This window comes from Sphingomonas radicis (genome assembly GCF_051400635.1).
Taxonomy (GTDB): domain Bacteria; phylum Pseudomonadota; class Alphaproteobacteria; order Sphingomonadales; family Sphingomonadaceae; genus Sphingomonas.
Genome location: NZ_JBLFFG010000001.1, coordinates 1,237,114 through 1,294,784, shown reverse-complemented (window position 1 = coordinate 1,294,784; position 57,671 = coordinate 1,237,114). Strand labels below are relative to the sequence as shown.

Here is a 57,671-nt window from a genome sequence, read left to right as displayed (position 1 = left end):
TTGAGCGACTTGAAATGCAGCCGCTTCGCGAACGCGGGCAGCCGCTCATACTGGCCGAAATCGACGATGTGCAGGCTGCCCCGCGGCGCCAGGCTCGCCGCCCCGCGCGCGATCGCCTCCTGCCAGGGCGGGATCATCGACAGCGTATAGCTCATGAACACGCGATCGACCTGCTCGAGCCCGAACAGCGCCGCCACGTCGAAGGCCCCCGCATCGCCCTGCGCCAGCGTGATCCGGTCCGACAGGCCGTGCTTCGCCACCGACTTGCGTGCCGTCTCCAGCATCGCCTCGCTGATGTCGAACCCATAGAAGCGCGAGCTCGGCCAGCGCTTCGCGGCCACGATCAGGTTGCGCGCGGTGCCGCAGCCGACCTCGAGCACCGTTCCTCCCGCGGCCGGCGCGAGCTCGCAGATCAGCCGGTCGCGGCCGAGCAGGTAGAATTTACGCGTGAAGTCGTAGAAGTGCCGATGAAGCGAATACGTCGCCTCCATCAGCCGCTTCTGATCGGCGCCGCCCGCGCTGGCCGCGATGCTCATGCGTGGGGCTTCAGCGTCCATAGGTGCGTCATGCCATAGACCGACGAGCGGTCCCGCCGGGTCCAGTCCTCGAGCTTCTCCCGGGGCGCATATTCCCATTGGTCGAGGATGGTCTCGGGCACATGGCCGGCGACCACGTCGGGCATCGCGGCGGTGCGGTAGAGCACGCGCGCGCCGGGCTTCGCCGTCCGCGTCACTTCTGCCCACAGCCGCGTCAGCTGCGCGTCGGTCATCCAGTCCTGCGCGTCGAGCAGGATATAGCGGTCGAGCGACTGGGCGGGCATCGATTCGAGATACTCCACCATGTTCTGGTGGCGGACCTCGACGCGGTCGGCACGCTCGCGCACCGCCTGATAGTGGCGCGCCTGCAGATAGGGCGGCAGCGGCGCATCCTCGTGCTTGCCATAGCCGCGGCCGAACGCCTGCCAGGCGTAATAATTGTCCCTGAGATCGAAGTCGCAGGCGAGCTTTTGGAGGCGGCTCTTGAGCGCCCCCGTGATCCCGGCGCTGTCGTCGGCCTTGAGCAAATCATATTGCGCGGGCGGGATGCCGAAGCCGAACAGCGCGGCCGGCTGATCGACCAGCCAGCGCAGCAGCTTCTTGTCGAAGAAGGGCGCAAAGCGCGTCTGGAAGATCGTGCGCTGCTCCTCGATCGAGCGCGCCTGGAGCATCTCGCGCGGATCGATGCCATAAAGCCGGCCGAGGAAATGGACGAAGCCGATCAGCTTGCCGAGCAGGCCCTGGCGATAGAATCCCTTGGCGAACCACGCGACGCGCCGCGGCCCCAGCCCTTCCCGGCCTTCCCAATAGGCGCGCGTCGCGGCGTCGAGCTGCGGACGCAGGTAGCGCTGATAGGCGTCGATATTCTCGCGCCGGTCGGCATCGGCGAAGAAGGCGCGGAAGGCGGCATGATCCGGCAAATGGACCGCCGCGGCCTGCTTGAGCTTGTTGAGCGCGACATGCGCGGGATTGAGATCCACTGCGGTGATCCGCTTGGGATCGGCAGTGAGATAGGAGAAGACGTTGCACCCGCCCGAAGCGATCGTCACCACATGGCTGTCCGGCGTGATCGCCAGCGCCTCCATGTCGATCTCGGGATCCTCCCAGATCTGCGCATAGACGAGCCCGCGAAAGGCGAAGGTGAAGGCGCGCTCGAGCAGCCCTTCCTTGCTCAGATGCTCGTGACGATGCACCGCGCCGCGTACGGCACCGTTCTTCGGTGTCTTGGCAATCGTGCCCATGATGGCTCCCGGATGGCCGCCCGTTTCACCGGGCCGGGGAATTCCCGGAGCACCTAGCGGCAGCGTGTGGCAATCCGGTGACACCGTTGGGGCGTCGGCAAAGAGCAACAGAACGCCAATCCTCCCCCGCCAGGGGGAGGTGGCAGGCGCAGCCTGACGGAGGGGGAGGAATCACGCCGCTCACGTTCTGGCATCCGCCCCCTCCCTCGCCAGGGGGAGGATTGAAGGGCTCTGGCATCCGATAGTCTCTCCCGCTCTCGGGGAACCCCCGCGCGTCGCCGGAAAATACGCTGGTAAAATAGGATTTGTTCTGCTTTCGTTCGCACCATGATAAGCTGCAGAACCCGCCCAGACCGCCGCATCCTCGCGCGTTGCTTCGCTGGAAAACAGCGCACAAGTGTCAAGCGAGTGTCAATGATCAGGTCGGCAGGAATGCCCCAAACCCGCGCAAATCTGCGGTTTTCCGATTCAACCAAAAGGTTGGAGCGCACCGCTTTTCCCCAACCATCTGGTTGGTCTGTGACTCGCCGGCTTTCCCGTCAGAGGAGGTTTGGTTCGGTGGCGGTGAAACAGGCCGCACCCCGGCAAACGTCGGGGTGCGATTCTAGTCCCGGACCCGCTCTAGCGAGTCGTATTGTCGATGGCCTCGCCGGTTTCGCGCGTGCCTTCGGCGACTGCATCACCGACGTCGTCGGCGGTGTTCTCGATCGCCTCGCCGGCACGATCGGCGCCGTTCTCGATCACGTCGCCCGCTTGGGCGGCGGCGTTCTCCAGGCTGTCGCCGGTCTGCTCCATGGCATCGGTGAGGTTGTTCTCGGTGCTCTCCGAGCAGGCGCCCAGGGCGAGGCCAAGCGCGAGTGCCGGCGCCAGAGCAAGGATCGATTTGCGCATTTTGGTCTCCAATGTGTCTCACGGTCTAGCCAGCAAGAAGCCGAAAGCGTAGGGGAGCGCGCATGTCGCACCGCATCGCCATCGCCTCGGATCATGCCGCTTTCGTCATGAAATCGGAACTCGTCGAATGGTTGCGTGGAGAGGGTCACGAAGTGCTCGATCTGGGCACCGCGAGCACCGACAGCGTCGATTATCCCGATTACGGCTATGCGCTGGCCGCGGCGATCGCGGATGGGCGCGCCGATCGGGGCATTGCGCTGTGCGGATCGGGGATCGGCATCTCGATTGCGGCCAATCGCAATCCTGCCGCGCGTTGCGCGCTCGTCTCCGAGCCGCTTTCGGCCAGCCTCGCCCGCCAGCACAATGACGCGAACGTGATCGCGCTCGGTGCGCGGCTGATCGGCGTCGAAATGGCCAGGGCCTGCATCACCGCCTTCCTCCAGACCGAGTTCCTCGGCGATCGCCACCAGCGTCGGGTCGAGAAGCTCAGCCATCCCGAAAGGACCCCTGCATGAGCACCAACCCCGTAACCGCAGGCGCCCAGCCGGACGGTTTCTTCACCAAATCGCTGGCCGACGTCGATCCGGCGGTGTTCGCAGGCGTGCGCCACGAGCTCGATCGCGAGCAGCACCAGATCGAGCTGATCGCGTCGGAGAACATCGTCTCCAAGGCCGTGCTGGAGGCGCAGGGGAGCGTCTTCACCAACAAATATGCCGAGGGTTATCCGGGCAAGCGCTATTACCAGGGCTGCCACCCGTCGGACGAAGTCGAGCAGCTGGCGATCGACCGCGCCAAGCAGATCTTCGGCTGCGAATTCGCCAACGTCCAGCCGCATTCGGGCGCGCAGGCCAATGGCGCGGTGATGCTCGCGCTCACCAAGCCCGGCGACACGATCATGGGCCTCAGCCTCGATTCGGGGGGCCACCTGACTCACGGCGCGCGCGCGGCGATGAGCGGCAAATGGTTCAACGCGGTCCAGTACGGCGTGCATCCCGAAACGCACCTGATCGACTTCGATCAGGTCGAGGCACTCGCCAAGGAGCATCGCCCCAAGCTGATCATCGCCGGCGGCTCGGCCTATCCGCGCGTGATCGACTTCGCCAAGTTCCGCGCGATTGCCGATGAAGTCGGCGCGATCTTCATGGTCGACATGGCGCATTTCGCCGGCCTGGTTGCGGGCGGCGTGCATCCGACGCCGTTCGGTCATGCCCATGTCGTCACCACCACCACGCACAAGACGCTGCGCGGCCCGCGCGGCGGCGCAGTGTTCACCGATGACGAGGCGATCGCGAAGAAGATCAATTCGGCGGTGTTCCCGGGGCTTCAGGGCGGCCCGCTGATGCACGTGATCGCCGCCAAGGCCGTCGCGTTCGGCGAAGCGCTGCGCCCCGACTTCAAGAGCTATGCCGCGGCGATCGTCGAGAACGCCAAGGTGCTGGCCGCAACGCTCAACGAGCGCGGCGCCAACCTCGTCTCGGGCGGCACCGACACGCACCTCGCGCTCGTCGACCTCACCCCGCTGGGCGTGACCGGCAAGGACGCCGACGAGGCACTCGAGCGCGCGGCGATCACCTGCAACAAGAACGGCATCCCCAACGATCCGCTGCCGCCGGTCAAGACCAGCGGCATCCGCGTCGGCTCGCCCGCGGGCACCACGCGCGGCTTCGGCCCGGCCGAGTTCCGCGAGATTGGCAACATGGTCGCCGATGTGCTCGATGGGCTCCGCAAGAACGGCGAGGCCGGCGACGCGCAGGTGGAGGCGAACGTCCGCGAGCGCGTCCGCGCGCTGTGCGAGCGCTTCCCCATCTATCCGGAGCTCTGATGCAGAATCTCCCTCTCCCCTCCGGGGAGAGGGCGGGGGAGAGGGGCATGGGCCGAGACCTCTCCTCTCTGCCCCTCTCCCTTCGCCGCTCCGCGGCTCTTCCCTCTCCCCAGGGGGGAGAGGGCTAAATGCGCTGCCCCTTCTGCGGTAACGAAGACTCCCAGGTGAAGGACAGCCGCCCCACCGAAGACGGGGCGGCGATCCGGCGGCGGCGGCAGTGCGAGGCGTGCGCCGCACGCTTCACCACCTTCGAGCGGATCCAGCTGCGCGAGCTGACCGTGCTCAAGTCCGAAGACCGTCGCGAGCCGTTCGAGCGCGACAAGCTGGTCCGCTCGGTCTCGATCGCGGCGCGCAAGCGGCCGATCACTTCGGTGCAGATCGAGAAGCTCGTGTCGGGCATCCAGCGCCAGCTCGAAACCCAGGGCGAAAGCGAAGTGCCCTCGCAGAAGATCGGCGAGATGGTGATGGAGGCATTGAAGGGCCTCGACTCAGTCGCCTACATCCGTTTCGCGAGCGTCTACAAGGACTTCCGCGAGGCCAAGGATTTCGAGGAGTTCGCCGGCAACGTGACCGAGGCAGGCAACGCGAGGAACGGCGCGTGAACCCGGTGGTGGTGCTCGTCCGTCCGCAGCTCGGCGAGAATATCGGCAAGGCCGCCCGCGCGATGCTCAATTTCGGGCTGACCGAAATGCGCCTCGTCGCCCCGCGCGACGGCTGGCCGAATCCTTCCGTGGGGCCCGCGGCGAGCGGCGCCGACATCGTCCTCGAACAGGCCCAGGTCTTCGAGAGCGTCGCCGATGCGGTGGCGGACTGCGCGCATGTCTACGCCACCACGGTGCGCAAGCGCGGCGTCACCAAGCCGGTGGTCACGCCCGAGGAAGCCGCGCGCGAGATCCGCTCGGCGTCCGGCCGCTCGGCGATCCTGTTCGGCCCGGAGCGCTCAGGGCTGGAGACCGACGATGTCGCGCTCGCGCGCACGATCGTCACCGTGCCGATCAACCCCGAGTTCGGATCGCTCAACCTCGCCCAGGCGGTGATCCTGATTGCCTATGAATGGTCCCGCGGCGCAGGCCTCGAGAGCCCGCCCGCGACCGAGCTCGACCCGCCCGCGCCCCAGCAGGAGCTCGACGGGATGATCGGGCAGCTCGACGGCTTGCTCGAAGAATCGGGCTATTATTTCCCGCCCGATCGCGTGCCCGCGACGCGCCGCACGCTGCGCACGCTCCTCACCAAGCCCGGCTGGTCCTCACAGGAGATCCGCACGCTGCGCGGCGTGCTCTCGGCGCTCGAAGGCAGGAAGCGCCACCGGGGCTGATCAGCGCCGGTCGAACGCTTCGAACTCATAGGCGATCGAAGCTTCGATCAGCCGGTCCCAGATCTCGCCGATCGGCGCCTCGGGAATGCCCGCCTCACGCGCATGCGCCCGCACATTGGCGATCACCTGCGCCTTGCGCGCCTCGTCGCGGACCAGCCCGCGCTCGGGCTTGATGCGTGCGGCGGCGTCCATATAGCCGAAACGGCGCTTGAGCAGCGCGACCAGCGCGCGGTCCACCGCGTCGACGCCGGCGCGGACCTCCGCCATGGTCGAGCAGGCTTGGGGATCGATCGTGTCTTGCATGGTAGACGCCCCTAAGCGCCGGGCAGCATGGCTGTCCAGCATGTCGCAACGGCTTGACTTGGGGGTGCTCGGCGGCTAACCGCGCGCCTTCGCAATTGGCCCCGCACCCCGGTGAAGCGGTGGCCCTGCCCCTCCCGACAGAGTGACAGAGCGGATTACCGGGACCAACGTCGTTAGCAATTGCAAAGGATTAGATATGTCGAAGCGCTCCAGCGCCAAGTACAAGCTCGACCGCCGGATGGGCGAGAACATCTGGGGTCGCCCGAAGAGCCCGGTCAACAAGCGCGAGTACGGCCCCGGCCAGCACGGCCAGCGCCGCAAGGGCAAGATGTCGGACTTCGGCATCCAGCTGCGCGCCAAGCAGAAGCTCAAGGGCTATTACGGCGACATCACCGAGAAGCAGTTCAAGAAGAACTATGAAGACGCTTCGCGGATGAAGGGCGATACCTCGCAGAACCTGATCGGCCTGCTCGAGCAGCGCCTCGACATGATCGTCTACCGCGCCAAGTTCGCGCCGACGATCTTCGCCGCGCGCCAGCTCGTCAACCACGGCCACGTCCGCGTCGATGGCGAGAAGTGCAACATCGGTTCGCGCCGCATCAGGCCGGGCCAGACCGTTTCGCTCAGCGCCAAGGCACAGGAAATGGCGCTGGTGATGGAGGCGCAGAGCCTCGCCGAGCGCGACATCCCCGATTATGTGGCGCCCGACGGTGCCTCGAAGATCACTTTCACCCGCGTGCCGACCCTCGACGAGGTTCCGTACCCGGTGAAGATGGAGCCGAACCTGGTCGTCGAGTTCTACTCGCGCTAAGGCCCGGCTTCAGCCGAAAACGAGACAGGGCGGCCCTTCGGGGCCGCCCTTTTTCGTTGGGCGGGCCGGAGCCATGCCGGTTGCGACTAGTTCCATGCAGCAGCAGAATTACCGTCATTTTTCGGTAGGATAAGCTTCACGCCCGCGTCCCCTCTCCGTCGCTGCGGTGCAACAGCCCCCGCCTAGCGCCCGGACGGCAGCCTTCGCTGCTCAGGGACAAAGGGGTCGAAAAATGAAGATCAGCCAAGCGCTGACGCGAGTCAGCGTCGCCACGCTTCTGTTGACGGTCAGCGCGCCCGCGCTCGCCCAGGCGCAGGAGAGCACGCCGCAAGCCACCGCGGAGGACGAGGAAGTCGTCGTCACCGGCCGCGCGGGCGCCGGCGAGCGCACCAAGCTCGACACGAGCTATGCGATCACCACGCTCTCGAACGAGACGATCCGATCGCGCGCGCCATCCAGCGTCACCGAGACGCTCAAGTCGGTGCCCGGCTTCTGGGTCGAGGCCTCGGGCGGCGAAGGCAGCGGCAACGTCCGCGCGCGCGGCATCCCCGTCGACGGCTTCGGCTCGATCAACCTGCTCGAGGACGGCCTCCCCGTGCAGCACGATCCGGCGCTCGGTTATCTCAACGCCGATCAGGCCTTCCGCCTCGACGAATCGATCGAGCGGATCGAAGTGGTTCGCGGAGGCCCCTCGTCGATCTTCTATTCGAACGCTCCCGGCGGCGTGGTGAACTACATCACCAAGCGCGCGGGCGACGAGATGAGCGGCAATGCGCGCATCCTCTACGGCCCCACCGCCGAGCTCTACCGCTTCGACGGCTGGGTCGGCACTCCGCTCACCGACGGTTGGAAGCTCGGCATCGGCGGCTTTTATCGCAACGAGCAGGGCGTGCGCGATCCCGGCTATACCGGCAACAAGGGCGGCCAGATCCGCGCCGACATCTCCAAGCAGTTCGCTGGCGGCAGCCTGAGCTTCAGCTACAAGCACCTCGCCGACAATGCGATCTTCTACACCGGCATCCCGCTGACCAAGGACAGCGACGGCGACATCGTCGGCCTGCCCGGCTTCGATCCGCACTACGACACCACCGCCAGCCGTGCGACGGCCTTCCTGACGCTGCGCAGCGCCGACGGCCCGATCTTCTTCAACAACACCGACGGCACCAAGACCCGGCTCGACCAGTTCTCGGCAATGGGCGAATGGGAATTCGCCGACGGCTGGAAGCTTTCGAACAAGACCCGCTATCGCGACTCGCTCGTGGTCCGCAACGGCGTCTATCCTTCGTCGGTCAGCACCGCGACGGCGTTCCTCGCCAGCAACCGCGCGGCGCTGCTCGCAGCCTTCCCCGGCGCGACCGACCTCCAGCTCCGCTATGTCGACACCGGCGAGGCGTTCGACGTGCTGCGCCAGAACGGCAATGGCGACGTCTTCATCAACCAGGCGCGCCCAGTCACCGTCAACGAGAGCGAGTTCCTCAACGACTTCCGCATCGCGCATCAGTTCGAGCTTCTCGGCACGCATGATTTCGCGATCGGCTTCTACTATGCCCACATCGACGAGACCTTCGAGCGCTATTCGGCCTCGACGCTTCAGGACGTATCGGGCAATTCGCGCCTGCTCGACCTGTTCGCTGTCAACGCAGCGGGCACGGTGATCGGCGCGGCGACGCAGAACGGCGTCGTCCGCTACGGCTCGGAGTTCGCCAACGGCTCGGGCTGGCAGGATACTTTCGCCATCTACGCCTCGGACGAATGGCAGATCACCGATGCGCTGCGCATCGATGGCGGCATCCGCTGGGAGCAGGTCAACACCGAAGGCGCGCAGGAAGGCTCGCGCACCGTCAATCTCGGCGATCCGACGACGCTCGCCGACGACAATGTGCTCACCGGCAACGACGTGTTCACGCGCTTCGACCGCAGCTTCGATCGCATCGGCTTCACGCTGGGCGCCGACTGGCAATTTGCGCGCGAAGGTGGTGTTTTCGCACGATACACTTCGGCTTTCCGTTTGCCGAGCGTGGGGAGCTTCATCACGAGCGCGACCGCGACTCCGGTGACGCAGGGAATCGACATGTGGGAGGCGGGGCTCAAGCTCGCGACGCCGCTGGTGAGCTTCTATGCCACGGCGTTCCTCACGGACTTCGACTCCTATTCGATCGGCAACTTCATGTTCGCGCCGCCGCCGGCCACGGGGGTGATCCAGCAGACGGTCTACACCGACACGCGCGCCTATGGCGTCGAGCTCGAAGGCAGCGTGCGCCCGGCGCGCTGGTTCGACTTCACGGTGCAGGCGACGATCCAGGAGCCGACCTTCCGCAACCTGCGGTACAACGAGAACACCAGCGGCGGGCTGGTGCCGCGCGACTATTCGGGCAACCAGCTGATCCGCGTCCCCAAGCTCTCGCTCCGCGCGACCCCGGCGGTAACGCTGCTCGACGGCCGCTTCCGCGCGCAGATGGACGTGGAATATTACGGCGACCGTTATGCCGACGCCGCCAACAGCCAGACGCTGCCGGCATATACCGTGCTGGGCGCGAGCATGAGCTTCAAGCTCACCGACAACGTCCGGCTCTGGGCCTATGGCGACAATTTGACCAACACGATCGGCCTGACCGAGGGCAACCCGCGCGCGGGCGAGTTGACCAGCGGCCAGGCGAACGATCTGCTGTTCATCGGCCGGCCGATCGTGGGGCGGAACTTCCGCTTCGCGGTGGACTTCGCCTTCTGATGCGTCCGGTCCGCACCCTGATCGCGCTCCTCCTCGCGCTCGCGCCCGCTACGGCGGAAGCGCAGGAGGCCGACCGCGTCGTGACCGGCGAGATCACTGGTGCGGACCACCAGAACTACAAACCGATCCCGTTCGATGTCCCCGCGGGCGTCGAACGGATCACCGTCCGCCTGACCTACGACAAGACCAACCGGACGGTCATCGACCTGGGCATGTGGGATCCCGAGCGGTTCCGCGGCTGGAGCGGCGGCACCCGCGACCGCTTCACCATCGCCGCCAGCGACGCGTCGCCCGGCTATCTCCCCGGCGCGATCCAGGCCGGGCGCTGGCAGGTCCAGTTCGGCGTGCCCAACGCGCGCAAGGACGCCCGCAGCGCCTACAAGGTCGAAATCTTCTTCGACCGCGGCGCCGCGCGCAACGCCAGTGCGGCAATCGCCGACGCGCCGGTGAAGGCCGGCCCCGGATGGTATCGGGGCGACCTCCACATGCACAACGCCAATTCGGACGGCAGCTGCGCCAGCAAATCGGGCAAGAAAGTGCCCTGCCCGCTGTTCCGCACCGTCGCCGCGGCATCGGACGCGGACCTCGATTTCATCGCCGTCACCGATCACAATACGAGCGCGCACTTCGACGGGCTGCGCGAGCTCCAGCCGTATTTCGATACGATGCTGCTGATCCCGGGGACCGAGATCACCACGTTTCGCGGCCACGCCAATGCGATCGGGCTCACGCGCTGGATCGACTTCCGCCAGCCGGTCTCCGCGATCCAGCGCGACGTCGAAGCAGCGGGTGCGATCCTGTCGCTCAATCATCCGGCGCTGCCTTCGGGCGAGGCCTGCATGGGCTGCGGCTGGGTGTGGCCGGACACCGACTGGTCGCGCGTGACTGCGATCGAAGCGATCAACGCCAACACGATCTCCGGCCCACTCTCGGGCACCGGCTTCTGGTATGCGCGGCTGAACGAGGGGCACCGGCTCACCGGCATCGGCGGCAGCGACAACCATAATCCCGATCCGGAACCGGGCCGAGCCCCGATCGGGCGGCCGACCACGGTCGTTCATGCCGAGGGACTGTCGACGCCGGCGATCCTGGCCGGAATTCGCGCAGGCCGCGTGTTCATCGACGTTGAAGGCACGCGCGACCGGATGCTCGACGTAGAGGCAGCGTCGGGACGCGAACGCGCAGCGATGGGGGGAACGCTCCGCCCCGGCGCGCGCGTCTCCCTCACCGCGCGCATAGCGGGCGTAGCCGCGGGCAAGGCGCTGCTGATCGCCAACGGCGCCGAGCTCCAGTCCAGGTCGGTGGCCGAAAGCGTGACTTTCGAGCTCGACCGCGGCGCAGCCTGCGGCTGGGTGAGCGTCAACGTCGCCACCGCCGAGGGCCGCCCGCTGCTGATCGGCAATCCGATCTACGTCACTTGCAGCCGGCGCTGACAGCGCGGGCGAAACGCCGCCCTTCCTCCACAAGTCGGAATTCCTAGAGTTTGATCCACCCGAGTTGAAGCAAGCGGTTCCCCGGCGAAGGCCGGGCCCAGTTGCACTGCCGCCAATGAAGCGCAGGTCTCTCTCGATACCGCGCCGATACTGGGCCCCGGCCTTCGCCGGGGAACCGGTTCAGATCAAATGAATCCGACTCCAGGCGACTCGACGGCCAGCGGCGCACACATGCTTGCCGGCCGTCGGGGCCGCTGCCACAGTTGCGCATCGATATCGCCAGGAGTTTCCATGCGCCTTGCCCTCACCGTCGCCCTGCTGCTCGCGAGCACCGCCGCCGCGGCGCAGACTGCTCCCGCCATCTCGGTCGACACGCTCAAGGACGTGACTCGCACGCTTTCATCGGACGAATTCGAGGGGCGGGCGCCGGCGACGCCGGGCGAGGAGAAGACGCTCGCCTATCTGGTCGAGCGTTTCCAGAAGGCAGGGCTCCAGCCGGGCAACAAGGGCAGCTGGTTCCAGGACGTGCCATTGGTGGAGCTCACTGCCGGCAATGTGAGCCCGCTCACCTTCTCGGGCGGCAGCACGCCGATCAGCCTCGACTATCGCAAGGACATGGTGGTCGGCACCTATCAGGTGACTCCGCGCACCGAAGTGAAGGACAGCGACGTCGTCTTCGTCGGCTATGGCATCAACGCGCCCGAACGCGGCTGGAACGATTATGCCGGCATCGACGTGAAGGGGAAGACCGTGGTCATCCTGGTCAACGATCCCGACTGGGAGAACCCGCGGCTCGACGGGCCGTTCGGCGGGCGCGCGATGACCTATTACGGCCGCTGGACCTACAAGTACGAAGAGGCCGCGCGGCAGGGCGCGGCCGCCGCGATCATCGTCCATGATAGCGAGCCGGCCGCCTATGGCTGGGGCGTGGTCCAGTCGAGCTGGACCGGGCCGCAGCTGGAGCAGGATACGCCCGGCGATCACATGGACCAGTCCAAGGCGATCGGCTGGATCCAGCGGGAGGCGGCGCGCGCGATCTTCGCCAGCGCGGGCAAGGATTATGCGAAGCTGGTCGCAGCGGCCAAGCGCAAGGGATTCCGCGCGGTGCCGCTGGGCGTGAAGGCCAGCGTCTCGTTCGACAATGCGATCCGGCGCCAGGCATCGAAGAACGTGATCGGCGTGCTGCCGGGCAGCGAGCGCCCCGACGAATATGTCCTCTATTCGGCGCATTGGGACCATCTCGGCCGCTGCGACGCGATCGACGGCGACGACATCTGCAACGGCGCGCTGGACAACGCGTCGGGCACCGCCGGCCTCGTCGCGCTCGCCGAGGCGCATGTGAAGGCGGGGGCGGCCAAGCGCAGCCTGGTCTTCCTTGCCGTAACTGCCGAGGAATCGGGGCTGCTCGGCTCCAAATTCTATGCCGAGAACCCGGTCTTCCCGCTCGAGAAGACGGTGGGCGGGGTGAACATGGACGGCGTCAACAACATCGGCCGTGCCAAGGATTTCGTGCTGATCGGCGTCGGCAAGTCCGAGCTAGAGGATCTGGTGAAGCCGATCGTCGCCGCGCAGGGCCGCATGATCATGCCGGAGAGCACGCCGGAAAAGGGCTTCTACTATCGATCCGACCATTTCAGCTTCGCCAAGCTCGGCGTGCCGATGCTCTATGGCGAGAGCGGCGAGGACTATCGCAGCGGCGGCAGGAGCGCGGGGCAGGCGGCCGCCGAAGACTATCTCACCTACCGCTATCACAAGCCCGCCGACGAATATTCTGAAAGCTGGAACTGGGAGGGCGCGGTCGAGGATCTGCAGATCTTCTACACGCTGGGCCGCAGCCTCGCCGACGGCACCAACTGGCCCAACTGGTATCCGACCGCCGAATTCCGCGCGGTCCGCGACAAGAGCCGGGCGGGGATGAAGTAGGGCAGCCGCCCCCTCCCCCTCGCGCTACCAATGCGATAGAGGCCCCGCAATGATTCTGCCTCCTCCTCCCGAATGGGCCCCGCACGACGCCGTATGGATCGGTTTCCCTAGCCATGCCGAGCTATGGCTCGAAGACCTCGAGCCCGCGCGCGAGGAAGTCGTGGCCTTCGCGCGCGCGGTGCATGCGGAGGGGCGCGGCGAGCGCGTGATCCTGGTCGCCGCCGACGTCGAGGCCGCGCGCGCGGCCGAGCGGATGGCGGGCGATGCCGCGGAAGTGGTGGTCGAGAAGTTTGGCGACATCTGGCTACGCGACACCGGCCCGATCCTCGACGGCAGCGGCGTGGCGCACGATTTCGGCTTCAACGGCTGGGGCGGCAAATATGATCTCGAGGGCGACAGCGACGTGGGACTGCGGCTCGCGAAGCGGCGCGGGATCGCGGCCGAAGAACATGGCTGGATCCTCGAAGGCGGGGCGATCGACGGCGACGGCACGGGCCTGGCTGTCACGACCGAGCAATGCCTGCTCAACCCGAACCGCAACCCGGAGCTCGACCGGCCGCAGATCGAAGCGCGCCTCGCCGCCGATCTCGGCTTCACGCGCATTCTGTGGCTGGGCGATGGCCTGCACAACGACCATACCGACGGCCATGTCGACAATCTCGCGCGCTTCGTCGGCGAGAACCGGCTGCTGATTCCTGCGCCTGCCGAAGACGATCCCAACGCGGGCATCTATCGGGAGGCGGCCGAGCGCGCGCGCGCCTTCGGCGTGGAGGTGGTGCACATGCCCTCGCCCGGCCGCGTGCTCGACGAGGAGGGCGAGATCATCCCCGCCTCCTACATGAACTTCTACATCGGCAACGCCGCCGTGGTCGTCCCGGTCTATGGCCAGGAAAATGACGCGGCGGCAGTGGCCACGCTCGAAGCGCTGTTCCCGGGCCGGAGCGTCGTGGGCCTGCGCGCGGATCACATCCTCACCGGCGGCGGCAGCTTCCATTGCATCAGCCAGCAGATCCCGGCGCGCCCGTGACGATCCGGCGGCTCGGCCCGGGCGATGCGCCCACGCTGCGCCGCCTGAACGCTATGTTCGGCAAGGCCTTTGGCGAGCCGGAGACCTATGAGAGCGATCCGCCGTCCGATGCCTGGATCGAACGGCTGCTCGCGCGCGAAACCATCGTCGTGCTCGCCACTGAAGAGGGCGAGGAAATCGTCGGCGGGCTGGTCGCCTATGTGCTCGAGAAGTTCGAGCAGGCGCGCAGCGAGATCTATATCTACGATCTGGCGGTCGCCGAGCCCCAGCGCCGCCGCGGCATCGCCACGGCGCTGATCGCTCGCTTGCAGGAGATCGCCGCCGAAATCGGCGCATGGGTGATCTTCGTCCAGGCCGACTACGGCGACGAGCCCGCGGTCGCGCTGTACGAAGGGCTCGGCACGCGCGAGGACGTGATGCACTTCGATATTCCGCCCGCCGAGGGTGGCAAGCGCAGCGACATCGACTAGATACGCGCCATGACCCAGATTTCCGTCGCTGCGCTGCAGCTTGCCTTCACCAACGACATCGACGCGAACATCAAAGCCGTGTCCGAGCTGGTCCGCGAGGCCGCAGGCCGCGGCGCGCAGGTGGTGCTGCCGCCCGAGCTGTTCGAGGGCGAATATTTCTGCCGCGTCGAGGACGAAGGCCTGTTCGCCAATGCCAAGCCGGTGGGCGAGCACAAGGCGGTGCTGGCGATGCAGCATCTCGCCGCCGATCTGGGCATCCACATCCCAACCAGCTTCTTCGAATGCGACGGTCCGCATTACTACAACAGCCTGGCAATGATCGGGCCGGACGGGCGCGTCGAGGGCGTCTATCGCAAGAGCCACATCCCCGATGGGCCCGGCTATGAAGAGAAATTCTACTTCCGCCCCGGCAACACCGGCTTCAAGGTCTGGAACGGCCCGGGCGCACGGATCGGCGTGGGCGTGTGCTGGGATCAATGGTATCCCGAGACCGCGCGCGCCATGATGCTGATGGGCGCCGAGATCCTCTTCTATCCCACCGCGATCGGCAGCGAGCCGCATGACGAGAGCCTCGACACCGCGCGGCTGTGGCGGCGGGCGATGCTGGGGCATGCCGTGTCGAACGTGGTCCCGGTTGTCGCAGCCAACCGCGTGGGCACCGAGCACGGCCAGACCTTCTACGGCACCAGCTTCATCGCCGACGAACGCGGCGACATCCTCGCCGAGCTCGACCGGGAGGAAACGGGGGTGATCACCGCGACGCTCGACCTCGACCGGGTCAAACGCCACCGCGCGGCCTTCGGCTTCTTCCGCGACCGCCGCCCCGAGCTCTACGGCAGGCTGGTCGAGGACATCTGAGGCGCGGCCGCCGGCGCCGAAAGCGCGAAATCGACTGCCGCGAGCGCGTGGAGCGTCGTGGTGTCGAACACCGGAATGTCGCTGTCGTCCTGGGACACGAGCAGCATGATCTCGGTGCAGCCGAGGATCACGCCTTTCGCGCCGCGATCGGCAAGGCCTGCGATCACGCGCCGATAGGCCTCGCGCGAGGCCGGCAGCACGCGCCCGGCCACCAGCTCGTCATAGATCACGCGGTGCACCAGCTCGCGCTCGTCGGCGGGCGGCACCAGCACCTCCAGCCCGAAGCGCTCGGCCAGCCGCTCGCGGTAGAAGGGCTGCTCCATCGTGAAGGCGGTGCCGAGCAGTCCGACGCGGGTAATCCCCGCTGCGCGCACCGCAGCCCCGGTGGCATCGGCGATGTGGAGCAAAGGGATCGAGATCACCGCCGCGATCCGGTCCGCCACCAGATGCATCGTATTGGTGCACAGCAGCAGGCAATCGGCGCCGGCGGCCTCGATCCGCGCAGCATCGGCAGCGAGCATGTCTCCCAGCAAGTCCCATTCGCCGCGATGCTGAAGGCGCTCGATCTCCCCGAAATCTACCGAGAGCATCACGCTGCGCCCCGAATGGGGAGGCCCCAGCCGATCGCGCACCGCGCGGTTGAGGATCGCATAATAATGCGCCGAACTCTCCCAACTCATTCCGCCCAGCAGGCCGATCGTCTTCATGCGGGCGGCGGAAGCTCAGCGCTGGTCATCGCGCGAGTCGCCGATTCCGTCGCGGATCTTGGTGGGAAGCTCGCAGCCTCCGACGGTCCGCAGCACGGCTTGGTGCTGGCCGGCGGTCGGCTCCCGGCCCAGCGACCGCGGCTCGACCGGCTTGAACGGCGGTGCAGCCATCTCCGGACGCGTCCGTTCGCAGACCTTGCCCGAGGGCAGCAGCATCGGCGCCGTGCGCACATTGGCGGGGTCGCGCTCACCGGCGACGGCGGCAACCGGCAGAAAGGCGAGGACGAGCATCAGGGTACGCACGGGCAGGCCTTCTTTGCTAACGCTCGATCCTAGCAGCTTTCGGCGGCGCTCGCGAGCATCGAAGGCGGGCGAAGGACTTGGCGCAAGCACGGCCGCGCGGTAGGCCGCGCGTGTGGCAAGGACAAGCTATGCGATCGGGCTCGGCTCGAACCGGCCGGGGCGGCATGGCGGTCCGCGCGACGAAGTGCTGGCCGCGCTCAAGGAGCTCGACTGTGCGCCCGGGCGCATCGTCGCGTGCTCGCCGTTGATCCCCACGCCGCCGCTGGGTCCATCGAAGCGCCGTTTCGTCAACTCCGTTGCGATCCTCGAAACCGACGAGGACCCGCCCGCACTGCTCCGTCGGCTCAAGGCGATCGAGCGGCGCTTCGGCCGCCGGCGCGGGCGCAACTGGGCCGCGCGCGTGATCGATCTCGACATATTGCTCTGGTCCGAAGGCACCTGGGCGAGCCCCGGGCTGGTGATCCCCCATTCGTCGTTCCGTGAACGGGATTTCGTGCTCGACCCGCTGGTACGCGTGGCACCCGTCTGGCGCGATCCGGTGAGCGGCCGAACCCCTCGCCAGCTTCGCGCCCGGTTGACCCGTCCCGCGCCCGCGCCTAGGGGCGGCAGCGTGGGTCCGTAGCTCAGTCGGTAGAGCAAGCGACTTTTAATCGAGAGGTCCCGGGTTCGAATCCCGGCGGACCCACCAGCCTCTCTGCACACCCCCGCACACCCCGCCTCACGCTATTGCGTTTTCCGCAGAATTGCGTCCATTCCGCTGATCAGGAGTGCTCGCCCCTACTCACCCAAGCACGCACGTCGCGGGGGCACGGCTGGGGGGCACTGAAACAGCAAGTGGGGGCATCCAGTGCCACTGACCGATACGCAGTGCAAAAAGGCTCTTCCGGGCGAGAAGGATTACAAGCTGTCCGACGCGGGCGGGCTCTACCTCTTCGTCACCTCCAAGGGCGCGAAGTCCTGGCGCCTCAAGTACCGCTTCGCCGGGAAGGAGAAGCGGCTGGTGTTCGGCCCCTACCCCGACGTGTCGCTACGCGAGGCGCGCGATCGGCGCGACGAGGCCAAGCGGTTGCTGCGCGAGCATCGGGACCCGGTGACCGAGGAACGTAAGCGCAAGGCGACAGCCCACGCGGCGGCCGGTGCCACCTTCAAGATCGTGGCGCAGCGATGGTACGCGGCGCAACTCGGGCGCTGGTCCAAGGTCAACGCGACCAAGATCCAACAGGCGCTGAATCGCGACGTCTACCCCGCGATCGGCGCGCTGCCGCTGGGCGACATCGATGGGCCCGCCGTCCTCGCGCTGTTGCGTAAGGTCGAGAAGCGCGGCGCGATCGACACCGCCAAGCGCATTCGCCAGCACATCTCGGCGGTGTTCGGATACGGCATGGCGGAAGGGCTTTGCCTCGCCGATCCAGCCGGCAAGCATCTGGTCAAGGCAATGCTACCCACCCCCGTCGGCGGCAACCAGCCGGGCCTGAGTAGCGTGGCGGAGATTCGCGAGCTGCACGCGACGATCGATGCCTCGACCGGCGGCCCGCTGACCAAGCTGGCGTCGCGGCTGCTGGGGCTGACCTTCGTTCGTCCGGGTCTGATCCCGACCGCGCGCTGGGAGGAGTTCGAGGGCATCGCTTGGGACGATCCCACGGGCGCCAGCGATGCGGAGGAGCCGATATGGCGCATCCGCGCCGAGCGGATGAAGCTGGAGCTGGAAAACAAGGGCGACGAGGCCTTCGAGCATGTCGTGCCACTGGTGCCGCAGGCCGTGGACGTGCTGCGCGCCGTCTATCGCCTATCCGGGCGCTTCCCCTATCTCTTCCATAGTGTCCGTTCGACGCACCAGCCGATGAGCCCCAACACGATCGGCTACCGCTACAACCAGTGCGGCTACCGCGATCGGCACGTGCCCCACGGCTGGCGCACGGCATTCTCCACGATCATGAACGAGCGCGCGACGAAGCTGGGGCTTGAGGGTGACAGGCCGATCATTGACGCGATGCTGTCGCACAAGCCGAAGGGCGTGTCGGCGGCCGAAATGGCCTATAACCGCGCGAAGCACATGCCGCGCCGTTGGGAACTGGCGCGCTGGTGGGCAGACGAGACGATGAAGGGGCTTCCACCGGCCGGGACGCTGCTCGCGGGATACGCGCGAGCGGGTTAGCAGTGCAGTCGAGGCCGCACTGATCTCTGAACATCGCACGCCCGCAGCTCTCCGGCTACGGCGTGTTTTGACATTCGCGGTCTGTTCGGACGTTGAATGTGAGCGAGTTTATATCGCCTCATTTAAATTGGCGTTTGCGTCTCACGCGAAAATAGAGCATTTCAGCGGGGCTCGGCGGCCTCTCTGGAGCGATTCAACGATCTGCGAGTTTCGCAATCGCATTAACGCTCGGTAAACCGACGAGCAGGTAGTCGCATGGCTAGGTCATGCGCCGAATGGAGGATGAGTTTATGGACCAGGGGATTGGCAAGGCCGAGTGCCCATTCTCGGCCCACGGCGAAGAGCTGCTGAACGTAAAGTTTTTTCGCGGTCGTCGTGATGACGTGATCACCGCAGGCGAGATCATCGGTGAGGCCCGCTCCGCGCGCCTTCAGCATCGCAGCAAGGCAGCGCTGATTTCGCGCGCGGCCCCGGCGAGCGAGCACCCAATGGTTAACGTGCGGGAATTTGTCGAAGCCTTGTAAGTGGCGACAAAACCACACTAGAACGAAAAGCCCGGGTAGCACCGGGCTTTTTTGTTTTGAGGGGCTGATGGAGCTATTCGACCTAATCCGGAAGTTTTCGGAGCGCGACACTCTACCAATCGACGTCAACGACATTCTGGCCTGCCTGAGGGAGCATGGCCATGATGATGACATCGAATTTGTGGGTGTCGAGTTCGACACGGACATCCTTCAGGGGATGATAAAAGTCTTCCACGTTCGCGACGGACTATACTCCGAGCCCCGGCGATTTGCGAACATCTACTATCATCGCGATCATAGCCGCGACTGGCAACGAATGGTCTGTTGTAAGGAGCTGGTGCACCTCTTGGACCCCTCGGGCGCTTACACGACTGACTCACAGGCCATCGAGGATCTAGCGGAAAAGATCGGCCTTCCTCCCGAAATGCAGGACCCAATGGCCGATGGGTTTGAAACCAACGTTGACCGGATTGCTGAATATCGCGCGACGGCTCTACTTTTCCCGATGACCGTCCGGAATTTGCTGATCGAGCCTTATCGCAACGATCAAATCTCGCTCTCGGATATCGCGCGCCTCGCTGATGTTCCCTCGCGCTACGTGGCTCTAGCGATGAGGGACGTGTGGGTGGACATGCACGCCATTATGACTCGCTCCTGATCAGGGGTTCGCTCCAGCGGTGATCAGCGCGACGTGCCTTCGCCTGGGTGGCCTTGTTGTAGATGGCTGCCGTCGGTAGCTGGAACCGGAGCTAGGCCGCCTCTTCCCAGCACATTGGCGACCGCAGCCAGCGCTGTAAGTCGCTCTCATACCAAGCTACCACGTTGGCGCTGATCCGCTGCCTGCGAGGAAATTCGCCACGCATTTCCTTGCGCCGGATTGTCTCCCGGGAGAGGCCGGTGCGTCGGATCACCTCGGGGAGTCGCACGAAAGCCTCGTTGTTCTGACTAATCACGGCGCCTCTCATCACCGCAGAAACCGCAGCGACCGTCGACCAGCCGCAGCATGTCCTCGCCGCACTCTTCGCACTCGCCCGGCACCCCGGGCGGGATCGCGGCGCGCGCGGCGCGTAGGCTGCGCGCGAGGTGCTCCTCTGCGGACTTGTTCGCCCCGTCGATCAGGTCAGCCATCGGCGCGCGCTTCCGCACGGGCGGCAACTACGCCGACCACCTTCAACACCATGAAGGCAGGACTTTCCGGCATCTGCTCGGTAAGTCGCACGGCCTCAGCGCCGGCGCTTTCGAACGTCGCATGCACGCGACCAGGCGTGGAGTCGTTCGACTCCTCGCGGTCAAGTAGGGTTCCGTGACGGACACCCTTTCCGGCATCCACGGATATCTGCAATTCTCCACAGGTTGCTCACCGAAATCGTTACGGGGGTGAGCGCCTCATCGCGGGCCCGTTTAGAATTGAAACGCCAGCTTTCTGTCTGCGGCGATGACCGCAGAACAGGAGACTCCAATCGTGATCATTCAGAAAATCGAGAAGCCGGCGATCCCTGAGGGAGTGAGGACATGGAGGAACGACGGTGACGTGCCAAGCTGGCTCGCACCACGGCTGTCCGGACCGGTCGCGGCGAACGGAACGTTCATGATCGAAACGCCTCTCGGGCGGCAGCGAGTGCACCGCGGACACGTGGTAATCGAACATGACGGACTACTATACGCGTGCCCAGCCAGCGAGGCCGGCGAACACCTCCGAGAAGTAACGGTCAGGCGCGCCGTCGCCGGCGCACCAACCGCCATTGTGGGCCCCGGCAAATCGCTAAAGTCGGCCCGGAGCCGCGGCAGCAAACCGAAGTCGGGGGCCCGGTCTCGAGTTTATGCTCCACCACGCGGAACGAGACCGAGCATCGAAAACGTGTTCGTGGAGGAATTGCATATTGATCCGGACTATCAGCGCTCGATCGACACAGAGCCTTCACGGCGCCTGATCGCATCTATCGCCGCGCGATGGGATTGGCGCCTATGCATGGCGCTCTCGGTGTCGCGCCGCGACGACGGAAACTATGTGATCGACGGGCAACACAGGTTGGCCGCAGCAAAACTGCGCGGCGACATCGACCAGCTGCCTTGCTGCCTCGTCCGATATTCGGGGCCGGCTGAGGAGGCCGCCATGTTCGTCGCGGCGAACCGCGCGCGGCGCGCTATCAACCGCCTTGATGATTTCCACGCGGCGATAGTGGCCGGCGACGAAGACGCGCTTGAGGTGCGCGACGTGATTGAGCGCGCCGGCCTGAAGGTGTCGCGCCAGACCGGCTCGCAGTCGTGGTTGCCGGGGGAGGTGGCATTTACAAGCAGCGTGCAGTCCGTGCTCGGAAAGCACGGAGAAGATATCGTGGTGGAGAGTTTAGGTGCAATCGCCAGAGCATTCACTGGCGAGGTCCTGTCGAACGGAGCTTCGGTTTTCCTTGGGCTCACGCGCATACTCGCGCTGCCGCCTGAGGATTTGGACCGCGACCGTCTGTTCAGGGCACTCAACAAACGTTCGATGAAAGAGTGGGGCGCCTTCGTTCAGGGCGTGAAGGGCGGAGATTTACGAGCCCAGGTGATGCGCCAGGCGCTGCTGGAGGCCTACTCAGAATGACTGTGTGCCGGCCCGAGGCTGGGCCGGCACACTATTTAGCCGGCCCACACCGGATAGTGAGGGGTTACCCCTGCCCTGTCCGGTTGCTCCGGCATTAGATCGGACAGGCGCTAGTGAGCAAGTCCGCGACCTTGTTCATAGGTAACGGTGAGTTGAGGTAAGCCGAATCGGTCATATAAACTCGACTGCCGTCACCATCCGGATTGGCTACGATCCGTGACACCGCTGCGGGATTGATGAATGCGTGACCGTGGGGTCGGACGGGTATGCTGACGAGTATGAGGCTCATTAGGCAGAGATAGAGACATCCCCGCGGTATCGGCAAGCTCGCGATATAATGCCTCACGATCTCATCGAAGTATGTTTCTCATAGGCACAGCCAATCCGTCTCGGCGTCGTCCACGCGCTCGAACATGTCGCCGTCGGCCCCCTGTTGAGTGAGCCGCTTCCGCACGGCCTCCGGATCGCCGTCCTTTGGAAACGCAGGATCTGCACGGACGGCGTTCGCCAGCTCGTCGATCCAGTCGCCTCGGTCGCGCTGCGCGATCAACCAGCGCCCGAAGGGCTCGCGCCTGGCTGCGCACCTTTCCTGATCACCGTTCACCACGAATCTCCTTGTCGACTCGAAGGCGTCGCAAATACACGATGTTCTCATCTTGTTCTACTGGGTCGAGTCGCGTGGGTTGGAACGACTTTAGCTTGCCGGCGTGCGGAGAGTGGTACGTCAACGAGGATGGCACCAGCCGCCAAGCTGAGCTGGCGCTGTGTGAGCCGGGCGACTGGCTTCAACTGGTCCGCGAACCTGAGAATCCACATGATCCCATGGCCGTGGCGATCGTTACGACGCGCGGCGTGTGCATCGGCTATCTGCGCCGCGACCGCGCGGTTTGGATCGGAAGCAAGATCGATCGAGGGTATGATGTTAGAGCGATCGTCGAGCGCGTGAAGGCACTGATGTTCAAGCCGAAGCGACGAAGTTGCCCGAAAATCGCAGCGATATTGACTTGGACAAAATCAAACTGACGGTGGCTACCGCGTCCCCGGCCGCCCGAGGTCGGCACGAGCAAGCCTTGCTTAAGCCAGTAGGCGAGCATGTCGTCCGAAATACCGGCGAGCGTCGCCATCTGCTGTCGGGTGAATCTCTGTTCGGTGAGGTCCATGCCCCTTCATAGGTGCGTTGCACCTATGATATCAGCGTCAAACTTTTATCTGGGGGCATAGGCGGGGGCATTCCGCCACCCGACCACACAGCAAACGGCGCAAATCAGCCATTTCCTACGGTGTTCGTGGTAGGCGGCGGACCACCACCTCCGCCGATGCCGCTGCTGCCGCGCCACGAACAGCTATTACTGGATCAACGTCTTCGCCAACGCCAACGCCGTGTCGCGCTTCGTGGAGCCTGCGACGTACGGCATAACGCTGTCGATGCGCTTTTTGAAGCCCCGGCTTAGCGCCCGTCAACGGCGACCGGCTTCAACGAGCGAGCCGGCGCATCGCCAGCTCGCTGCCGAAAGGTCAGGTTTCGATGCCCCGAGCGGCCATCGTCGCCTTCGCCCACCACACGAGCTCGTCGAGCGCAGTCTGCGCCGCAGGCAGCAGGTTCGCCTCGATGGCCTCGATCGGCTGGTTGCCGAACGCCGGATGCACGGCCATGAAGTCGCCCCCGCCGATGTGCACAGCTGCGTGGGTCGACACCATTTGCAGCTCAACGCCGATCAGCCGCAGATGCTCGACAGCACGCACCGCGCCGGTGCCGCCATAGCCGATCGCGGTGAACGGCTTGCGATTCCATTCCTTATAGGCCTGATCGAGCGCGTTCTTCAGCACGCCCGTGACCGAATGGTTATATTCCGCGACAACGAAGATGTAGCCATCATAGCGCCCGACAACTTCCTGCCAGCGGACGGCCTCGGGATTCTGGCTCGGCACCCACAGATTCGATGCGATCTCGTCGAAGAACGGCAGCGGATGATCGCGCAAATCCACGAGGTCCACGTCCATGTCGCCGCGCGCCTGCGCCTGCTTCAATATCCATTGCGCCGGCCCGTCGGCGAACCTGGACGGACGAGTCGAACCGATGACGACGGCGATACGCGGCCTGGTGTGCATAGTAACCTCATGTGTGCTAGTTTACCAAGGTAACCTGATTAAAGAAGGCAACCATGAACGAACAAGGAGGCACCTGCGCGATACCAAGTGACCATCACGATACCGCCGCCTGCGAGCATATCAGCCGCATGCTCGCGCGGATCAGCGACAAATGGACACTGCTGGTGGTGCGCACGCTTGGGAACGGACCACTTCGCTTTAATGCGTTGCGCCGCGAAGTCGGCGAGATCAGCCAGAAGATGCTGGCATCGACCTTGCGCGACCTTGAGGAGAACGGCTTCGTCTCGCGGACGGTGACGCCGGTCACCCCACCGCAGGTCGAATATGCCCTGACCGACCTCGGTTGCGACTTTCTCTGCCCGGTTCGGGGCCTCGCGGAATGGGTGGTCGCCAACGCATCGCGCATCGATGCCGCGAGGTCCGTCTATGCGGAGCGCCGGGCTCACAAATAAACGGTTCCTGTACGAGTTGTCCCGACGAGCGGGCTCTGGCCCCGCTCACTTGAGACGCACCTTCGCAGTCCTCCCTTTACCCAGCCGTCGCGGGAGGCAAAAACATTCAAGCCTTCTACAAACGTCATGCTGCGTCGATCGCTCTCAGCAGAATGGGCGGCTTATCCTCTTGGATATTTTGCCGGAACAAGGAGCTCTCGCCTGTGGGAAGGCACAGCTTCCGACCGCTTTTGCCGTGCGATAGAGGCGTCCCAGAGCCGGCGCCGGCTTTTTGAAGGGTTCGCCTCCATGCCTAATCCCATTGGCTATCCAAGTCTCGCCTATAGCGATGCATCCGATCCGATCGTATCGATGGGTCGGGCGGTGATTGCGGCGGAAGCCGAAGCGCTCTGGATTCTTGGCAAGGAGCTCGGCGAGCCGTTCAACTCGGCGCTCGGCGTGTTCCAGAGGACGCGCGGGCGCATCTGCGTGTGCGGACTTGGCAAGTCCGGGCACATCGCGCGCAAGATCGCCTCGACCCTAGCCGCGACCGGCACGCCCGCGCTGTTCCTGCACGCCGCCGAGGCCGTGCACGGCGATCTTGGGATGCTGCGCGACAATGATGCGCTTCTGGTTCTCTCGAACTCCGGTGACACGCGCGAGCTCGGTTCCCTTGCACGCTATGCCGACCTGCTCGACATTCCAATCGTCGCGGTAACCTCGTCACTCGCCTCGCGCCTGGCTTCGGCTGCCAGCGTCTGCATTCTGCTTCCCGAGCGCCCCGAGGCCTGCCCGCATGGGAGTTCGCCGACCACCTCCACCACGATGATGCTGGCTCTGGGCGATGCCATCGCCATCACGCTGATGAAGCTGCGGGGTACGAGCGCTGAAGAGCTGCGGTGTCTGCACCCTGGCGGCCGGCTCGGGCTCGATCTCGTGGCCATCGGCAGCTTCATGCACCGCAGCGACGAGCTACCGCTCGTCTCTATGCTGGATCCGATGCCCTCGGTGATCGACATGATCAGCCGGAAGGGGTTCGGCATCGCTGCGGTCATCGACACGAACGGCAATCTTGCCGGGATCATCACAGATGGAGACATTCGACGACATGCGAGTCGGCTCGACCAAACCGTCGCCGCTGAGGTGATGACGGTCGATCCCCACGTGCTTGTCGAGGACATGCTCGCGCGCGATGCGCTGGAGAGTCTCTCGAAGGCGCGGATCACTTCATTGCTGGTGGTTGATGCAGAGACCGAGCGTCGCGTCGTGGGCCTCGTCCACGTTCACGACCTTCTCAGGCTCGACATCGGCTAGGATGCGCGCGGCCATCATCATTCCCGCTCGCTATGGCTCCTCGCGCTTTCCGGGAAAACCACTGGCGCCGATCGCGGGCGCATCGGGCATAGCCAGGCCGCTCATCGCCCGAACGATCGAGGCCGCACAATGCATCGGCATCACATGCGACATCCGCGTCGCAACCGACGATCCAAGAATCGCAGCGGCAGCGCAGGAGGCAGGCGCCGATGCAGTCATGACGCCGGCAACTTGCCGCAACGGCACCGAGCGATGCCAGGCCGCTATCGAGGCGGCCGGGATCGATGCGGATATCGTTGTCAACCTCCAGGGAGACGCGCCGCTTACCCCGGCCGGAGCTATCGAGGCGCTGATTGCCGCCGTTGCCGGCGATGCAGCGGTCATGGTCGCAACACCCATGATCCGCAGCAGCAGCGCCACGCTTGAGCGTCTGCGAAATGATGAGGCCAGCGGGCGGGTCGGCGGCACGACCGTCGTTACCGATGGCATGGGGGACGCGCTCTACTTTTCGAAACGGATTCTTCCCTGTGGCGGAGGAACCGTCGAAACGCCCGTCCACCTCCATATTGGGCTCTACGCGTTCCGCAAGCTGGCGCTTGCGCACTACGCCCAGCAGCTCCCCTCCGCCCTCGAACGCGCCGAGGGATTGGAGCAATTGCGCTTCCTTGATGCGCGTATCCCTATCCGCATGGTCGAAGTCGAGGAGCCTGAGGGCGGGCTCTGGGAAGTCAACAATCCCGGCGACATAGCGATCGTCGAACGCGCCCTCGCCCTGCGGGGGATCGAATGATCGGACCGGAAAGCACATGAGCATGAGATTCCGCGAGCGACGCATCGGTCAGGACCAGCCGCTGTTCCTGATCGCGGGCCCATGCGTGCTGGAATCGCGCGAACTCGCGCTCCGTGTTGGCGAGCGACTTGCCCAGATAGCCGAGCGGCACGGGTTGCTCGTCATCTTCAAGGGCTCGTTCGACAAGGCGAACCGTACCTCCGGCACCTCCTATCGCGGGCCCGGTATGGAGGAAGGTCTTGAAATTCTCGCCCATGTGGCGCGCGAGACTGGTTTGCCCGTGCTCACCGATGTCCATGAACCCGGTCAGGTTGCGGCCGTCGCCGAGGTGGTCGACGTCCTGCAGACGCCGGCGCTGCTGGCGCGCCAGAGCGACTTGATCGCCGCTGCCGCCCGATCGCGCCGGCTCGTCAATATCAAGAAGGGCCAGTTCATGGCCCCCTGGGACATGGCGCACGTCCTTGAGAAAGCGAGAAGCGCGGCGGCTGAGGCCGGCCAAAGTCCTGATCGATTTCTGCTTTGCGAGCGCGGCGTGAGCTTCGGCTACAACACGCTGGTAACGGACCTCAGAAGCCTCGGCGTGATGGCGGAGACGGGGGCACCTCTAGTGTTCGACGCGACACACAGCGTGCAATCGCCCGGTGGGCTCGGCGCGCGTTCGGGCGGCGACCGGCGACATATCCCGCTGCTGTGCCGAGGAGCCGTGGCGGCGGGTATCGCAGGGCTGTTCCTGGAGACCCATCCTGACCCCGACCGGGCGTTATCGGATGGTCCGAACTCATGGCCGCTCGACCTGCTTGAACCGCTCATCGCGCAGCTTGTCGCCCTCGACCGGACCATCAAGGACAGCCTGCCCAGCTATCCAGCGGCGTGACCGCGCCTTATCGGCTCTGGCGGAGCCGATGGCAAATATGGCCTGCCAATCTATCGGTTGGCGGGCGTGCTCACCGGCTGTTGAGGCAGGCGTTCGCGCTCGAAGCTGATCGTCTGGATCTTGGTGTCGAGCGCGCGCACCACCTCGGCAGTGAGATCGTTCGCGAAATTGCCGCCAAGCGCCGAATTGCGGTCGAACAAAAGGCCGCATTTCTTCGCCTGGTAAGCCTGGGCAATGACGGGCTGCGCTTCGGCCGAGATCCGCTCCAAGGCCTTGCCACGAGTGGCCTCGATCTCGCGGCTGTTGTGCGCCGCCTGACGCTGAAGCGCCTGCCAGCGGGCCGCGACCTGCTCCCGGCGCTGGCGGATCTGCGCATTGTCGGGTTGGCCTTCGAGCGCCTTGACCTCCGTTTCGAGCGGGCCGCGTTGCTGGTCGATTTCGGCCTGCGCGGCGCGCGCGAGTTCCTGGAGTCTTGCCGTGGCTGCCTTGCCGACAGCGGCATTGGCAAAAATGGCCTCGCGGGAAAGGAGGCAAACGCCAGGCACCACCGGGCCGCCAAGCCCCTGCGAGCTTGGCGCCGATTGCGCCTGCACTTGCGCCGGGACGATCGCAGCGGAGATCGCCATCACAGGCAGGAATGGATTTCGCGACATCATGCTTTCTCCTTGGTAGCGTGGGGCAGAGCCGGCTCGTCGCCTATGGCGTCGGCGGCCGGCGCTTCCGGGCGGGTCGAGCGGCGGGACAGAAGATCACGGAACCTGTCCAGCGAAGACAGGTGCAGGGTGACCAGAGCGAGCCAGCCCCGGGCATGCCATTCGACGAGCGTGGCGCCGTCCAGCGCGGCATATCGCTCCGCATCGACGACCTTGAATCCGTCGACGGAAAAACTGCGCCCATCGGGAAGGACGGCATCCGCATGCCGATCGACGAGCAGGCCGCGGCCCTCGAGCGCTCGCACGAAAGCCAGGGTCGACTCCGCTTCACCGCGGAAGGCCTCGCAGAAACCGAGCGCGCGCTGGGTGATCGCCGCCGGGCGACCATTCTCGAAGAGCGGTTCGCCTCCGGACTCGGTCAACCCCTCGCATTCGACATCGATTCCGAGGATGAAGCGCGCGCTGTCGCCGAGCCGCAGGTAACCAAAGGGATAGCGACGCGCGAAGGCAGGAACGTAAGCGCCCCGCGACCAGGCCCCATTCTCGAGGAACAGGTTACGGCGATCGCGCCCGAGCACGACGAGCGGCGTCGCATCGCTCGCCGCAAACACGATCGGATAGTGGCGCGAGGCTTCCGCAAACTCGCTGATGACGATCGGAATGGAGGGCGATTCCTCGGCGAACGCAAAATCGACTCCCTTGAACCGCAGCGTCGCGTGGCTCGCCGAGTCGAGCGGACGCAGCGACTTGTAGAACAGCGGCTGGGTCGGCGGCGGGGCCGTCTCGGTCTCGGGCATGATTGATCTTTCGCTTCGCTCGACAGGAGACGGCACCGTTCGCCCTGTCTTCGCTGAGGGTTTTTAGGCGCTCGGCAAACCTCGACGCCTGTGGCTTTCCGCAGGCACATTCGCCGCGTCGATTCGCGATAGTCCACCCGTCCCGCTGCGGGGCGCGAAGGGTGGGCAGGACAATTCTGGACTTCAGGACCATCGCAACGTTTCGCGGACGGCACGGACGGCGAATTGCGCCGTCGGGTCGACCGCTGCTGCGTATGCCGCCGTTTCCCGGCGCCCAGCCTGCAGCACACCCTGGCGCGCGCGACGCAGACAGCTGCGCGCCAATGCCTCGATGGGAGGAAATCGACACGATCGCGTCGCAGATCACGCGCGCGCGCGTCGGCGGGGACTTCTGGGCCGTCCCTTCCAGCTCTGACCGATCAAGAGAGCGGGAAGATCCCTGGGCCCGCATCGAGGCCGACGAAGCGATCGTCGCCGGCGACGACGAAGAAATTGCAGTGCTCGCTGCTGCCGCCAACCGCCCGGTGATCGACCCGCGCACCCGCCGCCTGCATGCGCGCGAGGATCTTCTGGTCGCGCTCCATCGCCACCTCTCCGCCTTCGACTATCACGATCCGTGGACGCGGCGGCCCATTTCCGTTTCGCGCTGGATCGAGATACTGGGCGAGTGGCGAGCGCTCATCGACCGGAATCGCGAGATCGCCGCCGTCTGCGGGATCGCCGCCTGGAAGCAGCGCGCGGTCGGCCAGCTCCTCTGGGCCGAGAGCAGACCGAGGTTCGTGCGGAGCCCGCAGCTCAGCCGCCTTCCGTCCGAAAAGGCGGTCGCTGTCTGGCCGTCACGCGTAACAGGCACCTTTCCCGAGGAGGCCCGCGCAGCCGGGCGGCGGCTTATTCAGATCGAGGACGGTTTCGTTCGTTCGTCGGGCCTCGGCTCCCACCTCGCCCCGCCCCTTTCCATCGTCGTCGATCGCCGCGGTGTCTATTACGACCCGCATACGGAGAGCGATCTGGAGCATCTCCTCGCGCACGCGGATCTCGGTCCGGAGCTCTGCGCACGCGCCGCCAGCCTCATCCGTTTCATCACCGAGCATGGCATCACCAAATATGCCGTTGGCGCGCGGGGCGTGCTCCGCTTGCCCGTTGGCCGCCGCAAGGTGCTCGTGCCCGGCCAGGTCGCGGACGACCGAAGCGTCGAACTGGGCCGCGCCGACGTAGCCGGCACGCTCGACCTGCTGCGGCGCGTGCGCGAGGCGGAGCCGCAGGCGTTCATCGTCTTCAAGCCGCATCCGGACGTCATCGCGGGGTTGCGCGCCGGCCATGTCCCGGCTTCCGAGGCCGCGCGCTATGCCGACGTGATCGTCCATCACGCATCGATCGACGCGTTGCTGTCACAGATCGACGCGGTCCATGTGCTGACGTCGCTGACCGGCTTCGAGGCGCTGCTGCGCGGATGCGAGGTGTTCACCCATGGCCAGCCCTTCTATGCCGGCTGGGGGCTCACGCGCGACCTTGCGCCTCCGATTGAGAGACGCGGCCGCCGGCTCACGCTCGAGCAGCTCGCCGCCGCAACGCTGATCCTCTATCCGCGCTATCTCGACCCAGTAACACGGCTTCCGTGCCCGCCAGAGATCCTCGCGCAGCGCCTCGCCCGCGGCGAGGCGCCCAAGGCCGGCCTTCTCCAGTACCTGCGCAAGCTCCAAGGTGCAGTCCGCATCGCGCCGCGGACTCTGGCGGAGAGCATGCGGTGACCGCGCGCTCCTTCCTGTTCCTCCAGGGACCGCCGGGCCCGTTCTTCGTGGAGCTGGCACGCGCCCTGCGGGCGGCGGGCCATCGCTGCGCACGGGTCAACCTGTGCGGTGGCGACTGGATCGACTGGCGCGGCGCGGCGACCGATTTCACCGGCACGGCAGACGAATGGCCGGAGGCGCTCAACGCGGTAATCGCGCGCGAGACAGTCACCGATATCCTGTTGTTCGGCGATTGCAGGCCGCTTCATCGCGCCGCGATCCGGCATGCCGTGACTGCTGATATCGCCGTCCATGTTTTCGAGGAAGGCTATCTCCGGCCCGACTGGGTGACGCTCGAGCGTGGGGGCGTCAACGGCCATTCCAACCTGCCCAGGAGCCCGGAGGCCTATCTCGCGCAGGCTTCAGACTTGCCGCCAGTGCCGTCCTATCCGCCTGTGCCTTCGCGCTTCGGCCTGCGCGCGCGCGAGGCAACGGCCTATTTTCTCACGACCTGGGCAATGACTCCCATCTTCCGGGGTTATCGCTCGCACCGCCCCTATGCGGCGGCTGCGGAGCTTGGCGGCTGGCTTCGACGCATGGCGTGGCGCCCGATCGCCCGGCTGCGCTCGTCGCTGGCGTTGCGCAGGCTCGCCAGTCGGGCCTTCTTCCTGCTGCCGCTCCAGCTCGACTCCGATCATCAGATCCGCACGCATTCACCCTTCGCGGGCATGCGGGAGGCGATCGAGGCCATCCTGTCCTCCTTTGCCGCGCATGCGCCCGCGGACCGGTTGCTCCTGGTCAAGGAGCATCCGCTCGACAACGGCCTCCATGACTGGCGGCGCACGGTCGCGCGGGCGGCGCGAAGCGTCGGCCTCGCCGAGCGCGTCCTCTTCATCGAGCATGGCGACTTATATTCATTGATCGAAGCGGCATCGGGAGTGGTGACGGTTAACAGCACGACGGGAACGCTGGCGCTTTCGTCGCGTGTTCCGGTGATCGTGCTCGGTCAGGCCGTCTATGATCTGCCCGGCGTCACGCATCAGGACGGGCTCGACACCTTCTGGACCACGCCAACGCCGCCGCAGCTCGAGATCTACGAGCTCCGGACCTATCACTTGGTTCACGGCCCGATGAAGGAGCGCCTGGACGCTTACCTTCGAGATGCCTTCATCCCGGCCGCGCGCCGTGCAGGTTGCGGACCTGTTGGGGCATTCACGATAATCATTGGTCCTGGCAGCCCGAGCGTCCATGTTCTTGTCTCCCATCCTTCGATCGCGGACTTCGTCGCCCTGCCTGGCAGGCTGGCTGCTGACCAGAGCTACGCGAAGGCCGCCGAGCCGTTTTCCAACGCCACGCCGGAAGGTCCGCCGTACGCCTCACTCGAAGTGAAGCTGATGCAGGCGTTCCCTCACTTTCCTCGCGTCGAGGTTCCGGAGGCCACACGCAGCGACAAAACCCGCATATTCGAGCTGAGGACATATTTCAGCCATAGCGACAAGGCGGGCGCGACGAAGATTGGAATGTTCGACACCGGAGGGGAGATCGAGATATTTCGTCGGACCGGCCTGACGCCGGTGTTCTTCGCTCAAGACCTCACGGGGTCTCGCCTGCCAAGCCTGACATACCTTCTGACCTTTCCAGATCTTGCGACCCGTGACCGAAGCTGGAGCACCTTTGGCGCAGATCCCGCCTGGCGGCAGCTGATTGCGACACCGGGACTTACCGATCCTGAAATCACCACAGGAATAGATAATCAGATCCTGAGGCCAACGCCCTACTCGCAGATCTGAACAATCCAAGAGGCTGTCTTCGATGAAGACGTGACCGCGTGAGCTTCAGGACGACAAGCCTACCTTGTTGATTGAAGTTCCCGATGGAACGTCCTTGCGTTTCTCGTGGAGCCGGCCTGCGAGGTCGAGCTTCACGGAAAAGGGAATTTAGTCAGCACGTCAGCGCTCATCTGCTTGGGCTATCAGTGCGACGCGAAACTTGAAAGCACGAGTCCCGTGAACCTGAATGGATGACGGCTTCTGGGGAGTGGTCGAGCTGCCCTGAAGGGCAAACTTTTAGGGCGGTGCGCTTCGGAATGAGCGTTTTGGCGCGGCAGTTTCTAGTTCTCCGTTCGAGCGAACTCCCGAAACAGCACCCATAGCGTTCGAATGCCGCGTTGATCATCTCGCTGTCATCTGCCCGCCGTCGTGCCGCAGCCGCTCCCGGTCCCGCGAACCGCCTGGGAGCAGGCGGCGCTCGATGCGCTCGACACATTCTTCGGGCGGCAGGCTATGCCCAAATCCCAACCAGGCGGCAGCGCGGCGGAGCGCGCCACCCAGCCGATAATCCGCTAGGATCCACCAGCTCGGCATCTCGCTATTTGCGCGCTCTTGCGCTGGGCAGAGCGAGCGACACCGGGCCGGCGTGAACGCGGCCCCCAAGTCAGTTCGGTGCGAAGGCTTTCCGGCCTCCGGGCGCGAGCCTCGGCTCCTCACCAGCGCAAAGTGAACCCAGCGCGCGCACCGACGTCGTAATAGTCCTGGGCGAGCCGGCCTTCGGCGTGGGTGAATATCGCGATGCTGTCGCCGATGCGGAGATTGAGGCCCAGCCCTCCTTCCGCCAGGGTGCTCGGCCGGTTGGTCTCCAGCCAGTCGAAGCCGACCAGAGCGTCGCGATCGGCCTGGAAATCATGCGAGACGCCAAGCGTCACGGTGGGGATGAGCGTGGAGCCGCCCATCGGCATCTCCGTCGACGCCTGCACAGCCGCACGGCCGCGCACGCGACGGTTATCGTTCGATTGCGCCTCCAGCCCGTCGGCGCCGATAAAGCCGTCGATACTGCTCTCGAGATAGCTGACCCGCACCTTCGGCTCGAGCCGCCAGCCGCCGGTGTTGGCGATATAGCCGACCTCCAGCGAGGCGCCGAGGCCTTGGCCGTCATATTCGGCGATTCGTGCTTCGGGGGCATCGAGTTTGAAATCGAACCAGCTCATCTGGCCGACGAGATCGACATACCAGCCGCTCGACTGGCCAGCGTCCTCGAACCAGGTAGCGTATAGACCAAAGGCTTGGGAGTCGACGTCGAGATCGGCGCGCGCGCTGCGTAGCCGGGGGTCCCAGTCGCCCCGCGCTGCGCCGAAGGTGGCTCCCGCCATGAGCATGTTGCCGCTAGCGGTCGGCTTTGCGAGACCGAAGCCGAACTGAGCCAAGCCGGTGCGCTGGCGATAGCCCACTGCATAGCCCTTTCCGTCGAGCTCCCCTGCTCGCGCCTCGACGCGCGCCCAGCCGCGTACGCCTTCGCCGTCCATCATCATCTGGCCTTCCCGCTCGCGGATGTGCGGCAGGAACATTTCGGTGATGCCCATTGCGGCTTCGGGCGCGACCGTTGCCCCGGCCGCGGACGGAGTGATCGCCGCAAGCGGCGTACCATCCTCATCGTCGAAGCGCGCCGCGAGCCGGACTTCACCATCGTTGTCGGCGATCTCGTAGCGCCACGGGCCGATCGGCGCGTAGCCAAACGGCTCGTTGAGCGTGAAGGTGGCAGTCGAACCTTCGGTGGCGGTGACCAGCGTGGCGCCGGAGCCTTGTTGCGGCGGCGCGGTTATCGGCCCTCCGACATTGTTGATGCTGGTGTTGACCGTGCCTCCCAGCGTCCCTTCGATCACCAACTGGTCGGAAGACCCGCCGGTGTCGGTAATCGCTGTGTCTACGGCGATCGTTCCATTCCCGGTTACGTTGCCGATGATCGTCAACGTGTCGCCCGCACCGCCGCCGGTGAGATCGATGACGCCGTTGTTGACCAGCCCCAGCCCCGCATCGATCACCGCGGAGGTGCCGCCGCCCAGCAAGTTGCCGTTGTTCATCACCGTGCCGGTCACGGTGACGACGGCGTCGCCATCGGTGAGATCGACAATGGCATCGTTGACCAGATCGCCGCCGATATCGAGCGTGTTCCCGCTTCCGGACACATCCAGCAGACCGGTGTTCAGGACATCGCCCACGACATCGATCTGCGTATCGTTCCCCGACACCAGCAAGTCTCCACTGTTGGCGACATCGCCGCCCACATTGACCATCCCGCCGCCGCCGAGATCGACAATTCCCTGATTCTGCAGGTCTGCGCCGATATCGATCGTCACTGGTGCTTCGGTGACCAATGTGCCGCTATTGTTGAGGTCTTCGGTCACCGCCACGCTACCGCGGCCGCCGAGATCGACCGTGCCGGTGTTGACGAGTTGATCGCTCGAGATGTTCAGCGGCGCTTCGGCTGTGATGGTGCCGGTGTTGGCGATCTCGCCGCCCGCGGAGATGCTGCCGCCGCCCGCCAGATCGATATCGCCACTGTTGGCGATATCGCCGCCGGCATCAATGGTCACCGGTTCCTCGGCGACGATATCGCCGCTGTTCGCTATATCCTCGACCACATCGATGTTCCCGCCGCCGGCCAGATCGATGGTGCCGGCATTGTCGAGGCCGCCCAGGCTGATGTCGGTCGGGACGTCGGCGGAAATGATTCCGCTATTGCTCGTCTCGCCGCCGACTTCGATGTCGCCGCCGCCCATGTCGATCGTACCGCTGTTGTCGAGCGTCTCGCCGATGACGAGATCGACCGGCGCTTCGCTGCTGATCTCGCCATCGTTATCGAGATTGCCGCCGATCTGGACTTCGCCGCCGGCATCCTCTCCACCGGACATGCTCGAGGTCGCGTCAATCGAGACATCTCCCCCGCCGAAATCGATGCCGGTGGGCGAGATGCCGATAACGCTGCCTTGGGTGAGGTCGACCCTCTCCCAATTTGCCAAGGCCGGCGCCTGGGCCGACACGGCCTGGAACGTCAGAATGTCGATCCAGCCGTCTGCTTCGCTTGCGTCGTCGCCGCCATCGAGCAGCGTGAGCTGCGAAAGGTCAGCCCCGCCCGTGATCAGCGCCGTATCGCTCCCGATGCCCCCGTCAAAGCTGCCGAGCGTGCCGCCGGTCCAGGTAAACGCGTCGTCGCCATCGCCGGCGTTGATCGCACCGACGCTGGCCGTACCCGACAGCGCGATGCTGTCGTTGCCCGCGCCGGCACCGATGCCGGCCGTGGAGCCCCCCGAGACGGTATAGGTGTCGATACCATCGCCGGTAGTAATCGTGCCGGTGATCGTGCCTCCGGTCATGTTGATCACATTGTTACCGCGCCCGAAATCGACGCGCCCGCCGATCGTACCGCCCGACAGGTTGAGCGTATCGTTCTGGAAGCTCGCCGTGAGATCGCCATCGATCTGCCCGCCCGACATGGTGACGACGTTGTTCGCGATGTTCATGTCGACGAAGCCGATCCGCCCACCCGTGATCGTTACGAAGTCGCCGTCCTCGAGCCCGTTGACGATCCGGCCGCCCGAGATCGTCGCGGTATCCAGCCCGCCGCCCTGAAACACTTCGTTGATCGTGCCGCCAGAGAGGGTGAGCACGTCCAGCCCATCGCCTTGGATCACTGATCCCTGAATCTCGCCGGATGCGACCTCCACCGTATCGACGCCTGCGCCGAAAGCGACATTACCCGTGATCATGCCGGTGCCGCCGGCGGGCATCGTCAGGCTGTTGTTCCCCGCTAGGTCGGTGATGCTGCCCACCGTACCGCCTGAGACGGTATATTGGTCGTCGCCATCGCCGGCCTGAAGCGTGCCGACATCGCCACCCTCCACGGCCAGGGCATCATTGCCAAGCCCTCCCGACACTTCGGTAACGGTGCCGCCGCTGACGGAGACCCGATCGTCACCGTCATCCCCGTTGATGGTCGCGATCGTGCCGCCGGAAATCGCTGCCGTGTCGGCACCTGCGCCGAGCGATGCGGCGGCGACGGTACCGCCCGACTGGACGAAGCTGTCGATCCCCTCACCCAGGCTGGCGGTACCCGTTATCCCGCCCGCCGCAATATCGATGCTGTCGGTGCCTGCGCCGAATGTCACGTCGGCGATCACGCCGGTGCCGCCTGCCGGCATGGTCAGCGTGCTGTTGCCGAGGAGGTCGGTGACTGCCGTCACCGTGCCGCCCGAAACGGCATAGGCGTCGTCGCCCTCGCCGCCGTCGAGCGTAGCCACCGCGCCGCCCGAGACCGTCAGCGTGTCGTTGCCTACACCCCCCAGCGCGGTCGTGACTGTGCCGCCGCTGATCGTGATCGCGTCATTGTCCGCGCCGCCATCCACCGCTGCCACGGTGCCGCCCGCGACGGTGATGGCGTCGGCGCCGGCCTCGCCGTTGAGGAAGCTTGCGCTTCCCGTACCCGAGAGGCCAATCACGTCGTTGCCCGCGCCTGCATTGACCCCCGCGGTAGAGCCGCCGCTGATCGCGTAAGTATCGATGCCGTCGCCGGTGGTGATGGTGCCGGCGATGGCTCCACCCGTCATATTGATGATATTGGTCCCGCGCCCGAAGTCGACGCGCCCGCCGATCGTACCCCCCGACAAATTGAGCGTGTCATTCTGGAAGCTCGCAGTGAGATCACCGTCGATCTGCCCGCCCGACATGGTGACGACGTTGTTCGCGATGTTCATGTCGACGAAGCCGATCCGCCCGCCGGTAATCGTCACGAAGTCGCCATCCTCGAGACCATTGACGATACGGCCGCCCGAGATCGTCGCCTGATCGAGGTCACCGCCCTGGAAGACTTCGTTGATGGTGCCCCCCGACAGAATCAGCGTATCGATTCCGTTCCCCTGGCTCACCGTGCCCTGGATTTCGCCGCCTGCCATATCGATCGTGTCGCGGCCGTCGCCGAAGCCGACATTGCCTGTAATGATGCCCGTGCCGCCCGCGGGCAGCGTCAGTCTGTTGTTGCCCACCGCATCCGTGACGCTCGCGACCGTGCCTCCTGAAACAGTGAACTGGTCGTTGCCCCCACCTCCGTTGAGCGCACCGGCACTGCCGCCGGAAACGGTGATCTGGTCGACGCCATCGCCGCCGGAAGCACCGGCGGTCGAGCCGGACTGCACCACGATCATGTCGTCGCCGGCATCGCCGGTCAGCGATCCGTTCACGGTGGCACCATTGAGCGTGATGCTGTCATTGCCGTCGTTACCGTTTACAGAGCCGGTGACAGTGCCGCCGGTCAGCAGGATCGTATCGGCGTCGCTCGGGGAGCTCCCGGCGTAGAAGGTCGTCCCCTCCCCCGCAATGTCGCCGTTCACCGTTCCGCCGGACATGGTGATGATGTCCGCGCCCTGGCTGCCGGAGACCCGGCCGTTCAGCGTCGCGGTGCCACTGATGGTGATCGTGTCCACCCCGCGCTCGCCGACGATCGCATCCGTACCGTTGCCGACGGTGCCCGCGCTCAAGTCGAACACATCGTCGCTCGAGGTACTGGCATCCTCGCCGCCGAACAGCGTGCCATTCACATTCGCGCCGTTCAGATTGAACGTGTCGTTTCCTGTCCCCCCGGTGATCTGCCCGTTGAGCGTTCCGCCGTTTAGATGGACCGTGTCATTGCCCGCGCCCAGCGATGATGGTGAAGGCGAGGGGCTCGACGCAGCGGTGCAGGTGATCACATCGTCGCCGCTCGTCGGAGCAGGTGTGCAATCCGCAGCTCTCGCATTGGAGGCGAATGCGAGCGCGGCCAGGCTGACTCCAGCGCGGGTCATATGGGACAGGGCTCTGGCGGGCATTCGTGGAGAGAGCGGAAAGACGCGCATGGGCAACTCCGTCACAAAGACTGCGCCCCACCCCGCGACGGACTATGCTTTTAGGATTCTCTAAAATCAACACCGTTTCACCTATAAATTCATAACAGTATGCTTATCTCCACGTGGCGACGATTGGCGGACGATATTGGCGAATATACTGGTGAAAAGGTGCTGAATGCTGTTGCCTACTCCATGCTCGGCCTGATACATCAGTGAGCCGCCAAGCTTGAATTGGCCGAGGAGAAGATGTCGTGACAACTCGCTTGCGTGCGGTAGCATTCGCGTGTGCTGTGGCGACAATTATGTTCACATCGGTCGCTGCGCAGGACGAACGCGGCTGGGGTTCCGCCACGGGCGAAGCCATCATCTATCGGGACACTGGCTTTAGCGGTCCCGCCGTGAATGTGTCGCGTGCCGAAACCAATATGCGGCTGTCTTGGCCAGTGCGGAGCATTCGGATCGTGAGCGGCCGCTGGCAGGTCTGCAGCCAGCCGAACTACCGCGGTACCTGTACGGTCGTGGATCGAAGCCAGTCCAATTTTACCGGCAGACTTGGTCCTCGCAGCACTCTTCAGTCGATGCGGCCGGTTGGAGGAGGTGGTAGTGGAGATGGCGGCCACCCTGGTCCTTCACTGCGTGGAATGGCTGCCGAATTCTTCACAGCGCCCGCGCAAGGCGGCCAGCGGATCCGCGCCTGCAATCGCGGATCGGCGAGTGCGAATTGCGCGGCTGCAACTGCGGATGCTTTCTGCCGCGCGCGCGGCTGGAACGGCTCAGCGCGCGAAGCAATGCAGACGATCGGACGGCAAGTGTATCTGGCCGACGTGCTGTGCACGCGCAGCGGCTATTGAGTTGCGGCACGATCTCGTTGCGCCAAGTGGGCCCCACCAAGGCGGTCAGTTCGGCAACGCGCTCATCACGATTCGTCGGCGTCGAGTCCAATCCGTTCATCGTCATCGCGCCGCCGTCTACATCGACGGCGTCCCATGCCGCGAGCTCACCGACGGTACTGAGCCAGCCAGCCCGACTCGATCGAGGTGCTGCGCGGCCCCCAGGGCGCGCTCTACGGCGCGAACAGCAAACCCGGGTTGATCGTGATCCGCACCCGCAACCTGGCCGATCGTCCGTGCGCGAACTGCGGGCGACCGGCAGTCTCTACAGCGCCACTGACGGCTACCCGCTCGAAAGCTAATGCCAGTGGACCTCTGGTCGACTGTCGGCGTCGCTCGCGGTCAATGGCGACGAGGCGATCTGGATGCGCAACCGCGCGCCGGGCGTGACCGAGCCCGGCGGATCGGCGAGCTATTCGTCCACTCCAAGCTGCGCTGGACGCCGAGCGTGGACACCATCATCAACGCCACTGCCTATGTCCTCGACATCAACGCGCCCGAGCTGTTCGACAAACGGCCCCACGGCCTTCAGATGAACCGCCGGCTAGCTCGAAATTTGGAACTAAGAAGCTTTCAGCCCCATCCGATCGAGCGCCTGTGCGAGATGTGCGAGCGCTTCTTGGCTTGGCCCCGGATAGTCGCCGGGTGTCGGCTGGTCGCCGATAAAGCCCATGTCGGCCTTGCCTTCGGGCAGGCTGTAGAAGCCGAGCACGAAAAGATATCGCAGCTTGTCCATGAAGGCGATCGGCGCCGCCATCCTGGCGACGGGCGTGGCGACGGTCAGCGCATCGAGCAGTGCGGCGCGCTGCGGCGGCGTGATCGCATCGAACGCGGCCCCGTGCAGGGCTCGGCTCTGCGCGTCGAGCCACATCAGCCCGCCGACCACCTGTGCCCGGTCCGCCTGCTGGGTCGGATAAGGTGCGCTGATCCATTCATCTATGAACCCCCCAACACCCAGCGCGCCTGCGCCGGGCGAGCGATCGTCGGCGGGAAGAATCAGGTCTCCCAGCAGGTCGACCGTTGCGCGCTGGGACTTGGTCAGCGTCAGCGGCCAGGGCACCTTTGGCGCCATCAGGTCCGGATCGCGGCCATAACCCTGGGCTGGCGCCGGCGGGGGCAGCGCGTCGGGCCAATCCGCAATCACGTCGAACGGCGGGGGGGTGGCCGGCCCGGCTGCCATTGCCGGCGGCGACCAGCGGGCGAGCGGCAACGCCGCCGCAGCCATCATCCACTGCAGCGTTTCGCGGCGCGACGGCGTCATGCGAAGGCTCCTGACTTGAAGCGGGCGGCAAGCCGCTCGGATGCGCGCAGCGCCAGCGCGAGGATCGTGAGCGTCGGGTTCTTGTGCGCGCCCGAGGCGAAGATCGCGCCGTCCATCAGCACCAGATTGTCGACGTCCCAGGTCTGGCCATAGCTGTCGACCACCGAGGATCGTGCGTCGGCGCCCATCCGCGCGGTGCCCAGTTCGTGGATGATCTCGCCGCCGGCCGTGATCAGCTTTTCGGGCGGCAGTTCGGGATCGAGGATCGTTGCGTTCATTCGCTTGAAAACCGCGTGCGCGGTGCGCTGCCCATGCGCCACCTGATTCAGCTCGTGCTGCGACCAGCGGAAGGCGAACCGCAGCACCGGGATACCGAACCGATCCTTCACCGTCGGATCGATCTCGCAATAGGTGTCCTTGTTGGGGATCATTTCGCCACGCAACACCATCGCGATGGTGGCACCCGATGCGCTGCGCACCGCACTCTTCAGCCCGGCTCCCCACACCCGAGGCAGGGCCGCGGCGGGCGGGATACCGAACCGGCCGCCGATCTCGAAATGATAGCCGCGCGCAAAGTCCAATTCGCCGCGCTTTTGTTCTTCATACAGCCAGAAGGGGATGTAGATGTGCTGCCCGCCGATGCCGTCCTCGTTGTAGCGCGGACGGTCGGCAAGCGCGGGGACATAGGCGCGGAACGACGCACCCGTTGAATCGGTGAGGTTGCGGCCAAGCTGGCCGGAGGAGTTGGCGAGGCCGCCGGGCTTGTCGCCGGAGTTGAGCAGCAGCCGCGTCGTCTCGCAGGTTCCCGCGGCGAGGATTACCGCCCGCGCCTTGACCTGGCGGCGGGCGCCGGTCTTGCGATCCACATACTCCACCCCCGCAGCGCGGCCCGCGCTTGCCATCATCACTTTCGAGACCATCGCGTCGGTCACGATCGTCAGCTTGCCGGTTGCCTTCGCCATCGGCAGGAACGAAGTCGTCGTCTGGAACATCGCACCGATAGTGCAGCCGCGCGTGCAGGGCGTCGCGTTGAAGCAGGCGGTGCGCGGCGCGACGTCGTCGGGCATGTCGCGCGTCAGCACTGCCGTATGCGCCGTGCGCACCGGGATCCCCATGCTTTCGCACGTCGCCTTGAGAAGCATTTCGGGTACGCGCGGCTTGGGCGGCGGCATCAGGCAGCCCGGCGGCGAATCTGGATGATTCTCCAGCTCTATCCGTCCGCCATTGACGCCGATCATCCGCTCGACGCGGTCGTAGAATGGCGCGACGTCGTCATAGCCGATCGGCCAGTCGACTCCCAGCCCGTCGCGCGAGAAGGGCTTGAAGTCGTACGGACCCCAGCGCGGCACGTGCCGGCCCCAATGGTTGGTCCGCCCGCCCAGCATCCGCGATCGATACCAGCGAAAGTCGGTCCCCTCGCGCATCGTATAGGGCTCGCCGTCGACCTGCCATCCGCCGCCGACAGTCGCATCGAAATAGCCGAACGGCTTGTCGGGCGTGGCCGCTCCGCGCAAGGGGGCGTCACTCTCGGGCGCGTACATGTTGACTTCGGCCTGGGGGTCGTAGTCGCGGCCCGCCTCGAGCAGCAGGCAGCGCAGGCCCGCCTTGGTCAGGCTATAGGCCGCCATGCCCCCCGCGGCACCCGAGCCGACGATGATGATGTCGGCGGTCATTTCCGCCGGATCGAACGCAGCCGCGGTCACTGGGCGCTCGCGCCGAGCTTGCGGATCTTGATGTTGCGAAACGCGGCCGGCTCGCCGTGATCCTGGAGGCCGATCACACCGCTCGGGAACGTGCCGAACAGCGGCATCAAGGCGAACTTCGAAGCCGCCACGCGCTTGCGCCACGCGTCATTGCCGTAGGGCACGTCGGCAGTGAGCGTGCCGTTCAGCCATTGACGGATTCGGCCCCGCTCGACGCGCAGCCGCGCATGGTTCCAGCTCCCGGCGGGCCGTGCGGCACTCAGCGGCGGCACCGTGATGTCGTAGAGCGAGCCCGCGCGATGCGACGGGATCTTGCCATCGGGATGGCCATCATTATCGAGGACCTGCATCTCGATGCCGGTCTCGTAGATGTTCCTGGTCCCGGGTGCATTGCGGGCAAGATAGAAGACGCCGCTGTTGCCGCCGCGCTCGACCTTCCAGTCGAGCGTCAGCTCGAATGCGCCGTAGCTGTCGGCGGTGACCAGATCGGTCCCGCTCATCTGGCCATCGTCCTTCGTCAGGAGCAGCGTGCCGTCGCGCACCGTCCACGAAGACGGCGGTGCGCTTCCGTCGAAGGATCGCCAGCCGGTGAGGTCGCGGCCGTTGAACAGCAGCTGCCAGCCTTCGGCGCGCTCCTGAGCGGTGAGCGTGTTGGGCGCAGCGCCCTGATGATCGGCCAGCGCTGGCGCCGCCGCCAGCGCCATAAGGCAAAGTCCCGCACCGGATAATATACGCATCAGGTCCCTCCCACGGCTCGATCGCTTCCACGCAAGCGATCCGCATTCACTACGGCTGCGGCGCCACGTTTCACCAGAATCGTGCTGCAGTGAAGCGAAATCGTGTGCCTGCGCTGGAAGGTTGGAATGTCACTGTGGTCGCAGCAGCGGCTTGGCAGTCAGGGCACTCGAAAATCGCGATCGAGCCCGAAATGACGGAATCTTCTGAAGAATCAGCGCCCGCAAGTCAGCGTTGGGGACGGCAAAGCCAAACTTCTTCGCTCAATTCCTATCAAATAAGTAGGAGTTGATTCGTGACGTTCATGGGAGACATTCGGATGATGTGCGCGCGGCGGTAAACGCGCGGCTGGCCGTCCCCGGCCTGGCTTAGTTCCAGCTCACCAAAGCGCCTTCCGGGGCTCGGCTGCGTTGCAGTCGAGGCGGGTCCCCTGCGGCACGAGCGGCAACGAAGCGGGCGGCAAGCTCTCTATTCGACAAAGGGAGATTGCTAGATGTTGCATCGCTTCGCGCCGGCGTTGTCCGCCGGCGCATGCCTCGCTGCGCTCGTCGCCGGTTCGGCGTCTGCGCAGGAGGTAGCCTCAACTGCTATTGCCGCGCCCGAACTCGGCACCCCGCCGGACGAAGATGTCGTCGACGAGGTCGGGACCGAGGACCAGCCCATCGTCGTCACCGCGCGCCGCCGCGAGGAGCGCGCGCAGGACGTGCCGATCGCACTCAGCGTGGTGGGCGGCGAGGCGCTCGCTGCGCGCGGCGACTATCGGCTCGATCAGGTGCAGCAGTTGGTCCCGTCGCTCCAGGTATTCAGCTTCAATCCGCGCAACACCAATATCAACATCCGCGGGCTCGGCTCGAACGTCGCGCTCACCAACGACGGGATCGAGAACGGCGTTGGGCTCTACATTGATGGTGTCTATTACGGGCGTGTCGGGCAGAGCCAGTTCGATCTGGTCGACCTCGACCGGATCGAGGTGCTGCGCGGGCCGCAGGGCACCCTGTTCGGAAAGAACACCACCGCGGGCGCGATCAACATCAGCTCGCGTCTGCCGAGCACTTCCGGCTACGAGTATTCGGCCGAGGCGACCGTCGGCGACTATGGCTACCACCAGCTCCGCGGCTCGGCGAGCGGGCCGATCGTCGACGGGCTGCTCGCCGCACGCGTCAGCATCGCCGATACGCATCGCGACGGCTTCATCGAGAATGTGACGACCGGCCGCAAGGTCCACGACTACGACAATTTCACCCTGCGCGCGCAGCTGCTGATCACCCCGGCGGAAGCGCTCAGCATCCGCCTGATCGGCGATTATTCGAAGCAGGAGCAACATTGCTGCATCAACCTGCCGGTCAGCACCTTCACCACCTATGAGAACGGCGCGGCGATCGCGAACAACTTCGATCAGCGCGCGGCACGGCTCGACTACACGCCGCTGCCGCTCGACCCTTTCGCACGCCGCACCGATGCCAATTCCCACTTTCAGGCGAACATGAACACCGGCGGGTTCTCGGGCGAGATCAGCTATGATTTCGGCGGGGCGACGCTGACTTCGATCACCGCGTGGCGCGAGTGGAACTGGTTTCCCGCGAACGACAGCGATTACACCAGCCTCTCGGTCAACCTCCAAAACCAGCAGCAGAATTTCCAGCGCCAGTTCAGCCAGGAAGTGCGGCTGGGCTCGAATGGATCGCGCAGTTTCGACTGGGTGATCGGCGCCTATTATTTCTGGCAGGTGATCCGCGGCTACGGCACCGCAGCCTATGGTGCCGATGCTCCGCGCTGGCTGTTTCCGGCCGATCCGATCGCGGTGTCGGACGCTGCGGTAAACGGGTTCGTCTCCAAGTCGCAGTCCGATCCGCACACGCGCAGCATCGCCGGGTTCGGCCAGGCGGTCTGGCACATCGATCCGCGCCTGAGTCTGACCGTAGGGCTGCGTTTCACGCACGAGGATAAATGGGGAGGCTATTCCTCACGCCATGTGGCGGGGCAATCGCTCGCCGGCCTCACGCCCGCCCAGGCGACGCGCGCGCAGGCGATTCGCACCAGCCTCAACCCGCAGCAGAGTTTCGAGGTCGATGCGAGCGATGACAGCTTCTCGTGGCTTGGGACCCTCGCATGGAAGCCGAGCGAGGACGTGCTGCTCTACGCCACCTGGTCGCGCGGCAGCAAATCCAAGGGGATCAACCTCACCAACCTGCCCGCCATCGCGAGCCCGGTGGTCGAGCCCGAGGAGACCGACAATTTCGAGGCCGGGATCAAATCGCAGTTCTTCGACCGGAAGCTGACCTTCAACCTCGCAGGCTATTGGACCAACGTCTCGAACTATCAGACGACGATCGTCCAGCAGGTCATCGGCACCAACAGCTACGTCAATTACATCGCCAACATTCCCAAGGCGCGCTCGCGCGGGTTCGAGGCGGATCTGGCGTGGCAGGCCGCCCGATGGGCGAGCTTCACCGGCTCGGTCGCCTATACCGATGCGACCTATGTCGACTATCCGGTCGGCCCCACTCCGGTCGAGCGGCTGAACCCCACGCCCGCCCAGCCGGGCGGCTTCCCGCAGCAGGACATGAGCGGCGAGCGGCTCGCCGGCGTCCCCGAATGGTCGGCATCGCTCGGCGGCGATCTCTGGACCCCGCTCACGCGCGACGCGGAAGGCTATGTCCACGCCGATTGGTCGTGGCGTTCCGAATATTACACCGTGGCCAGCAACAGCCGCTACGGGCTCGTCCCCGGATACGACCTCGTGAACCTGCGCCTCGGCGTTCGGCTCGAGGACGGAAAGGCCGACCTGTCGGTCTGGGCGCGCAACCTGTTCGACCGCGACTATTATCAGACGCTCGGCGTGGTGAACTACGGACTGGTCACCGCCACCATCGGTGATCCGCGCACGATCGGCGTCACTCTCCGGACGAGGTGGTGAAGCCATGGCGACGATCCCCGCACCCCAACCGCTGTTCGAACACGCTGCTCCGGCTGCGGACTCCAGACCGGCAGGGCATCGGCTGATCGGCTTCGCGTCGCTCGCGATCCCGATCGCCGGGGCAGGACTGCCGCTCGCGCTGTTCATTCCACAGCTCTATGCATCGCACTACGGACTCTCGCTCGCGGCGATCGGGCTGGTGTTCTTCCTCGGGCGCATATGGGACATCGCGCTCGACCCGCTGGTCGGCGTATTGAGCGACCGCACGCGCAGCCGTTTCGGGCGCCGGCGGCCGTGGATCGCCGCGGGCGGGCTGTTGTTCGGGATCGGCTCGGCGCTGCTCTTCTTCCCGCCGGGCGTCGTTTCGCCGCTCTACCTCGGTGCAACCCTGTTCGTCTTCTACGCGGGCTGGACGATGATCGAGATTCCCTTCTCGGCCTGGGCGGGGGAGCTTTCGGGGCAGTATCACGAGCGCACCCGCATCGTGACATATCAGCAGACGATGCGGTCGATCGGGCTGCTGCTCGTGCTGGTGCTGCCGACCCTGCTCGATCAGGTCCGCCCTGCCGATATTTCGCTCAAGCTCCACATCGTTGGCGGGTTCATCCTGGTGACGCTGATCCCCGCTCTCGTCCTCACCCTGATTACCTTCCCCGAACCCCCGCGACGTGCAGCCGAGCCCCGTTCGGAAGGCTTTTGGGCAAGCGCCAGCCTGATCGTGCGCGACCGGCTGCTGCTGCGCGTCCTCGCCTCGGACGTTGCGGTCACTGCGGGACAGTCGATCCGGGCGGGGCTGATCGTGTTCTTCGCAGTCAACTATATGGGCCAGCCGGCATGGGCGAGCGGGCTTTATTTGTTCCAGTTCATCTTCGGTGTCTTCGCGGGGCCGATCTGGCTCCAGATCGGGCGGCGCTGGGGCAAACGACGGACCGCGATCGCGGGCGAGCTTGTGCAGGTCGCGATCAACCTCGGGCTGCTTTTCGTTTACCCCGGCGGGCTGTGGCTGCTCGTCGCACTCACCGTCGCGCAGGGGCTCGCCCAGGGTTCCGGCAATCTGATGCTGCGCGCCATGGTTGCCGACGTTGCCGATCATCACGAGCTGCGTACCGGACACAATCGCACCGGGCTGTTCTTTTCGGTGTTCAGCCTCGCGACCAAGGCCGGTCCTGCAGCGGGCATCGGCCTGGCGCTTCCGCTGGTGGCGTGGCTCGGCTTTCAAGCCAAGGGAACCAGCTCGCCTGAAGCGCTCGAGGCGCTCAAATATGTCTTCGCGCTGGGCCCCGCCCTCGCACATGCCATCTCGGCTGCACTGATCTGGCGCTTCCCGCTCGACGAAGCTGCGCACGCCGAGGTCCGCCGCGCGCTCGATGCGCGCACTCAACCCCCCGTTCGTGATCCCCAAGCAGGAGAATGACGATGACCGTACAGAATCATGTTTTCGCCAATGCCGCCGACGCGGAAGGTCCGCTCGACGTAGTACCCGTGGCGGGGCGGATCGGAGCCGAGATCCGCGGCGTCCGGCTGAGCGGCGACCTCGACCGGGCAACCGTCGAGGCGATCCGCACCGCGCTCCATCGCCACAAGGTTATCTTCTTCCGCAACCAGGGGCATCTCGATGATGTGGGCCAGGAGGCTTTCGCCGAGCTGCTCGGGGAACCGCTTGCGCATCCCACGGTGCCGGTCGCCGAAGGTTCGCGCTTCTTGCTCGAGCTCGACACCAAGGAAGGAATCGCAGCGTCTGCCTGGCACACCGACATCACTTTCCTTCCCAACTATCCGGCCGCGTCGATCCTGCGCGCGATCACCATTCCGGCCGCGGGCGGCGATACGCTCTGGGCCAATGCGGCCACCGCCTACGAGACGCTGAGCGCGCCGCTCAAGGCGATCGTGGAGAATCTCAGGGCGGTGCACACCAACGCCTATGACTATGCCGCGAGCCGCCCCGAAGCGACTGCCGAGGAGATCAAGCGCCACCGCGAGATATTCGCCTCGACCGTCTACGAGACCGAGCATCCGGTGGTGCGCGTTCACCCCGTCACCGGCGAGAAGGTGCTGCTGCTCGGCAATTTCGTGAAGGGGTTCGTCGGGTTCAATCGCGACGACTTTGCCCGGCTGTTCGGCATCCTCCAGGATCACGCCACCAGGCACGAGAACACGGTGCGCTGGCGCTGGGCCCCCGGCGACGTGGCGATCTGGGACAATCGCGCCACCCAGCACCGCGCCATTGCGGACTTCGGCGCCCAGCGGCGCACGCTGCGCCGCGCGACGATCGCCGGTGACGTAGCCGTGGGCGCCGACGGCCAGCCGAGCCGCGTGCTCAAGCCCGAGCCCGCACCGGTTCAACAAGCCGCCTGAGTTCCTCCCCGGGGTTTCCTTTCCCCCGGATCCCACTGGGTCGCGCCCTTCCCGGCGCGACCCATTTTTCGGAAAGCCGCCCATGCGCCTCAAGCTTCTCGCCGCCTTGCTCGTCACCGTCGCCGCGCCCGCCGCCGCGCAGGAGGCGAAGCCGCGGCCCAACATCCTCGTCATCGTCGCCGACGACCTGGGCTATTCGGACCTCGGGGCGTTCGGCGGGGAGATCGCCACGCCCAACCTCGACGCGATTGCCCGGCAGGGCGTGCGCCTGACTGGCTTCCATACAGCGCCCACTTGTTCGCCGACGCGCGCGATGCTGCTCTCGGGCACCGACAATCATCTCGCCGGGCTCGGCAACATGGCGGAGATGCTGGCGCCGAACCAGCGCGGTCTGCCCGGCTATGAAGGCTATCTGCCCGCCAATGTCGTCTCGCTGCCCGAGCGGCTGCGCGATCTCGGCTACACCACGCTGATGTCCGGCAAATGGCATCTCGGCACTCAGCCCGAGAACGACCCCTCACGCCGCGGATTCGACCAGGCGTTCGCGCTGCTTCAGGGCGCCAGCAACCATTTCGGCAACGACGTATCCTCCACGCCCGGCACTCCCGGCAAGGCTACCTATCGCGAGAACGGGAAGGCCCTGGAGGTGCTTCCAGGCGGTTTCTATTCATCCGACCATTTTGCGACCAAGCTGATCGAGTTCCTGGGCAAGGCGGACAGGAGCAAACCCTTCTTCGCCTATCTGACCTTCACCGCACCGCACTGGCCGCTGCAGGCGCCCGCCGCGGACATAGCCAAATATCGCGGCCGCTATGACGCGGGCTTCGAGAAGCTGCGGGCCGAGCGGCTCGCACGCCAGCAGGCGCTGGGGCTCATTCCGGCCAACGTCACGCCGCACCCGATCGTGCTCGACGAAGGACGAAGCTGGGCCAGCCTCTCCGATGCCGAGAAGCGCGAGCAGACGACGCTAATGGAGATCTATGCGGCAATGGTCGACCGCATGGACCAGAACGTCGGCCGCGTGATCGCGCATCTGAAGGCGACCGGACAATATGAGAATACGATCATTCTGTTCCTCGCCGACAATGGCGCCGAAGGGATCGATCTGCAGCGCAGCCGCGTGCCGGGTATGGCCGAGCGGCTGAAGCACGCCGACAACCGGCTGGAAAATCTGGGCGCAGCGACTTCCTATGCCGCTTATGGCCCGGGCTGGGCGCAGGCGGCCACCACGCCGTCCTTCCTGTACAAGGGCTTCATCACCGAGGGCGGAACGCGCGTGGCGGCGTTCGTCTCCTGGCCCGGCGCATCGCGCCAGGGCAGGATCGATCACGCCTTCGGCACGGTCATGGACGTGGTGCCGACGTTCGTCGAGGCGGCGGGCGGCGAGTGGCGAGGGAGCAGCTACCGGGGCCGCGCAGTGCAGCCGGTACGAGGCCGCAGCTGGACCGACTATCTGTTCGGCCGATCGGATCGCGTGCACGCGCCCGACGAGGCGATCGGCTCCGAGCTGTTCGGCCGCCGCGCGGTCCGCCAGGGCGACTGGAAGCTCGTCGACCTGGGCGACGGCTGGAAGCTCTACGATCTTGCCACTGACCCCGGCGAGACCAGGGATCTCGCGGCAAGCCATCCGAATCGCGTGAAGGCACTCGCCGCGGCCTGGGACGATTATGCCCGCCAGAGCGGTGTCGTGCTGCCCTCCACTCCGGCAACTTTTCCGTGATGCCGGTTTCCCCGTCCAACCCGATCAGGTGCGACCGGCCACCGATGGGGTCGGCCCGTGCAAATATTGCATTTTTGTGCGCAGCATTTCGCGCGTAGGAGAGTGACGCAGCCGACGGCGCAAGATCGTGGCTGCAGCAGGAGAGAATGCCATGATGAAAGCGATACTGCTCGCCGCAGCGACCGCCTGTGCTGCGCTGACCCAGCCGGCGGTCGCCGCTCCCGAGCCCGAACGTACCGTGCACATTTCGGCTGCGTCGTACGATCTCCGGACCGCAGAAGGGCGTGCCGCGCTCGAGGCGCAGGTGAACCGTGCCGTGGATGCGGTTTGCGGCAAAGTCTCGGACCCGCAGGAAAGCCGCAAGCATGAGGCGTTTAGCTGCCGCCGCGAAACCGTGCCGAATGCCAAGGCGCAGCTTGCGCGGCTGTTTCAGCCCGGCGTGGGCAAGGTAACGACCGAGCGTTCATCGGGTGGGCGCTGATCCGGCACGCGGTCGACACCGAAACGCAGCGGCAACGTAATATTCTCGTAACGCGTATTGCGCCGCACCATGAGATGTGTTTTTTTCTCACATATCAGCGATTCTTAGCAAGAAAGTATCCAAACTGAGGCGATAAAAGCAATAATCGGACGGAGAGGCTCGAAGCGGCCGTGCGGCGCAAATGTGTGTGTGCGGCTCCTGAAGGCGTTGTTTCCCGGTGAGGGTGCCTGTGCGGTGCGAACCGAACACAGGGGGAAACGATGGTTGATTACGGGTCGAAACAAAGCGACAAAAAAGTCGCAAACCGAGTTCGTCTGCTTGCGTTGACTGCCACTGCCACCGCCGCGCTGATCGCTGGCTCCGCCGCCCATGCACAGGAAGCGCCTGCCGCCGAGACCGATTCCGCCGCCGGAATTGCTGCAGCGGAAGATCACGCCGCTCCCGCCCCCGAAGAGCCTGTCGATCCCGCACAGGAAATCACCGTCACCGGATCGCGCATCGTCCGCGACGGCTATAGCGCGCCGACGCCAGTGAGCGTGATCAGCTCCGAAGAAATCCAGCGCGAGTCGCCCGCCAACATCACCGATTTCGTCAACACGCTTCCGGCGGTGCGCGGCAGTGGTACGGCGGCGAGCTCCAACGGTTCGCTGAGCAACGGCGCGGCGGGCATCAACACGGTGAACCTGCGCAACCTAGGCGCGGCGCGCACGCTGGTGCTCTTTGACGGTCAGCGCTCGGTCGCCTCGGCCACCACCGGCGTGGTCGACGTCAACACCTTCCCCCAGGCGCTGATCGAGCGCGTCGAAGTGGTGACCGGCGGCGCTTCCTCCGCTTATGGCTCGGACGCGGTGTCGGGCGTGGTGAACTTCATCCTCGACAAGGACTTCACCGGCTTCAAGATGGATTACGAGTTCGGCGTCACCACATATGGCGACGGCCCGAACCACAAGGTTTCGGCGACGGGAGGGCAGAGCTTCGCCGACGGTCGCGGCCACATCCTGCTGAGCGGCGAATATTTCTCGCAGACCGGAATCCAGTCGATCGACCGCGACTGGAACGACAGCGGGTTCTTCCAAATCGACAATCCGGCCTATAGCGCCGCGGCCTGCTCGGACGGCAGCGCCGCGACGCCCTGTGTCCCCGCGCGCCTGATCCAGGACGGGATCGGCACCGGCCAGTTCACGCCCGGCGGACTGATCAGCACCGGCGCGTTCCGCGGCGTCTATTTCGGGTCGATCGACCCCGCGACCGGACGCGCGACGGTGAACCAGCTCGCCTTCGGCCCCACCAGCGGCCAATGGATGGTCGGCGGCGATTACGACGTCACCAGCGACGGCCACCGGAGCAGCGCGACGCTGCTTCCCGCCGAGAAGCGCGGCAGCCTGTTCGGGCGCCTGAGCTACGAGTTCGCCGACGCCTTCAAGGTCTTCGGCCAGGTGTCGTACAGCTATTACCGTGGCCAGAGCTATTACCAGCAGACGCCGACCACCGGCGTCGCGATCCAGGTCGCGCCCTCGGCCGCCAACGGGGGGCTGATCAACGCCTTCCTGCCCCAGGCGTTCGTCGATCGGGTGAACGCCTATAATCTTGCCAATCCGGCCGCGCGCGTCACCTCTGTGCAGATCGGCACCAGCAACATCGGCATTCCGCCACAGGGCAGCGACAATACGCGCGAAGTCTATCGCTACGTCATCGGGGCGAACGGCGACTTCGGCGCGCTCGGCATCGATTGGAGTTGGGACGCTTATTATCAGCGCGGCGAGACCAGGACGAGCGAACTGCTCACCAACGCATGGAATCTCGCCCGCATGGCGGCGGCGACGGATGCAGTGGTGGCGCCGGCGGGCAATGTCGGCGGCTATGCCGTGGGCTCGATCGTCTGCCGAATCAACGTCGATGCAAACATCGCCAACGACGACCGCGCCTGCGTGCCGCTGAACCGCATCGGTGTGGGCGGCATGTCGCCCGAGGCGGTCAATTACGTGCTATATGGCGGGCTGCAGCCGCTGCGCGAGCAGACGCTGACGCAGGACGTCGCTGCGTTCAACCTGTCGACCAACAATCTGTTCGATCTGTGGGCCGGCCCGGTCAGCATCGCAGTCGGCGCCGAATGGCGGCGCGAGACGGTGACCGGCAGCGTCGATCCGCTGTTCCGGCCGGTCGTGTCGGGGGGCGTCACCAGCGGGACGTGGATCTACGGCAACTATCTTCCCACCGTCGGCGCCTACGACGTTAAGGAGGCGTATCTCGAAACGCTGATCCCGCTGTTCGAAGGCGCAGACCTGAACGGCGCGGTGCGCGTCACCGACTATTCGACCTCGGGTACGGTGACCACCTGGAAGGGCGGCGTCACCTGGCAGGTGATTCCCGACATCAGGCTGCGCGGCACTGTCTCCCGAGACATCCGGGCACCCAATCTGGGCGAGCTCTTCGCGCCCGGCGTCGGCCGCACCAACACGGTCAACGTGCCGCTGGCGGGCGGGGGCTTCCGCACCGATCAGTTCAACGAATCGACTGTCGGCAATGCCGCGCTCTCGCCCGAGGTCGCCAAGACCTATGGCGTCGGCGTGATCGCCACGCCCGGTTTCCTGCCGGGCTTCGCGCTGTCGGTCGACTATTTCGATATCCAGCTCGACGGTGCGATCTCGTCGCTCACCGCGCAGACGCTGATCGATCAATGCTACATCCAGACGATCGCGGACGCCTGCACCTTCATCTCGACAACGGGCGGGCGCGGCGTGACGACACCCGGCCTGCCGGTGACCAGCATCGAGATCAAGCCGACCAACTTCGTGGGCGTCGAAGCGAAGGGCGTCGACATCGAGGCGAGCTACCGAAGCGCGCTCGGGCCGGGCAATCTGACGCTGCGCGCGCTCGCCTCGCACGCGATCAGCCTCTACACCGACAACGGCGTGGACGTGCCCACCGAAGCGGCTGGCCAGAATTCGGGCAGCCTGCCGGATTGGACCTACCGCCTGTCGGCCGGATATGACGTGGGCGGCTTCGGCGCGCAGCTGGTCGGCCGCGGCGTGAGCAGCGGCGTCTATGACAACAGCTACATCGTCTGCGCGACCGATTGCCCGGTCTCGACCGTGGCGAACCGGACGGTGAACCGCAACGACATCGCCGGCGCCTTCTATCTCGACTTCAACACCAGCTACGAATTCGAAACGGGCGGTGGCAAGTTCGAAGCGTTCCTTTCGATCCGCAACCTGTTCGACACCGATCCGGTGCTGGTCGGCAACGGCCCGACCGGCAACAACACCCCGGCTTACCCGCAGACGAACCGCGCGCTCTACGACGTGCTCGGCCGCGTCTTCCGCCTCGGGATGCGCGTCCGGATCTGAATTTCCACGGCCCGCGCGAGCGTCTCGCGCCGGCTATCCTCACATTTGCCACCACCAGGAGAGCTCCCCATGAAGATGAAGCTTCGTACCGCGCTCGTGCTCGGCACCGCGCTCATGCTCGTTCCCGCGACTGCCCACGCTCAGGCCTCTGCCAAACTCAAGGCGGAGGCAGCCGCCAGCGTCGATGCCAGGGCCAAGCTGGTGCAGGAAATGGTCGATTCGGTGTTCAGCTTCGCCGAACCGGGCTTTCAGGAGTTCAAGACCTCCGAATATCTGACCGCCATCCTCGAGAAGAACGGGTTCAAGATCACCCGCGGCGTCGCCGGCATTCCCACGGCATGGACGGCGACCTGGGGCGAAGGCGGTCCGCTGATCGCGCTCGGCAGCGACATCGACGGGCTGCTCGGGCTCTCGCAAACCCCGGGCCTACCCTATCTCAAGCCCCAGGTGCCGGGCGCTCCCGGCCACGGCGAGGGGCATAATTCGGGCATGCCGCTGATCGTCGCCGCGGCGCTCGCCGCCAAGGAAGTGATGGTCAAGCACGGCATCAAGGGCCGCCTGATGCTCTGGCCCGGCGTCGCCGAGGAGCTGCTCGCGACCAAGGCCTATTATGTGCGCGCCGGCCTGTTCGACGGCGTGGACGCGTCGATCTTCACGCACGTCGCATCGGGCTTCGGCACCGGGTGGGGCGACATGGGCAACAACGGCCTGGTCTCGGTGGAATACACCTTCAAGGGCAAGACTTCGCACGCCGCGGGAGCGCCCTGGGCGGGGCGCAGTGCCCTCGACGGAGTCGAGCTGATGGACATCGCCTGGAACATGCGGCGCGAGCATCTGCCGGTTACCCAGCGCTCGCACTATGTGATCACCAACGGCGGAGGCCAGCCCAACATCGTGCCCGACGAGGCGACCGTCTGGTATTATTTCCGCGAGCAGAAGTTCGACACGATCCGCGAGCTCTACGAGACCGGCAACACGATCTCCGAGGCGGCGGCGCAGGCAACCGGCACCACCGTCACGCGCCGCGTGCTCGGCTATGCCGCACCCAACCACGGCAACCGTCCACTCGCCGAGGCCGCGCAGAAGAACATCGAGCTGGTCGGCATGCCGAAATGGACCGCCGACGACCAGGCCTTCGCCGAGGCCGCGCAGAAAGCGAACGGCCTCAAGCTGAAGCCCCTGGAGACCACCGTCGGCAAGATCTCCACGCCCGAGACGCGCGGCGAATCGATGGGCGGCGGATCGGACGACATCGGCGACATCATGTGGACGGTCCCGACCATCACGATCCGCTTTCCCTCCAACATCCCCAGCATGATCGGTCACAACGTCACCGCAGCGATCGCGATGGCGACTCCGATCGCGCACAAGGGCGCGGTGGCCGGGGCCAAGGCCGTGGCCATGACCGTGCTCGACATCGCCACCACGCCCAGGCTGGTGTCAGAGGCGAAGACCTACTTCACCGACGTGCAGACCAAGGAGGTGAAATACGATCCGGTGCTGACCGCTCAGGACAAGCCCGCGATCTGGCTGAACGAGAAGATCATGAAGGAGATGCGGCCGGAAATGGAGAAATATTACTACGATCCGGCCAGATACCCGACCTACCTCGACCAGCTCGGCATCAAATACCCGACGCTGACGACCAAGGTTCCCTGAGCCTCGCCTGATCGCCAGCCTCCCCTCCCCCTTGCTGCCGAGGAACATGATGTCGCGCCCGGATGATCGCCGTACCCGTCGTTTCGCCGTCCTGCTGTTCCTCGGCACCGCGCTGGCGCCGCCGCTAGCGCATGGCCAGCCCGCCCCGCCGGGCGCCATCGCCAAGCGGCTGGCGCGGTCGGATGGCTTCGTACCATTCTGGCTCGACGAGAACGCAGGCAAGCTGCTGATCGAAGTGCCCGCCTTCGACCAGGACGTGCTCTATTATGTCTCGGCGGCGAGCGGGGGCGGATCGGTGGAATTACCGCTCGACCGCGGCATTCTCGAAACGGCGGTGATCCGATTCGAGCGCGTGGGCGGCCGGGTTCTCGTGACGCAGGTGAACACCGGCTATCGCTCGCTGTTCGGAGGGGCGGCACATGCGGAGGGCGTCGCGGATTCCTTTCCCGTCTCGGTGCTCGCGAGCTTGCCGGTCGAGGCGGAGAGCGGGGGCAAGGTGGTCGTCGACGCGAGCAACCTGTTCCTTCGCGATGCCGCCAACATCGAAGGCGACCTGAAGCGTGCCAACCAGGGCAGCTTCCGCTACGATCCTGCGCGCAGCGGCTTCTATTCGAAGCGGACCAAGGCGTTCCCCGAGAACACCGAGATCGAGACCGTCTCGACCTATGTCGCCGAGGCGCCGGGCGCGTTAGTCGCCAATGTGACGCCCGAGCCGCGCATGGTGACGCTGCGAGTGCATCACAGCTTCCTCAAGGCGCCCACCGGCTACACGCCGCGCGCTGCCGACCCGCGCATCGGCGTGAGCGCCATGCAGTTTCACGACTATTCGAGGCCGTTCAGCGAAGGCCCAGAGACCGAGTGGATAACCCGCTGGCGTCTCGAGAAGAAGAATCCGGCCGCAGCGATGAGCGAGCCGGTGAAGCCCATCGTCTTCTACTTCGATCCCGCGATCCCCGCGCCCATCCGAACCGCGATGAAAGAGGGGCTGCTGTGGTGGAACAAGTCGTTCGAGGCGGCGGGCTTCATCAATGCGATCGAGGCGCGCGATGCGCCGCCCGATATGGACCCGATGGACATCCGCTACGCCTATGTCCTGTGGATCAACCGCGACGAGCGCGGCTTTTCGAGCGGCGGCACCTACCGCGATCCGCGCACCGGCGAGATCCTTGGCTCCAAGACGCGGATGGACACCCACCGCATCCGCACCATCGCCAATTATTGGGATGCCTATAATGCCGGGCTGCCGGCAGACGGAAGCGGCATCACCGTTGCCGATCCGGCGATGCTGACGCCGGGCGCCTTCGAAGGCATGCCCGCGGGCCAGCGCAACATGGTCCTGCTGCGTCAGGCATTGCTGACCGCGCACGAGCTCGGCCACGCGCTCGGCTTCGGACATAATTTCGCGTCCAGCCTGAACGACCGCGCATCGGTGATGGAATATCCCACGCCGCGCGTGAAGGTTGTCGATGGCAGACTGGACCTGAGCGAATCCTTCATGAAGGCGATCGGCGCCTACGACACTGCGATGGTCCGCTACGCCTATACGCCGCTGCCATCGGCGAGCGAGAAGGCGGGGCTCGACCAGATCGTCGCCGATATGCGCAGCGCCGGGCTGCTCTACGTGCCCCAGAGCGATCCGCGCTGGACCTGGTACGACGATCGCGCGACGCCCACGGAAAACCTGCGCGAGGCGATGGCAGCGCGCGCGATCATGCTCCAGACCTATGGACAGGCCGGCGTGCTGCGGGCCGGCGAACCTACCGGATCGCTCCGCAATGCGCGGCTGTGGATGGCCTATCTCCACCATCGCTACGCGATCGAATCGGGGATCAAATATGTCGGTGGGCTCTTCACCAACATCACGGTGAACGGCGATACGCTGCCGCCGACCGAGTTCATTCCCGGGGCGCTGCAACGCGAGACGCTGGAGCTGCTGATGTCGGCGATCGAGCCGCGAAACCTGGCACTGCCCGAGTCCCTGCTCGCCCAGCTCACCCCCGATCCCGGCACCAACCTCGAGGATCTATCGAGCGACGGTGCCTTCGATCAGCTGCGCGCCGCCCGCATCCTGGCAGCGATGGTGATCGCTCCGCTCTTCGACGGCGACAAGGCCGCGCGGATGATGGCCCTGGCCCCTCGGCAGTCCGACGCAGTGACCTTTCCCCAGATGGTGGATGCAGTGTTCGACCGCAGCTGGGGAGCGTCGCCTCCATCCGATCCCGGCGAGCAGGCGCTGCTGCGCGTCAGCCAGACGGTGACGGTCGAGGCCGCGGAGATGCTGGGCGCCGACGCCGACGCACCGGCGGATGCCCGCGCCTATGCGCTCCAGAAGCTCGCGGAGCTCGCGGCCCAGCTCCGGCGGCGCTCCGGCGAAGACGCACTGACCACCGCCTTTTATCGCCAGACCGCGATCGACATCGGCCATTATCTGGAGGATCCCAGGGCGCACGCGCCGAAATCGATCGAGCCCGCCTGGGGCAAGGGTCCCCGCTCGCGCTTCCCGCAGCCGCCCGGCCCGCCGTTGTAAGCACGAATAGTTTCGCAAGCGACCGGCCATTTATCGTCTGCGCGGTGGAGGAGTTGATCCAATCTCTGCCGGCCAGCAGTATCATGCTGACCAACTCGAGCC

At 65.6% G+C, this 57,671-nt stretch carries 48 protein-coding genes, 1 tRNA gene and 1 pseudogene (1 of these 50 running past the window's edge); 33 read left to right on the top strand and 17 right to left on the bottom strand.

Translation table 11 applies throughout. The annotated features are described in order from the left end of the window. The 3 genes from ACMGDH_RS05845 to ACMGDH_RS05835 form a co-directional block, all read right to left on the bottom strand. Positions 1-536, bottom strand: partial view of a class I SAM-dependent methyltransferase gene (locus ACMGDH_RS05845; RefSeq protein ID WP_436826958.1) — the 5' portion only. It extends 133 nt beyond the left edge of the window; 536 of the gene's 669 nt are visible here — the first part of the coding sequence; the start codon lies at positions 534-536; its stop codon lies beyond the left edge, outside the window. Continuing rightward, positions 533-1,777: a BtaA family protein gene (locus ACMGDH_RS05840; RefSeq protein WP_436826957.1), complete on the bottom strand. Its 1,245-nt coding sequence runs from the start codon at positions 1,775-1,777 to the stop codon at positions 533-535. Before ACMGDH_RS05840 ends, ACMGDH_RS05845 begins: the two co-directional genes overlap by 4 nt. A gap of 621 nt (positions 1,778-2,398) precedes the next feature. Continuing rightward, a complete protein-coding gene (locus ACMGDH_RS05835; RefSeq protein WP_436826956.1) occupies positions 2,399-2,668 on the bottom strand; it encodes a hypothetical protein in 270 nt (89 codons plus the stop codon). 62 nt (positions 2,669-2,730) lie between these two features. On the opposite strand from ACMGDH_RS05835, the gene rpiB reads away from it, so the two are divergent. The 4 genes from rpiB (at position 2,731) to ACMGDH_RS05815 (ending at position 5,805) form a co-directional block, all read left to right on the top strand. Then, positions 2,731-3,183, top strand: coding sequence for a ribose 5-phosphate isomerase B (gene rpiB, locus ACMGDH_RS05830; protein ID WP_436826955.1), 453 nt, complete (start codon positions 2,731-2,733; stop codon positions 3,181-3,183). Beyond that, positions 3,180-4,490, top strand: coding sequence for a serine hydroxymethyltransferase (glyA, locus tag ACMGDH_RS05825; RefSeq protein ID WP_436826954.1), 1,311 nt, complete (start codon positions 3,180-3,182; stop codon positions 4,488-4,490). Before rpiB ends, glyA begins: the two co-directional genes overlap by 4 nt. Before the next feature lie 128 nt (positions 4,491-4,618). Further along, positions 4,619-5,092, top strand: a complete 474-nt coding sequence (nrdR, locus tag ACMGDH_RS05820; RefSeq protein WP_436826953.1) for a transcriptional regulator NrdR — start codon at positions 4,619-4,621, stop codon at positions 5,090-5,092. Continuing rightward, positions 5,089-5,805, top strand: a complete 717-nt coding sequence (locus ACMGDH_RS05815) for an RNA methyltransferase (protein ID WP_436826952.1) — start codon at positions 5,089-5,091, stop codon at positions 5,803-5,805. The genes nrdR and ACMGDH_RS05815 overlap by 4 nt, the downstream gene beginning before the upstream one ends. On the opposite strand, the gene ACMGDH_RS05810 is transcribed toward ACMGDH_RS05815, so the two are convergent. Then, positions 5,806-6,108: a chorismate mutase gene (locus ACMGDH_RS05810; protein WP_436826951.1), complete on the bottom strand. Its 303-nt coding sequence runs from the start codon at positions 6,106-6,108 to the stop codon at positions 5,806-5,808. 196 nt (positions 6,109-6,304) lie between these two features. Between ACMGDH_RS05810 and rpsD the strand changes: the two genes are divergently transcribed. The 7 genes from rpsD (at position 6,305) to aguB (ending at position 15,358) form a co-directional block, all read left to right on the top strand. Then, entirely contained in the window at positions 6,305-6,919 is a 615-nt protein-coding gene (rpsD, locus tag ACMGDH_RS05805) for a 30S ribosomal protein S4 (RefSeq protein ID WP_436826950.1), read from the top strand. Between the two features lie 232 nt (positions 6,920-7,151). Further along, positions 7,152-9,647, top strand: a complete 2,496-nt coding sequence (locus ACMGDH_RS05800; protein ID WP_436826949.1) for a TonB-dependent receptor — start codon at positions 7,152-7,154, stop codon at positions 9,645-9,647. Continuing rightward, a complete protein-coding gene (locus tag ACMGDH_RS05795; protein WP_436826948.1) occupies positions 9,647-11,080 on the top strand; it encodes a CehA/McbA family metallohydrolase in 1,434 nt (477 codons plus the stop codon). The genes ACMGDH_RS05800 and ACMGDH_RS05795 overlap by 1 nt, the downstream gene beginning before the upstream one ends. 291 nt (positions 11,081-11,371) lie before the next feature. Then, positions 11,372-13,003: a M28 family metallopeptidase gene (locus tag ACMGDH_RS05790; protein ID WP_436826947.1), complete on the top strand. Its 1,632-nt coding sequence runs from the start codon at positions 11,372-11,374 to the stop codon at positions 13,001-13,003. Positions 13,004-13,052: 49 nt separating this feature from the next. After that, positions 13,053-14,030, top strand: a complete 978-nt coding sequence (locus ACMGDH_RS05785) for an agmatine deiminase family protein (protein ID WP_436826946.1) — start codon at positions 13,053-13,055, stop codon at positions 14,028-14,030. Further along, entirely contained in the window at positions 14,027-14,500 is a 474-nt protein-coding gene (locus ACMGDH_RS05780; RefSeq protein ID WP_436827236.1) for an AAC(3)-I family aminoglycoside N-acetyltransferase, read from the top strand. The genes ACMGDH_RS05785 and ACMGDH_RS05780 overlap by 4 nt, the downstream gene beginning before the upstream one ends. Before the next feature lie 9 nt (positions 14,501-14,509). After that, on the top strand, positions 14,510-15,358 hold the full coding sequence (gene aguB, locus ACMGDH_RS05775) for an N-carbamoylputrescine amidase (RefSeq protein WP_436826945.1): 849 nt from the start codon (positions 14,510-14,512) through the stop codon (positions 15,356-15,358). On the opposite strand, the gene ACMGDH_RS05770 is transcribed toward aguB, so the two are convergent. Beyond that, on the bottom strand, positions 15,331-16,065 hold the full coding sequence (locus tag ACMGDH_RS05770; protein ID WP_436826944.1) for an aspartate/glutamate racemase family protein: 735 nt from the start codon (positions 16,063-16,065) through the stop codon (positions 15,331-15,333). The two genes, aguB and ACMGDH_RS05770, sit on opposite strands and share 28 nt — an antisense overlap. Positions 16,066-16,080: 15 nt before the next feature. Next, positions 16,081-16,368, bottom strand: a complete 288-nt coding sequence (locus tag ACMGDH_RS05765) for a hypothetical protein (RefSeq protein WP_436826943.1) — start codon at positions 16,366-16,368, stop codon at positions 16,081-16,083. A gap of 112 nt (positions 16,369-16,480) precedes the next feature. Here ACMGDH_RS05765 and folK point away from each other — a divergent pair, with 112 nt between their 5' ends. From folK to ACMGDH_RS05740, 5 genes are all read left to right on the top strand, one after another. Beyond that, a complete protein-coding gene (gene folK, locus ACMGDH_RS05760; RefSeq protein WP_436826942.1) occupies positions 16,481-16,990 on the top strand; it encodes a 2-amino-4-hydroxy-6-hydroxymethyldihydropteridine diphosphokinase in 510 nt (169 codons plus the stop codon). Continuing rightward, positions 16,981-17,056: transfer RNA gene (locus ACMGDH_RS05755), tRNA-Lys, on the top strand. Before folK ends, ACMGDH_RS05755 begins: the two co-directional genes overlap by 10 nt. 159 nt (positions 17,057-17,215) lie before the next feature. Further along, on the top strand, positions 17,216-18,523 hold the full coding sequence (locus tag ACMGDH_RS05750; RefSeq protein WP_436826941.1) for a tyrosine-type recombinase/integrase: 1,308 nt from the start codon (positions 17,216-17,218) through the stop codon (positions 18,521-18,523). Between the two features lie 290 nt (positions 18,524-18,813). Further along, on the top strand, positions 18,814-19,047 hold the full coding sequence (locus tag ACMGDH_RS05745) for a hypothetical protein (RefSeq protein WP_436826940.1): 234 nt from the start codon (positions 18,814-18,816) through the stop codon (positions 19,045-19,047). 67 nt (positions 19,048-19,114) lie between these two features. Beyond that, a complete protein-coding gene (locus ACMGDH_RS05740) occupies positions 19,115-19,705 on the top strand; it encodes a hypothetical protein (protein ID WP_436826939.1) in 591 nt (196 codons plus the stop codon). Between the two features lie 91 nt (positions 19,706-19,796). Here ACMGDH_RS05740 and ACMGDH_RS05735 read toward each other — a convergent pair whose 3' ends face one another. Together ACMGDH_RS05735 and ACMGDH_RS05730 are read right to left on the bottom strand one after the other, a co-directional pair. Further along, positions 19,797-20,012: a helix-turn-helix transcriptional regulator gene (locus tag ACMGDH_RS05735; protein WP_436826938.1), complete on the bottom strand. Its 216-nt coding sequence runs from the start codon at positions 20,010-20,012 to the stop codon at positions 19,797-19,799. Continuing rightward, complete coding sequence (locus tag ACMGDH_RS05730) at positions 19,993-20,175, bottom strand: conjugal transfer protein TraR (RefSeq protein ID WP_436826937.1); 183 nt, start codon at positions 20,173-20,175, stop codon at positions 19,993-19,995. The genes ACMGDH_RS05735 and ACMGDH_RS05730 overlap by 20 nt, the downstream gene beginning before the upstream one ends. Before the next feature lie 730 nt (positions 20,176-20,905). On the opposite strand from ACMGDH_RS05730, the gene ACMGDH_RS05725 reads away from it, so the two are divergent. After that, the gene (locus ACMGDH_RS05725; protein ID WP_436826936.1) at positions 20,906-21,631 is read left to right on the top strand and encodes a DUF6551 family protein; all 726 of its coding nucleotides are present in this window, start codon (positions 20,906-20,908) and stop codon (positions 21,629-21,631) included. A 367-nt stretch (positions 21,632-21,998) separates the two neighbouring features. On the opposite strand, the gene ACMGDH_RS05720 is transcribed toward ACMGDH_RS05725, so the two are convergent. Continuing rightward, positions 21,999-22,235, bottom strand: a complete 237-nt coding sequence (locus ACMGDH_RS05720) for a hypothetical protein (RefSeq protein WP_436826935.1) — start codon at positions 22,233-22,235, stop codon at positions 21,999-22,001. A 74-nt stretch (positions 22,236-22,309) separates the two neighbouring features. Between ACMGDH_RS05720 and ACMGDH_RS05715 the strand changes: the two genes are divergently transcribed. After that, entirely contained in the window at positions 22,310-22,654 is a 345-nt protein-coding gene (locus ACMGDH_RS05715; RefSeq protein WP_436826934.1) for an HIRAN domain-containing protein, read from the top strand. Here ACMGDH_RS05715 and ACMGDH_RS05710 read toward each other — a convergent pair. After that, positions 22,639-22,725 (bottom strand): annotated as a pseudogene (locus ACMGDH_RS05710) (hypothetical protein); the annotation flags it as partial. The gene ACMGDH_RS05715 and the pseudogene ACMGDH_RS05710 sit on opposite strands and share 16 nt — an antisense overlap. Positions 22,726-23,146: 421 nt before the next feature. Then, positions 23,147-23,740: an NADPH-dependent FMN reductase gene (locus ACMGDH_RS05705; protein ID WP_436826933.1), complete on the bottom strand. Its 594-nt coding sequence runs from the start codon at positions 23,738-23,740 to the stop codon at positions 23,147-23,149. A 53-nt stretch (positions 23,741-23,793) separates the two neighbouring features. Here ACMGDH_RS05705 and ACMGDH_RS05700 point away from each other — a divergent pair, with 53 nt between their 5' ends. The 4 genes from ACMGDH_RS05700 to kdsA all read left to right on the top strand — a co-directional run bounded on the left by ACMGDH_RS05700 (position 23,794) and on the right by kdsA (position 27,149). After that, on the top strand, positions 23,794-24,192 hold the full coding sequence (locus tag ACMGDH_RS05700; RefSeq protein ID WP_436826932.1) for a winged helix-turn-helix transcriptional regulator: 399 nt from the start codon (positions 23,794-23,796) through the stop codon (positions 24,190-24,192). A 351-nt stretch (positions 24,193-24,543) separates the two neighbouring features. Next, positions 24,544-25,485, top strand: a complete 942-nt coding sequence (locus ACMGDH_RS05695; RefSeq protein ID WP_436826931.1) for a KpsF/GutQ family sugar-phosphate isomerase — start codon at positions 24,544-24,546, stop codon at positions 25,483-25,485. A 1-nt stretch (position 25,486) separates the two neighbouring features. Further along, a complete protein-coding gene (locus ACMGDH_RS05690) occupies positions 25,487-26,275 on the top strand; it encodes a 3-deoxy-manno-octulosonate cytidylyltransferase (protein ID WP_436826930.1) in 789 nt (262 codons plus the stop codon). Between the two features lie 22 nt (positions 26,276-26,297). Next, a complete protein-coding gene (kdsA, locus tag ACMGDH_RS05685; protein ID WP_436827235.1) occupies positions 26,298-27,149 on the top strand; it encodes a 3-deoxy-8-phosphooctulonate synthase in 852 nt (283 codons plus the stop codon). A 50-nt stretch (positions 27,150-27,199) separates the two neighbouring features. On the opposite strand, the gene ACMGDH_RS05680 is transcribed toward kdsA, so the two are convergent. Together ACMGDH_RS05680 and ACMGDH_RS05675 are read right to left on the bottom strand one after the other, a co-directional pair. After that, the gene (locus tag ACMGDH_RS05680) at positions 27,200-27,775 is read right to left on the bottom strand and encodes an OmpH/Skp family outer membrane protein (protein WP_436827234.1); all 576 of its coding nucleotides are present in this window, start codon (positions 27,773-27,775) and stop codon (positions 27,200-27,202) included. Between the two features lie 26 nt (positions 27,776-27,801). Continuing rightward, positions 27,802-28,599: a SapC family protein gene (locus ACMGDH_RS05675; protein ID WP_436826929.1), complete on the bottom strand. Its 798-nt coding sequence runs from the start codon at positions 28,597-28,599 to the stop codon at positions 27,802-27,804. 2 nt (positions 28,600-28,601) lie between these two features. On the opposite strand from ACMGDH_RS05675, the gene ACMGDH_RS05670 reads away from it, so the two are divergent. Then, positions 28,602-30,347 (top strand): capsular polysaccharide export protein, LipB/KpsS family, encoded by a 1,746-nt coding sequence (locus tag ACMGDH_RS05670; protein ID WP_436826928.1) that lies wholly within the window; start codon positions 28,602-28,604, stop codon positions 30,345-30,347. Continuing rightward, entirely contained in the window at positions 30,344-32,116 is a 1,773-nt protein-coding gene (locus ACMGDH_RS05665; protein ID WP_436826927.1) for a capsular polysaccharide export protein, LipB/KpsS family, read from the top strand. The genes ACMGDH_RS05670 and ACMGDH_RS05665 overlap by 4 nt, the downstream gene beginning before the upstream one ends. A gap of 692 nt (positions 32,117-32,808) precedes the next feature. On the opposite strand, the gene ACMGDH_RS05660 is transcribed toward ACMGDH_RS05665, so the two are convergent. Continuing rightward, positions 32,809-37,932, bottom strand: coding sequence for an autotransporter outer membrane beta-barrel domain-containing protein (locus ACMGDH_RS05660; RefSeq protein ID WP_436826926.1), 5,124 nt, complete (start codon positions 37,930-37,932; stop codon positions 32,809-32,811). 344 nt (positions 37,933-38,276) lie between these two features. Here ACMGDH_RS05660 and ACMGDH_RS05655 point away from each other — a divergent pair, with 344 nt between their 5' ends. Further along, positions 38,277-38,825, top strand: a complete 549-nt coding sequence (locus ACMGDH_RS05655) for a beta/gamma crystallin-related protein (RefSeq protein WP_436826925.1) — start codon at positions 38,277-38,279, stop codon at positions 38,823-38,825. A gap of 601 nt (positions 38,826-39,426) precedes the next feature. On the opposite strand, the gene ACMGDH_RS05650 is transcribed toward ACMGDH_RS05655, so the two are convergent. The 3 genes from ACMGDH_RS05650 to ACMGDH_RS05640 are packed head-to-tail and all read right to left on the bottom strand — an operon-like array spanning position 39,427 to position 42,565. Further along, a complete protein-coding gene (locus ACMGDH_RS05650; RefSeq protein WP_436826924.1) occupies positions 39,427-40,125 on the bottom strand; it encodes a gluconate 2-dehydrogenase subunit 3 family protein in 699 nt (232 codons plus the stop codon). Then, complete coding sequence (locus ACMGDH_RS05645; protein WP_436826923.1) at positions 40,122-41,828, bottom strand: GMC family oxidoreductase; 1,707 nt, start codon at positions 41,826-41,828, stop codon at positions 40,122-40,124. Before ACMGDH_RS05645 ends, ACMGDH_RS05650 begins: the two co-directional genes overlap by 4 nt. Next, positions 41,825-42,565: a 3-keto-disaccharide hydrolase gene (locus ACMGDH_RS05640; RefSeq protein ID WP_436826922.1), complete on the bottom strand. Its 741-nt coding sequence runs from the start codon at positions 42,563-42,565 to the stop codon at positions 41,825-41,827. Before ACMGDH_RS05640 ends, ACMGDH_RS05645 begins: the two co-directional genes overlap by 4 nt. 491 nt (positions 42,566-43,056) lie before the next feature. Between ACMGDH_RS05640 and ACMGDH_RS05635 the strand changes: the two genes are divergently transcribed. The 8 genes from ACMGDH_RS05635 to ACMGDH_RS05600 all read left to right on the top strand — a co-directional run bounded on the left by ACMGDH_RS05635 (position 43,057) and on the right by ACMGDH_RS05600 (position 57,569). Beyond that, positions 43,057-45,480, top strand: a complete 2,424-nt coding sequence (locus tag ACMGDH_RS05635) for a TonB-dependent receptor (RefSeq protein ID WP_436826921.1) — start codon at positions 43,057-43,059, stop codon at positions 45,478-45,480. 4 nt (positions 45,481-45,484) lie between these two features. Further along, complete coding sequence (locus ACMGDH_RS05630) at positions 45,485-46,894, top strand: MFS transporter (RefSeq protein ID WP_436826920.1); 1,410 nt, start codon at positions 45,485-45,487, stop codon at positions 46,892-46,894. A gap of 2 nt (positions 46,895-46,896) precedes the next feature. Continuing rightward, complete coding sequence (locus ACMGDH_RS05625; protein WP_436826919.1) at positions 46,897-47,835, top strand: TauD/TfdA dioxygenase family protein; 939 nt, start codon at positions 46,897-46,899, stop codon at positions 47,833-47,835. A gap of 82 nt (positions 47,836-47,917) precedes the next feature. Next, positions 47,918-49,555: an arylsulfatase gene (locus tag ACMGDH_RS05620; protein WP_436826918.1), complete on the top strand. Its 1,638-nt coding sequence runs from the start codon at positions 47,918-47,920 to the stop codon at positions 49,553-49,555. Positions 49,556-49,706: 151 nt separating this feature from the next. After that, positions 49,707-50,036: a UrcA family protein gene (locus ACMGDH_RS05615; protein WP_436826917.1), complete on the top strand. Its 330-nt coding sequence runs from the start codon at positions 49,707-49,709 to the stop codon at positions 50,034-50,036. 323 nt (positions 50,037-50,359) lie between these two features. After that, positions 50,360-53,383, top strand: a complete 3,024-nt coding sequence (locus ACMGDH_RS05610) for a TonB-dependent receptor plug domain-containing protein (protein WP_436826916.1) — start codon at positions 50,360-50,362, stop codon at positions 53,381-53,383. Between the two features lie 75 nt (positions 53,384-53,458). Next, positions 53,459-55,042, top strand: a complete 1,584-nt coding sequence (locus ACMGDH_RS05605; RefSeq protein ID WP_436827233.1) for an amidohydrolase — start codon at positions 53,459-53,461, stop codon at positions 55,040-55,042. A gap of 49 nt (positions 55,043-55,091) precedes the next feature. Further along, positions 55,092-57,569, top strand: coding sequence for a zinc-dependent metalloprotease (locus ACMGDH_RS05600; RefSeq protein WP_436826915.1), 2,478 nt, complete (start codon positions 55,092-55,094; stop codon positions 57,567-57,569). Positions 57,570-57,671: the final 102 nt, after the last annotated feature.

Excerpts from the sequence above, each read along its gene's own strand:
- ACMGDH_RS05840 (WP_436826957.1), bottom strand. The coding sequence starts at position 1,777 with ATGGGCACGATTGCCAAGACACCGAAGAACGGTGCCGTACGCGGCGCG.
- ACMGDH_RS05835 (WP_436826956.1), bottom strand. The coding sequence starts at position 2,668 with ATGCGCAAATCGATCCTTGCTCTGGCGCCGGCACTCGCGCTTGGCCTC.
- rpiB (WP_436826955.1), top strand. The coding sequence starts at position 2,731 with ATGTCGCACCGCATCGCCATCGCCTCGGATCATGCCGCTTTCGTCATG.
- glyA (WP_436826954.1), top strand. The coding sequence starts at position 3,180 with ATGAGCACCAACCCCGTAACCGCAGGCGCCCAGCCGGACGGTTTCTTC.
- nrdR (WP_436826953.1), top strand. The coding sequence starts at position 4,619 with ATGCGCTGCCCCTTCTGCGGTAACGAAGACTCCCAGGTGAAGGACAGC.
- ACMGDH_RS05810 (WP_436826951.1), bottom strand. The coding sequence starts at position 6,108 with ATGCAAGACACGATCGATCCCCAAGCCTGCTCGACCATGGCGGAGGTC.
- rpsD (WP_436826950.1), top strand. The coding sequence starts at position 6,305 with ATGTCGAAGCGCTCCAGCGCCAAGTACAAGCTCGACCGCCGGATGGGC.
- ACMGDH_RS05800 (WP_436826949.1), top strand. The coding sequence starts at position 7,152 with ATGAAGATCAGCCAAGCGCTGACGCGAGTCAGCGTCGCCACGCTTCTG.
- ACMGDH_RS05795 (WP_436826948.1), top strand. The coding sequence starts at position 9,647 with ATGCGTCCGGTCCGCACCCTGATCGCGCTCCTCCTCGCGCTCGCGCCC.
- ACMGDH_RS05790 (WP_436826947.1), top strand. The coding sequence starts at position 11,372 with ATGCGCCTTGCCCTCACCGTCGCCCTGCTGCTCGCGAGCACCGCCGCC.
- ACMGDH_RS05785 (WP_436826946.1), top strand. The coding sequence starts at position 13,053 with ATGATTCTGCCTCCTCCTCCCGAATGGGCCCCGCACGACGCCGTATGG.
- aguB (WP_436826945.1), top strand. The coding sequence starts at position 14,510 with ATGACCCAGATTTCCGTCGCTGCGCTGCAGCTTGCCTTCACCAACGAC.
- ACMGDH_RS05770 (WP_436826944.1), bottom strand. The coding sequence starts at position 16,065 with ATGAAGACGATCGGCCTGCTGGGCGGAATGAGTTGGGAGAGTTCGGCG.
- ACMGDH_RS05745 (WP_436826940.1), top strand. The coding sequence starts at position 18,814 with ATGGACCAGGGGATTGGCAAGGCCGAGTGCCCATTCTCGGCCCACGGC.
- ACMGDH_RS05740 (WP_436826939.1), top strand. The coding sequence starts at position 19,115 with ATGGAGCTATTCGACCTAATCCGGAAGTTTTCGGAGCGCGACACTCTA.
- ACMGDH_RS05735 (WP_436826938.1), bottom strand. The coding sequence starts at position 20,012 with ATGAGAGGCGCCGTGATTAGTCAGAACAACGAGGCTTTCGTGCGACTC.
- ACMGDH_RS05730 (WP_436826937.1), bottom strand. The coding sequence starts at position 20,175 with ATGGCTGACCTGATCGACGGGGCGAACAAGTCCGCAGAGGAGCACCTC.
- ACMGDH_RS05705 (WP_436826933.1), bottom strand. The coding sequence starts at position 23,740 with ATGCACACCAGGCCGCGTATCGCCGTCGTCATCGGTTCGACTCGTCCG.
- ACMGDH_RS05700 (WP_436826932.1), top strand. The coding sequence starts at position 23,794 with ATGAACGAACAAGGAGGCACCTGCGCGATACCAAGTGACCATCACGAT.
- ACMGDH_RS05695 (WP_436826931.1), top strand. The coding sequence starts at position 24,544 with ATGGGTCGGGCGGTGATTGCGGCGGAAGCCGAAGCGCTCTGGATTCTT.
- ACMGDH_RS05690 (WP_436826930.1), top strand. The coding sequence starts at position 25,487 with ATGCGCGCGGCCATCATCATTCCCGCTCGCTATGGCTCCTCGCGCTTT.
- kdsA (WP_436827235.1), top strand. The coding sequence starts at position 26,298 with ATGAGATTCCGCGAGCGACGCATCGGTCAGGACCAGCCGCTGTTCCTG.
- ACMGDH_RS05680 (WP_436827234.1), bottom strand. The coding sequence starts at position 27,775 with ATGGCGATCTCCGCTGCGATCGTCCCGGCGCAAGTGCAGGCGCAATCG.
- ACMGDH_RS05675 (WP_436826929.1), bottom strand. The coding sequence starts at position 28,599 with ATGCCCGAGACCGAGACGGCCCCGCCGCCGACCCAGCCGCTGTTCTAC.
- ACMGDH_RS05660 (WP_436826926.1), bottom strand. The coding sequence starts at position 37,932 with ATGACCCGCGCTGGAGTCAGCCTGGCCGCGCTCGCATTCGCCTCCAAT.
- ACMGDH_RS05655 (WP_436826925.1), top strand. The coding sequence starts at position 38,277 with ATGTTCACATCGGTCGCTGCGCAGGACGAACGCGGCTGGGGTTCCGCC.
- ACMGDH_RS05650 (WP_436826924.1), bottom strand. The coding sequence starts at position 40,125 with ATGACGCCGTCGCGCCGCGAAACGCTGCAGTGGATGATGGCTGCGGCG.
- ACMGDH_RS05640 (WP_436826922.1), bottom strand. The coding sequence starts at position 42,565 with ATGCGTATATTATCCGGTGCGGGACTTTGCCTTATGGCGCTGGCGGCG.
- ACMGDH_RS05635 (WP_436826921.1), top strand. The coding sequence starts at position 43,057 with ATGTTGCATCGCTTCGCGCCGGCGTTGTCCGCCGGCGCATGCCTCGCT.
- ACMGDH_RS05630 (WP_436826920.1), top strand. The coding sequence starts at position 45,485 with ATGGCGACGATCCCCGCACCCCAACCGCTGTTCGAACACGCTGCTCCG.
- ACMGDH_RS05625 (WP_436826919.1), top strand. The coding sequence starts at position 46,897 with ATGACCGTACAGAATCATGTTTTCGCCAATGCCGCCGACGCGGAAGGT.
- ACMGDH_RS05620 (WP_436826918.1), top strand. The coding sequence starts at position 47,918 with ATGCGCCTCAAGCTTCTCGCCGCCTTGCTCGTCACCGTCGCCGCGCCC.
- ACMGDH_RS05615 (WP_436826917.1), top strand. The coding sequence starts at position 49,707 with ATGATGAAAGCGATACTGCTCGCCGCAGCGACCGCCTGTGCTGCGCTG.
- ACMGDH_RS05605 (WP_436827233.1), top strand. The coding sequence starts at position 53,459 with ATGAAGCTTCGTACCGCGCTCGTGCTCGGCACCGCGCTCATGCTCGTT.
- ACMGDH_RS05600 (WP_436826915.1), top strand. The coding sequence starts at position 55,092 with ATGTCGCGCCCGGATGATCGCCGTACCCGTCGTTTCGCCGTCCTGCTG.